The 55531-nt window shown below is 72.4% G+C and carries 56 protein-coding genes and 1 pseudogene (2 of these 57 running past the window's edge); 22 read left to right on the top strand and 35 right to left on the bottom strand.

The features are described 5' to 3' along the window. Positions 1–1122, bottom strand: the 5' portion of a protein-coding gene (locus tag KIK05_RS38495; RefSeq protein ID WP_214415802.1) for a pyridoxal phosphate-dependent aminotransferase. It extends 66 nt beyond the left edge of the window; only the first 1122 of its 1188 coding nucleotides appear in the window; its start codon is at positions 1120–1122; its stop codon lies off the left edge, out of view. Positions 1123–1258: 136 nt separating this feature from the next. Between KIK05_RS38495 and KIK05_RS38490 the strand changes: the two genes are divergently transcribed. After that, positions 1259–1996, top strand: coding sequence for a GntR family transcriptional regulator (locus KIK05_RS38490; protein WP_250564130.1), 738 nt, complete (start codon positions 1259–1261; stop codon positions 1994–1996). Between the two features lie 88 nt (positions 1997–2084). Here KIK05_RS38490 and KIK05_RS38485 read toward each other — a convergent pair whose 3' ends face one another. From KIK05_RS38485 to KIK05_RS38460, 6 genes are all read right to left on the bottom strand, one after another. Then, entirely contained in the window at positions 2085–2879 is a 795-nt protein-coding gene (locus tag KIK05_RS38485; protein ID WP_214415800.1) for an SDR family NAD(P)-dependent oxidoreductase, read from the bottom strand. Next, a complete protein-coding gene (locus KIK05_RS38480; RefSeq protein WP_214415799.1) occupies positions 2876–4060 on the bottom strand; it encodes a glycine C-acetyltransferase in 1185 nt (394 codons plus the stop codon). The genes KIK05_RS38485 and KIK05_RS38480 overlap by 4 nt, the downstream gene beginning before the upstream one ends. Positions 4061–4108: 48 nt before the next feature. Further along, complete coding sequence (locus KIK05_RS38475; protein ID WP_214415798.1) at positions 4109–4663, bottom strand: cysteine hydrolase family protein; 555 nt, start codon at positions 4661–4663, stop codon at positions 4109–4111. Next, positions 4660–5988, bottom strand: a complete 1329-nt coding sequence (locus KIK05_RS38470; protein WP_214415797.1) for an MFS transporter — start codon at positions 5986–5988, stop codon at positions 4660–4662. Before KIK05_RS38470 ends, KIK05_RS38475 begins: the two co-directional genes overlap by 4 nt. A gap of 166 nt (positions 5989–6154) precedes the next feature. Beyond that, complete coding sequence (locus tag KIK05_RS38465) at positions 6155–7870, bottom strand: hydantoinase B/oxoprolinase family protein (protein ID WP_214415796.1); 1716 nt, start codon at positions 7868–7870, stop codon at positions 6155–6157. Continuing rightward, a complete protein-coding gene (locus KIK05_RS38460; protein ID WP_214415795.1) occupies positions 7867–9945 on the bottom strand; it encodes a hydantoinase/oxoprolinase family protein in 2079 nt (692 codons plus the stop codon). The genes KIK05_RS38465 and KIK05_RS38460 overlap by 4 nt, the downstream gene beginning before the upstream one ends. 133 nt (positions 9946–10078) lie before the next feature. On the opposite strand from KIK05_RS38460, the gene KIK05_RS38455 reads away from it, so the two are divergent. Together KIK05_RS38455 and KIK05_RS38450 are read left to right on the top strand one after the other, a co-directional pair. After that, positions 10079–10363: a hypothetical protein gene (locus tag KIK05_RS38455; RefSeq protein WP_214415794.1), complete on the top strand. Its 285-nt coding sequence runs from the start codon at positions 10079–10081 to the stop codon at positions 10361–10363. Positions 10364–10402: 39 nt separating this feature from the next. Further along, entirely contained in the window at positions 10403–10837 is a 435-nt protein-coding gene (locus KIK05_RS38450; RefSeq protein ID WP_372455648.1) for an arsenate reductase family protein, read from the top strand. A gap of 103 nt (positions 10838–10940) precedes the next feature. On the opposite strand, the pseudogene KIK05_RS38445 reads toward KIK05_RS38450, so the two are convergent. The 7 genes and pseudogenes from KIK05_RS38445 to KIK05_RS38415 all read right to left on the bottom strand — a co-directional run. Next, positions 10941–12317 (bottom strand): annotated as a pseudogene (locus tag KIK05_RS38445) (MFS transporter); the annotation flags it as partial. A gap of 68 nt (positions 12318–12385) precedes the next feature. Then, positions 12386–13186 carry a glycerophosphodiester phosphodiesterase family protein gene (locus KIK05_RS38440; protein ID WP_214415793.1) on the bottom strand — a complete coding sequence of 267 codons (801 nt, stop codon included), beginning with the start codon at positions 13184–13186 and terminating at the stop codon, positions 12386–12388. 139 nt (positions 13187–13325) lie between these two features. Then, positions 13326–13889, bottom strand: coding sequence for an RNA methyltransferase (locus KIK05_RS38435; RefSeq protein WP_214415792.1), 564 nt, complete (start codon positions 13887–13889; stop codon positions 13326–13328). Positions 13890–13896: 7 nt separating this feature from the next. Continuing rightward, positions 13897–14583, bottom strand: coding sequence for a class I SAM-dependent methyltransferase (locus KIK05_RS38430; protein ID WP_214415791.1), 687 nt, complete (start codon positions 14581–14583; stop codon positions 13897–13899). Between the two features lie 91 nt (positions 14584–14674). Next, positions 14675–15622, bottom strand: a complete 948-nt coding sequence (locus KIK05_RS38425; RefSeq protein WP_214415790.1) for a VWA domain-containing protein — start codon at positions 15620–15622, stop codon at positions 14675–14677. Further along, complete coding sequence (locus tag KIK05_RS38420) at positions 15619–16608, bottom strand: DUF58 domain-containing protein (RefSeq protein WP_214415789.1); 990 nt, start codon at positions 16606–16608, stop codon at positions 15619–15621. Before KIK05_RS38420 ends, KIK05_RS38425 begins: the two co-directional genes overlap by 4 nt. After that, on the bottom strand, positions 16605–17633 hold the full coding sequence (locus tag KIK05_RS38415; protein WP_214415788.1) for an AAA family ATPase: 1029 nt from the start codon (positions 17631–17633) through the stop codon (positions 16605–16607). The genes KIK05_RS38420 and KIK05_RS38415 overlap by 4 nt, the downstream gene beginning before the upstream one ends. 75 nt (positions 17634–17708) lie before the next feature. Between KIK05_RS38415 and KIK05_RS38410 the strand changes: the two genes are divergently transcribed. Then, positions 17709–18452, top strand: a complete 744-nt coding sequence (locus KIK05_RS38410) for a hypothetical protein (RefSeq protein ID WP_214415787.1) — start codon at positions 17709–17711, stop codon at positions 18450–18452. A gap of 21 nt (positions 18453–18473) precedes the next feature. Here the strand turns inward: KIK05_RS38410 and KIK05_RS38405 are convergent, their stop codons facing one another. Both KIK05_RS38405 and KIK05_RS38400 read right to left on the bottom strand, forming a co-directional pair. Continuing rightward, complete coding sequence (locus tag KIK05_RS38405; protein WP_214415786.1) at positions 18474–19676, bottom strand: MFS transporter; 1203 nt, start codon at positions 19674–19676, stop codon at positions 18474–18476. After that, positions 19673–20425, bottom strand: coding sequence for a DeoR/GlpR family DNA-binding transcription regulator (locus KIK05_RS38400; protein WP_284681549.1), 753 nt, complete (start codon positions 20423–20425; stop codon positions 19673–19675). The genes KIK05_RS38405 and KIK05_RS38400 overlap by 4 nt, the downstream gene beginning before the upstream one ends. 55 nt (positions 20426–20480) lie before the next feature. Here KIK05_RS38400 and KIK05_RS38395 point away from each other — a divergent pair, with 55 nt between their 5' ends. Beyond that, positions 20481–21479 carry a helix-turn-helix transcriptional regulator gene (locus KIK05_RS38395; protein ID WP_214415785.1) on the top strand — a complete coding sequence of 333 codons (999 nt, stop codon included), beginning with the start codon at positions 20481–20483 and terminating at the stop codon, positions 21477–21479. On the opposite strand, the gene KIK05_RS38390 is transcribed toward KIK05_RS38395, so the two are convergent. Then, the gene (locus KIK05_RS38390) at positions 21457–21951 is read right to left on the bottom strand and encodes a universal stress protein (protein WP_214415784.1); all 495 of its coding nucleotides are present in this window, start codon (positions 21949–21951) and stop codon (positions 21457–21459) included. The two genes, KIK05_RS38395 and KIK05_RS38390, sit on opposite strands and share 23 nt — an antisense overlap. Before the next feature lie 211 nt (positions 21952–22162). Between KIK05_RS38390 and KIK05_RS38385 the strand changes: the two genes are divergently transcribed. Next, complete coding sequence (locus KIK05_RS38385; protein WP_214415783.1) at positions 22163–22414, top strand: hypothetical protein; 252 nt, start codon at positions 22163–22165, stop codon at positions 22412–22414. A gap of 7 nt (positions 22415–22421) precedes the next feature. Here the strand turns inward: KIK05_RS38385 and mtnB are convergent, their stop codons facing one another. Genes mtnB through KIK05_RS38345 form a run of 8 tightly spaced genes read right to left on the bottom strand, consistent with a single transcriptional unit; the run spans position 22422 to position 30332 of the window. Next, positions 22422–23051: a methylthioribulose 1-phosphate dehydratase gene (mtnB, locus tag KIK05_RS38380; RefSeq protein WP_214415782.1), complete on the bottom strand. Its 630-nt coding sequence runs from the start codon at positions 23049–23051 to the stop codon at positions 22422–22424. Between the two features lie 46 nt (positions 23052–23097). Then, positions 23098–23760 carry an acireductone synthase gene (gene mtnC, locus KIK05_RS38375; RefSeq protein ID WP_214415781.1) on the bottom strand — a complete coding sequence of 221 codons (663 nt, stop codon included), beginning with the start codon at positions 23758–23760 and terminating at the stop codon, positions 23098–23100. 40 nt (positions 23761–23800) lie between these two features. Beyond that, a complete protein-coding gene (locus tag KIK05_RS38370) occupies positions 23801–24748 on the bottom strand; it encodes a nucleoside hydrolase (RefSeq protein ID WP_214415780.1) in 948 nt (315 codons plus the stop codon). Continuing rightward, a complete protein-coding gene (locus KIK05_RS38365; RefSeq protein WP_214415779.1) occupies positions 24745–25809 on the bottom strand; it encodes a translation initiation factor eIF-2B alpha/beta/delta subunit family protein in 1065 nt (354 codons plus the stop codon). The genes KIK05_RS38370 and KIK05_RS38365 overlap by 4 nt, the downstream gene beginning before the upstream one ends. Beyond that, a complete protein-coding gene (locus KIK05_RS38360; RefSeq protein WP_214415778.1) occupies positions 25806–26675 on the bottom strand; it encodes an ABC transporter permease in 870 nt (289 codons plus the stop codon). Before KIK05_RS38360 ends, KIK05_RS38365 begins: the two co-directional genes overlap by 4 nt. Then, positions 26672–27793 (bottom strand): ABC transporter permease, encoded by a 1122-nt coding sequence (locus tag KIK05_RS38355; RefSeq protein WP_214415777.1) that lies wholly within the window; start codon positions 27791–27793, stop codon positions 26672–26674. Before KIK05_RS38355 ends, KIK05_RS38360 begins: the two co-directional genes overlap by 4 nt. Then, positions 27790–29307, bottom strand: coding sequence for an ABC transporter ATP-binding protein (locus KIK05_RS38350; RefSeq protein ID WP_214415776.1), 1518 nt, complete (start codon positions 29305–29307; stop codon positions 27790–27792). The genes KIK05_RS38355 and KIK05_RS38350 overlap by 4 nt, the downstream gene beginning before the upstream one ends. A 2-nt stretch (positions 29308–29309) precedes the next feature. Next, positions 29310–30332 (bottom strand): BMP family ABC transporter substrate-binding protein, encoded by a 1023-nt coding sequence (locus KIK05_RS38345; RefSeq protein ID WP_214415775.1) that lies wholly within the window; start codon positions 30330–30332, stop codon positions 29310–29312. 162 nt (positions 30333–30494) lie between these two features. Here KIK05_RS38345 and KIK05_RS38340 point away from each other — a divergent pair, with 162 nt between their 5' ends. After that, positions 30495–30926, top strand: coding sequence for an ester cyclase (locus tag KIK05_RS38340; RefSeq protein ID WP_214415774.1), 432 nt, complete (start codon positions 30495–30497; stop codon positions 30924–30926). 65 nt (positions 30927–30991) lie between these two features. Next, positions 30992–31738 (top strand): GntR family transcriptional regulator, encoded by a 747-nt coding sequence (locus tag KIK05_RS38335; RefSeq protein WP_214415773.1) that lies wholly within the window; start codon positions 30992–30994, stop codon positions 31736–31738. On the opposite strand, the gene hglS is transcribed toward KIK05_RS38335, so the two are convergent. Then, the gene (hglS, locus tag KIK05_RS38330; protein ID WP_214415772.1) at positions 31739–33130 is read right to left on the bottom strand and encodes a 2-oxoadipate dioxygenase/decarboxylase; all 1392 of its coding nucleotides are present in this window, start codon (positions 33128–33130) and stop codon (positions 31739–31741) included. 103 nt (positions 33131–33233) lie between these two features. Here hglS and KIK05_RS38325 point away from each other — a divergent pair, with 103 nt between their 5' ends. The 7 genes from KIK05_RS38325 to amaB all read left to right on the top strand — a co-directional run bounded on the left by KIK05_RS38325 (position 33234) and on the right by amaB (position 43356). Beyond that, positions 33234–36047: an FAD-binding and (Fe-S)-binding domain-containing protein gene (locus KIK05_RS38325; protein WP_250564126.1), complete on the top strand. Its 2814-nt coding sequence runs from the start codon at positions 33234–33236 to the stop codon at positions 36045–36047. A 140-nt stretch (positions 36048–36187) separates the two neighbouring features. Further along, positions 36188–37018 (top strand): alpha/beta hydrolase family protein, encoded by an 831-nt coding sequence (locus tag KIK05_RS38320; RefSeq protein ID WP_214415770.1) that lies wholly within the window; start codon positions 36188–36190, stop codon positions 37016–37018. After that, entirely contained in the window at positions 37015–38184 is a 1170-nt protein-coding gene (locus KIK05_RS38315; protein ID WP_214415769.1) for a YbfB/YjiJ family MFS transporter, read from the top strand. The genes KIK05_RS38320 and KIK05_RS38315 overlap by 4 nt, the downstream gene beginning before the upstream one ends. A gap of 103 nt (positions 38185–38287) precedes the next feature. Continuing rightward, entirely contained in the window at positions 38288–39220 is a 933-nt protein-coding gene (locus KIK05_RS38310; protein WP_214415768.1) for a LysR family transcriptional regulator, read from the top strand. Between the two features lie 242 nt (positions 39221–39462). Beyond that, on the top strand, positions 39463–40617 hold the full coding sequence (locus tag KIK05_RS38305; RefSeq protein WP_214415767.1) for a Glu/Leu/Phe/Val family dehydrogenase: 1155 nt from the start codon (positions 39463–39465) through the stop codon (positions 40615–40617). Positions 40618–40630: 13 nt separating this feature from the next. Continuing rightward, positions 40631–41794 (top strand): NAD(P)/FAD-dependent oxidoreductase, encoded by a 1164-nt coding sequence (locus tag KIK05_RS38300; protein ID WP_214415766.1) that lies wholly within the window; start codon positions 40631–40633, stop codon positions 41792–41794. 29 nt (positions 41795–41823) lie between these two features. Beyond that, positions 41824–43356, top strand: coding sequence for an L-piperidine-6-carboxylate dehydrogenase (gene amaB, locus KIK05_RS38295; RefSeq protein ID WP_214415765.1), 1533 nt, complete (start codon positions 41824–41826; stop codon positions 43354–43356). 40 nt (positions 43357–43396) lie between these two features. Here the strand turns inward: amaB and KIK05_RS38290 are convergent, their stop codons facing one another. Genes KIK05_RS38290 through KIK05_RS38260 form a run of 7 tightly spaced genes read right to left on the bottom strand, consistent with a single transcriptional unit; the run spans position 43397 to position 50056 of the window. Continuing rightward, positions 43397–44515, bottom strand: coding sequence for a LacI family DNA-binding transcriptional regulator (locus KIK05_RS38290; RefSeq protein WP_214415764.1), 1119 nt, complete (start codon positions 44513–44515; stop codon positions 43397–43399). 38 nt (positions 44516–44553) lie between these two features. Continuing rightward, positions 44554–45540, bottom strand: coding sequence for an ornithine cyclodeaminase family protein (locus KIK05_RS38285; protein ID WP_214415763.1), 987 nt, complete (start codon positions 45538–45540; stop codon positions 44554–44556). Then, the gene (locus tag KIK05_RS38280; RefSeq protein WP_214415762.1) at positions 45537–46298 is read right to left on the bottom strand and encodes an amino acid ABC transporter ATP-binding protein; all 762 of its coding nucleotides are present in this window, start codon (positions 46296–46298) and stop codon (positions 45537–45539) included. Before KIK05_RS38280 ends, KIK05_RS38285 begins: the two co-directional genes overlap by 4 nt. 7 nt (positions 46299–46305) lie before the next feature. Continuing rightward, positions 46306–47235, bottom strand: coding sequence for an amino acid ABC transporter permease (locus KIK05_RS38275; protein WP_214415761.1), 930 nt, complete (start codon positions 47233–47235; stop codon positions 46306–46308). Positions 47236–47274: 39 nt separating this feature from the next. After that, positions 47275–48171, bottom strand: a complete 897-nt coding sequence (locus KIK05_RS38270; protein WP_214415760.1) for a transporter substrate-binding domain-containing protein — start codon at positions 48169–48171, stop codon at positions 47275–47277. Next, positions 48168–49025 (bottom strand): PfkB family carbohydrate kinase, encoded by an 858-nt coding sequence (locus KIK05_RS38265; RefSeq protein ID WP_214415759.1) that lies wholly within the window; start codon positions 49023–49025, stop codon positions 48168–48170. Before KIK05_RS38265 ends, KIK05_RS38270 begins: the two co-directional genes overlap by 4 nt. Further along, positions 49025–50056, bottom strand: coding sequence for an SIS domain-containing protein (locus KIK05_RS38260; protein WP_214415758.1), 1032 nt, complete (start codon positions 50054–50056; stop codon positions 49025–49027). Before KIK05_RS38260 ends, KIK05_RS38265 begins: the two co-directional genes overlap by 1 nt. Before the next feature lie 473 nt (positions 50057–50529). On the opposite strand from KIK05_RS38260, the gene KIK05_RS38255 reads away from it, so the two are divergent. Beyond that, positions 50530–50826, top strand: a complete 297-nt coding sequence (locus tag KIK05_RS38255) for a hypothetical protein (protein ID WP_214415757.1) — start codon at positions 50530–50532, stop codon at positions 50824–50826. A 65-nt stretch (positions 50827–50891) separates the two neighbouring features. Here the strand turns inward: KIK05_RS38255 and KIK05_RS38250 are convergent, their stop codons facing one another. After that, positions 50892–51392 (bottom strand): hypothetical protein, encoded by a 501-nt coding sequence (locus KIK05_RS38250; RefSeq protein ID WP_214415756.1) that lies wholly within the window; start codon positions 51390–51392, stop codon positions 50892–50894. Between the two features lie 171 nt (positions 51393–51563). On the opposite strand from KIK05_RS38250, the gene KIK05_RS38245 reads away from it, so the two are divergent. Beyond that, complete coding sequence (locus KIK05_RS38245; RefSeq protein ID WP_250564125.1) at positions 51564–52223, top strand: HD domain-containing protein; 660 nt, start codon at positions 51564–51566, stop codon at positions 52221–52223. 649 nt (positions 52224–52872) lie between these two features. On the opposite strand, the gene KIK05_RS38240 is transcribed toward KIK05_RS38245, so the two are convergent. Beyond that, positions 52873–53376, bottom strand: a complete 504-nt coding sequence (locus KIK05_RS38240; RefSeq protein ID WP_308250290.1) for a P-loop NTPase family protein — start codon at positions 53374–53376, stop codon at positions 52873–52875. Positions 53377–53466: 90 nt separating this feature from the next. Here KIK05_RS38240 and KIK05_RS49590 point away from each other — a divergent pair, with 90 nt between their 5' ends. The 5 genes from KIK05_RS49590 to KIK05_RS38215 form a co-directional block, all read left to right on the top strand. After that, positions 53467–53817, top strand: a complete 351-nt coding sequence (locus KIK05_RS49590) for a transposase (RefSeq protein ID WP_214415755.1) — start codon at positions 53467–53469, stop codon at positions 53815–53817. Continuing rightward, positions 53721–54050, top strand: coding sequence for a hypothetical protein (locus KIK05_RS38230; RefSeq protein ID WP_214415819.1), 330 nt, complete (start codon positions 53721–53723; stop codon positions 54048–54050). The genes KIK05_RS49590 and KIK05_RS38230 overlap by 97 nt, the downstream gene beginning before the upstream one ends. A 157-nt stretch (positions 54051–54207) precedes the next feature. Then, on the top strand, positions 54208–54483 hold the full coding sequence (locus KIK05_RS38225; protein WP_308250293.1) for a DDE-type integrase/transposase/recombinase: 276 nt from the start codon (positions 54208–54210) through the stop codon (positions 54481–54483). Between the two features lie 29 nt (positions 54484–54512). Then, on the top strand, positions 54513–55304 hold the full coding sequence (locus tag KIK05_RS38220) for an ATP-binding cassette domain-containing protein (protein ID WP_214415753.1): 792 nt from the start codon (positions 54513–54515) through the stop codon (positions 55302–55304). Continuing rightward, positions 55277–55531, top strand: partial view of a hypothetical protein gene (locus KIK05_RS38215; RefSeq protein ID WP_214415752.1) — the 5' portion only. 21 nt of this gene lie beyond the right edge of the window; only the first 255 of its 276 coding nucleotides appear in the window; its start codon is at positions 55277–55279; its stop codon lies beyond the right edge, outside the window. The genes KIK05_RS38220 and KIK05_RS38215 overlap by 28 nt, the downstream gene beginning before the upstream one ends.

The raw sequence follows: 55531 nt of genomic DNA, 5'->3' as shown, positions 1-55531 counted from the left end.
GTGATCGTCCGAGCCGAACGTGAGGCGGACATGCGTGTCGGGGGCGTGCATGTCGGCGCCGCGGACCGTCGCGATGCCGTTGCGCAGGAGCGCGCGGTCGATGTCGGCCGGTGTGTCGCCGAGGCGGGAGCAGTCGACGAGCAGGAAGGCGCCGGCCGCGGGTCGCGTGGGCTCGGTGAGGCCGCTCGCCGCGATGCCGTCGCAGACGAGGTCGCGCTTGGCCTGGTAGGTGGAAAGCGCCCGGTCGATCCAGTCGCGAGGACCGGTGAGGGCGGCGACCGCGGCCCGCTGCGGAACCGCTCCGCACCACGCCGCCTCCCACTGGAAGCGGCGCTCGAGCGCGTCGACGATCGGCGGCGGCGCCAGGACGTAGCCCACCCGCCAGCTCCCGAGCGCGTAGTACTTGCTGAGGCTCGTGACGGTGACCATGTGCGGCCAGCGATCGGCGAGGGCCTCCACCGGCTGGTACCGACGGCCGTCGAACGTGAAGTGCTGCCATGAGTCGTCGGAGATGACGAGGAGCCCGTGGCGGGCGGCGATGTCGGCCACCGCCGCGAGGGTCGCGGCGTCGGGCAGGTGGCCCGTCGGGTTGTTCGGGTTGCACAGGAGCACGGCGCGGCTGCGAGGCGTGACGGCGGCCTCCAGCCTGGCGGGATCGAGCGCCCATCCGTCGCACTCGCGGGACGGGACGTAGGCGGGCGTCGCGCCGGCCTCGCGGATGGCGCCGTCGAAGAAGAAGGTGGGGGTCGGCACGATCACCTCGTCGCCCGGGGCGAGCACCGTGCGCAGCACGAGGGAGAGGCCCTGCATCGCCCCGTGGGTGATCAGCAGGCGCCGCTCGGGATCGATGTGCAGGCCGTGCTCGCGTTCCAGTTCGGCGGCGATCGCCGCCCGGAGCTCGGGCAGGCCGCGGCTGTCGCGCGGGTCGGGCTGGTCCATCGCCTGCGCGACCGCCAGCCGCACGTGTTCCGGCATGGGGAGGATCGGGGCTCCCACGAGCGGGAGGACGGGCACGCCGTCGCGTGCGCTTCGCGCCGCGCGGTCGCGGGTGCTCATCGCGCCCATCGTCGGGAGGTCGGTCGCGGCGGGGAGGACCCAGAGGCCAGGAGTGGATCGCTGCATACCAACAGCATACAGTTGAGATATCAGTTAGCATCGAAAATATCTTTTTGTATTTCTTGCTCGGGAGCTCTGCCGTATCAACGCACCGCCGAGATATCCTCAGGGGATGCCCGAATCTCATCCCGTGATCAGGGGAATGGCCCACATTCCCGCGCTGCTGCTGGTCGGCCAGGAAGAAACCGACCTCGACCGCACCAGCCAGGCCTACCGGGCGATCAGACGCCAGATCATCGACCTGACGCTGCCGCCCGGCAGCAGCTTCAGTGAGGCGTCGCTCGCGCAGCAATGGCGCATCAGCAAGACGCCGGTGCGCGAGGCGCTCGCGCGGTTGAGGCGCGACGGGCTCGTGGACGCGCTCCCGCGCGCGGGCTACGTCGTCAGCCCGATCACGCTCCAGGACACCGACGATCTCTGTGCCATGCGGACACTGCTGTCCGTCGAGGCCGCCGCCGGCGCCGCGCGCCGAGGCGTCGAGGCGCCGGCGCTCGAGCGGCTCGAAGTGCTGTCCAGGGTGCCCTTCGCGCTCGCGGCGGGCGAAGTGGGACTCGAGGAGTCGCTGCAGGCCGCGATCGAGTTCGAGGCCATCATCGCCAACTCCAGCGGCAACAACCGGTTCGGCAAGGCGATCGTCGACGTGCTCGACGAACTGGAGCGGGTCCTGCGGATGGCCGCGCTGATCGCCCCCGAGGTCGCGAGCCCGCCCGGGGAACTGGAGGCCATCTTCGAGCGGCTGCGCGCGCGCGATGCGGACGGCACCCACGAGGCCATGCGCAAGCGGTGCGAGCGCGTGCACCGCGACGTGCTTCAGGTCCTGACGAAAAGCGTCTCCGTCAGCAGGGCGCACATCGAGATGCCGTCGCTCCCGCCGGCCTAAAGGGTACGACGTCGGCGACGGGCCGGTGGGCCCGTCGCGGGACGTCGGCCGGGCCGTACGGCAGGTGGCCGTACGGCCCGCGCTCGTGTCAGACGATCAGGTCGCCGCCGTTGATGTCGAGGGCCGCACCCGTGATGTACGCCGCCCGGTCCGAGGCCAGGAACGCGACGAGCTCGGCCACCTCCCAGGGCTCCCCGACGCGGGGCACCGGGAACGACCGGGCGGCGCGCTCGAGCGCCCCTCCGGGCAGCACGGCGCGGGCCATCGGCGTGTCGATGAGGCCCGGGCAGACGGCGTTCACCGTGACCCCGTCGGGTCCGTAGGCCTTCGCCAGGTGCCGGGTGAGCCCGAGGACGCCGTGCTTCGCCGTCGTGTAGTGAGCGCCACCGGCGGTGCTGATGGTCTTGCCCGCGGTGGAGGAGAAGTTGACGATCCGCCCCCAGCGGCCGCCGCGCATCGCGGGAAGCGCTCGCCGGCAGCACAGGAACGTCCCGTGCACGTTGACCGCGAGCACGCGGCTCCACTCGTCCTCGGTGATGTCCTCGAACGCGGTCGGCGGTGCGATGCCCGCGGCGTTGACCAGGATGTCGAGCCGCGATCGCTCCTCCAGCAGCGAGGCGAACGCACGCTGGACCTGGTCGCCGTCCGTGACGTCCACCGCGACCGACCGGACGCGGTCCGCCGGCACGCCCAGCGTCGACGCCAGCTCGGTGCGGCCCGGCGCGGCGAGGTCGAACACCGCGACGGTCGCACCGCGGCGGGCCAGAGCGTGCGCGGTCGCCAGGCCCATGCCGCCGGCGCCGCCGGTCACGATCGCGACCCGTCCCTCGAGCTCCCGATCGTCGGCGCTGGTGGGTGCCCGGACCCCCTCGGTGGTCGTCATGCGCCCGCCAGGACGACGCGCGCGCGATCGAAGGCGGCCACCGCGCGTTCGAGCTGGCCGGCCGTGTGCGACGCCGAGACCTGCAGCCGGATCCGTTCCTCGCCGGCCGGGACGACCGGGTACGAGAGCGCGAAGACGAGGACACCCTCGCGGCGGAGCGCCTCCGCCACGTCACGGGCCAGCGAGCCGCCGCGCAGCATCACCGGGATGATCGGGTGTTCCCCCGGCAGCACCTCGTAGCCGAGGTCGTGCAACGCCCCACGCAGCCACGCGGTGTTGGCGGCCAGGCGTTCCCGCAGCTCGGGGCGCCCCCGCGCGATGCGGATCGCCGTCAGTGCCGCGACGGCCAGCGGAGGCGCCATCGCGTTGGTGAAGATGTACGGACGCGAGACCTGGCGCAGCGTCTCCACGACCTCGTGGGCGCCGGCGACGAAGCCCCCGCCTCCGCCGCCCAGCGCCTTGCCGAGCGTCCCCGTCAGCACGTCGACGCGGCCCTTCAGCCCGAAGTGCTCGGCGGTGCCCGCGCCGGTCGCGCCCAGCACACCCGTGGCGTGCGAATCGTCGACCACGAGCGCCGCGTCGTGGCGCTGCGCCAGCTCGGAGAGCCGGGGCAGCGCCACGACGTCGCCGTCCATGCTGAAGACGCCGTCGGTGACGATGAGCCGGTGGCGCGCGTCCGCGCACTCGGCGAGGCGGCGCTCGAGGTCGTCGAGGTCGGCGTGCGCGAAGACGTGCCGCCGGGCCCGCGTCAGGCGGATGCCGTCGATCAGGCTGGCGTGGTTGAGCGCGTCGCTGAGGATCGCGTCGTCCGGGCCGAGCAGGGCGTCGAAGACGCCGAGGTTCGCATCGAAGCACGAGTTGTAGAGCAGGGCGTCCTCGGTTCCGACCAGTTCGGCGATGGCCGCCTCGAGCTCGCCGTGGATCGCCCGCGTGCCGCAGAGCACCCGTCCCGCGCCGACCCCGAGGCCCATGTCCCGCATGGCCCGACGGGCCGACTCGAGGACCTCGGGGTCGCCGGCGAGCCCGAGGTAGTCGTTGGAGGCGAGGTTCACGAGCGTCTCGCCGCCCACGCCGAGCGTCGGTCCCTGGGCGCCCGAGACCACGAGGTCGCGGCGCAGCCCGGTGGTCGTCCGGCGTTCGTCGAGCTCCGTCCGCAGCCGGTCCAGCAACGTGGCGTTCACGCTTCCGTCCCTGGTGTCGTCGGCAGTTTTCTCATCGCAGCAACCGGCTCACTGTGGTCCTGCCTGCCAACCGGCGCAGGACACGACCTCGAATCCCCGGCTCGGGAACACGGCGTCCATGAAGAAGTCGTGCATGGCCGGATCGCCGTCGGCGCACCCGTCGCGCAGCACGGTCACCTCATAGCCGCGGTCCGCCGCGTCGTAGCACGTCGCGGCCACCATCGCGCTGGTGGCGACACCGGCGATCGCGAGAGTGTCGACGCCGCGCGCGCGGAGCACCAGGTCCAGATCCGTGCCGGCGAACGCGCTGGCACGGCGTTTGATCACCACGACGTCCTCGCCGGCGACCGGCAGATCGATCTCGGTCCCGGCCGATCCCTCGTGGAAGACGTCCCCCGCTTCGTAGAACGTCCTGAACAGCGCGTTGCGCGGCGGCAGGTCGGCTCCGTTGGGCCGGAAGCCGAAGTGCACGAACACGACGAGGGCACCGGCCGCGCGGGCGCGCGGGAGCAGTTCGGTGAGCGGCGGCACGACCTGCCGGGCGAACGGGTAGTTGCCCGTGATGCCCCGCTGGATGTCGCCGATGATGAGTGCGGTGGTCATGAGAGATTCCTGTCCAGTATGTCCATACGACGCCCTGTGGTGAGCAGGACGATCATTCCGGCTATCATGATGATCGCGATGGCGAGGAGTGCGTAGGTGAAACTGCCGGTCGCGGTCGCGATGGCCCCTGTGAAGTAGGGGCCGATGAAGCCGCTGAGGTTGCTGACGGAGTTGATGAGAGCGATTCCGGAGGCCGCGGCGGCACCGGTGAGGCCGATCGCCGGTATCCGCCAGAACTGGGGCATCGCGGTGATGAACCCGGCGACACTCAGGCAGACCGCGAGGACGAACAGGCCGCCGCTCTCGGCGAAGGTCGCAAGGAGCAGCCCGGCCGCACCGAGGGCCATCGGTACGACCGTGGCAGTGACAGCCGGCAGGCGGGCGGCGAATCGAGCCCACGTGAGCAGGGTGAGCACCGCCACCGCGTAGGGAATCGCGGACAGCAGCACGCTGCTGACGTCGGCGGCGCCACCGATGCTGTGCGTGATGGACGTGATCATCGTGGGCAGGAAGTACGCCAGCGGGTAGAGCCCGAACGCGATCGCGAACCACGAGACGGCCATCGCCCATACCCGGCCGCTGGTCAACGCCTCGCGCAGCCCGGTGAGCGCGCCATGGGCGCGTTGTTCGGCCGCCTCGGCGGCAAGGATGTTCCCGACGGCCGCCTTCTCCCGTTCATCGAGCCACCGCGCGTCCTGCGGGCGGTCGGGCAGGAAGGAGAAGATCAGGACGCCGATGAGGATCGTGAAGACGCCCTCGACGAGGAACAGCGCCCGCCAGCCCGCGATACCGAGCAGTCCCCGGCCCCACGCGAGCAGCGCGGCGGCCAGGGGAGAGCCTACGATCGAGGACAACGGGATCATCAGGATGAAGCTCGACAGCGCCCACGAACGCTGGCGGCGCGGGAACCAGAGTGTCAGGTAGAGCAGGATCCCGGCGGCCAGGCCGGCTTCGGCGAAACCGAGCAGGAGCCGCGCGACGAACAGCGTGGTCGCCGAGTTCACGGCCGCGGTCGCGGCGGTGACCAGTCCCCACGTGACCATGATCCGGGTGATCCACTTCCGCGCGCCGAACCGGCTCAGCATCATGTTGCTGGGCACCTCGACGAGGACGTAGCCGATGAAGAACAGGCCGGCGGCGAGGCCGATCTGGCTGGTGGTCATGTGCAGGTCACGCGACATCGGTGCGGCGATGTAGCCGAGGTTGGCACGGTCGACGTAGCTCGCCATGTAGGCGAGCCCGATCAGTGGGATGATACGTGTGCCGATCTTGCGCCAAGTGCTGGGCGTGACGGCGTCCTGGCCGATAGCGGTGGTCGAACTCATCCGGATGTCCTAATCAGTTTGCAGGATGCGATGTCCCTGATGTCGGTGGCCATGGATCGGTGTTCCTTGTCTGTCTGCCGCCGGGCGACGCCCGAGTCGCCGCCCTCCCACGCTCGCGGCTCGGCTTCCGCCTTCGTGGGATGTCTTGCTGGATCGGAAGAGGGCGTCAGCGCGCCTGGACGCGCAACCTGGCCGTGGCGTCCGCGTCGATCAGGCCGTCCTCCGTGATCACGACGCCGTAGTCCCGTTCGGCCCCCTCGCGGGTCACCTTGCCGTCGAGCACGTCATCGAGGACCCGTTCCGGGACGCGTTCGAAGGGGATGCCGTGCCCGCCCCCGCCGGCGGTCACGTGCCGGTGACGAGTTCCCGCGGTCATCGTCAGGTACGGCTTGGAGTCCAGCAGACGTTCGCCGGGCCCGCCGGGGTCGAGCACGTTGAGCGAGGGCGTCCCCTGCGCACCGCCGGCCAGCCCGTAGGGCAGGAACTTCCGCCGGTCGGACCTGATCTGCACGGCCGCCTCGGGCACCAGGATCGTCATGTCCCGGAAGGTCGCCAGGCCACCGCGCCAGCGGCCGGCTCCACCGCTGTCCGGCAGGTAGCCGTAACCGTCGATGCGGATGTGACCAGAGCGTTCCAGCTCCTCGATCGGGGTGTTGGTCAGGTTGGCGCCCAGCGAGCTGATCCCGTCCACGCCGTCGCGGTCGGGACGGGCGCCCCACGCTCCGGACAGGGCGTCCCACAGCACGACGGACTCCCCGTCCGCTCCGATGAAGCCGATCGCGATCCCGTCGGGTCCGCCGTCTCCGGCGGCGGGCACCCGTGCGGGGAACACCGGGGCGAGCGCCCCGAGCACCGCGTCGATGATCCGGAAGCCCACGAGACCGCGGGCGCCGCGCGCGGCGGGCCGCCGCCCGTTGAGGATCGAGGCTTCCGGGATGACGAAGCTGAACGGCCGGTAGAAGCCGCTGTTGGCCGGGATGTTCGCGGCGAGGACACCTTGCAGGGCGGCGTAGGAGGCGGAGCGGGTGAACGAGGCCGTCGCGTTGAGCGCGGAGTCGACCTGCGGCGAGGAGCCGGTGAAGTCGAGCTCTATCCCGGACTCGGACAACGTGGCCTTCACGTGGATCGGGATCGGTCCGGAGCCGAGGCCGTCGTCGTCGATGTGATCGGTGAACTCGTAGGTGCCGGGGACCGCTTCGGCGAGCGCGGCGCGCAGCAGGGTCTCGGAGTAGTCGAGCAACTCGTCGATGAGGGTGGCGAGCCGCTCGGTGCCGTGCCGCGCCGCGAGGGCGCGCAGGCCTTCGGCGCCGGTGTGGCAGGCCGCCAGCTGGGATTCGAGGTCGCCGCGCAGCAGCTCGGGTTCGCGGACGTTGCGCATGATCAGCCGCAGGAACGTCTCGTTCATGACGCCGGCCTCGACCAGGCGCGAAGGCGGGATCTGCACCCCTTCGGCGAAAATGCTCTTCGACTGCACGGCCATGGAGCCGGCCGCCCAGCCGCCGACGTCGGTGTGGTTGACGACCGTGACCGAGAAGCCCAGGAGGGCCTCTCCGGCGAACACCGGGGCGACCGCGAAGATGTCCGGCAGGTGCATGCCCCCCAGAGAGGGGTCGTTGAGCAGGTAGATGTCTCCTGGCCGGATCCCCCCGCCGAACTCGTCGAAGATCGCCTCCATCGCGTCCGGAATGGACCCGAGGTGGACCGGCAGGGTGTTGGCCTGGGCGATCACCCTGCCGTGGGCGTCGCAGAGAGCGGCCGAGAAGTCCATGCTGGACGCGACGAGTTGCGAGTGCGCCGTACGCAGGATCGTGATCGCCATCTCGTCGGCGATTCCGGTGACGGCGTTGCGGAAGACCTCGAAGGTCACGGCGTCGCGGATCATGCGGCACTCCAGGTGATGACGATGTTGTTGAACCCGTCGCGGTGTGCCCTGGCACCGGGTGGGACCAGGGTGGTGGCGTCCATGTCCTCGATGACCAGCGGCCCGTCGACGGGTTCGGTGCCGAGGTCGGCGCGTCCCATGACGGGCGTGGGCACGGTCTCGGCGAACCGGCATTCGCGGGTGGTGGGCTCACGGTCCGCGACGACGGGGAGGCTCAGCACGTCCGCGATGGACACGGAGGTGAGCAGCCGGCCGCGTACCCGGAGGTTGACCAGCTCCACCAGCTCGTCGGTGCCGGCCCTGCCGTAGGTGCGCTCGTGCTCGGCGTGGAACCGCGCCCGCGCCGCCGCGAGCAGGTCGTCGGTGAGGTCGCCGTCGGGCACCCGTATGCGCAGTTCGAATCGCTGGCCGCGGTAACGCATGTCCAGCAGCCGGTCCACGACGGCGTCCGCTCCCAGCTCCGCCCTCAACTTCGCGGCGAGCCGCGCGAACTCCGCGGCGAGCGCGCTCACCTCGGCGAGTTCGGGCCGGTACGGGGTGAGCTCGTGGCGTTCGGTGTCGGCGACGAGGAGGCCCAGGCTGCTGAACAGCCCCGGGTGCACGGGCACGATCACCGTCGAGATACCCAGCTCGCGGGCCAGCGCGGCGGCGTAGAGAGGACCGGCGCCACCGAAAGCGACCATGGTGGCCTCGCGCGGGTCACGGCCACGTTCGCTGGTCACCGCCTTGACCGCGGTCGTCATGCTCGACACCGCCACCTGGTACGCGCCGCGCGCGAGGCCCGGCACGTCACTCCCGAGCCGCTCGGCGACGGGCGACAGCGCCTTGGCGGCCAGATCGGGGTGGATCGCCACGCGGCCACCGGCGAGGGCCTCGGGGCTGAGGTACCCGAGCGTCACGTTGGCGTCGGTCAGCGTCGGCAGCTCACCGCCCTGGCCGTAACAGGCAGGGCCAGGGCGCGACCCGGCGCTGGCGGGCCCCACATGGAGTGCGCCCGCCGCGTCGACGGAGATGATGCTGCCACCTCCGGAGCCGACCTCGGCGATGTCGATCGACGGTGCCCGCACCGGATACCCGGCACCGGAGCCGAGACCACGGGCGACGTTCATGCCGCCACCGACCTCGTAGTCGGCCGAGACGAACGGCTCGCCGTGCTCGATCAGGGACGCCTTCGCCGTGGTCCCTCCCATGTCGAACGCGACCACCGTGGACAGGCCGATCAGCTGCGCGAGCTTCTGCACGGCGGTGACACCGGCCGCGGGACCGGACTCGATGATCTGCACCGGCCGCTGCGCGACGGAGGCCGCGTCGAGCAGCCCCCCACTGGATTGCATGACCAGCAGCGGGGCGCTCACCTTCACCGCCCGCAACCCGGCCTCCAGACGGGTGAGGTAGCCGTGCACGGCGGGGCCGACGTAGGCGTTGACCGTCGCCGTGCTCGTGCGCTCGAACTCCTGGGGCTGCGGGGAGACGTCGACCGACGCCGTGACGTACACGCCAGGCAGCTCGGCCCGCAGCAGATCGGCGACCCGGCGTTCCTCATCAGGGCGGACGTAGGAGTTGAGCAGGCACACGGCCACCGCCTGGATCCCGTCCGCACGCAGTCGCCCGGCCAGCGCGCGGACCTCGGCTTCGTCGGCCGGTGGCTCCAGACGCCCGTCGGCCATGATCCGCTGGTCGAGTTCGTACCGGTTCCGGCGCCGGGCGAGGGGCTCGGGCTTCGACCAGGACAGGTCGTAGAGCACCGGCCGTCGCAGGCGGCCGAGCTCCAGCACGTCGCGGAACCCGCGGGTGGTGACCACCCCTGTGCGGACGCCGCTCATCGACAGGATGGCGTTGGTGGCCACGGTCGTGCCGTGCAGCATCGCGATCACGGCTTCCGGCCGGGCGGCGGCCGAGGACAGCACGGCGGTGGTCGCCGTCACCACGCCCGCACCGTAGTCGGGCGGGGTGGACGGGACCTTCATCGGCACGACCTCTCCGGCCGGGCCCAGTGCGATGACGTCGGTGAACGTGCCGCCGATGTCGGCGCCGACCCGCCAGCCGGCCGGTCGAGGATCGTGACTGGGAGGCACTGCGATCTCCTTAGTTGAACGAGGGACTGGCATCACAGTAGGAGCGCACTGACATATCAGCAAGGCCTTGCTGCTGTTTTTTCCGGCGCTTCGTGGTCGAGCACAGCGGGCGATTCGTGCGGAGAAGCGCCCGGTGGGGTCGGAGACGTGGAACGACGGCGACGGCGAGTCCACCACCGTCCACTACACGAAGATCGGTTTCACGGTGGGCACGGAACGGCATGTCGAGGAGATCTCCGGCCGGTACACGACCGGGGAGAAGGTCCGGATCGTCTACGACCCCCGGAGCGTGAACGTCGTCAGCGGCGAGGAGGACACCGGCCTCGGTGGACTGGTCAGGGACTTCGCGGGGGTCGCCGTCCTGCTCGCCATGCTGGTCTTCGGCGTCGGCTTCGCCATCTCCTGGTACCGGGAGTGACGATTCGGCGAGGAGAGCCGGCGGTGACGCGGACGGACGGTGCTCTACGCTGCTGGGGACGGGCAGGACGGCGTCCGCCTCCGGCCGGCGCAGCGCTACGAGGAAGGCCTCATGGAGATCTGGATCAACCCTGACTGTTCGAAGTGCCGCTCAGCTCTGTCGATCCTGGACGCCGAGAAGGCCGAATACACCGTCCGGCGCTATCTCGAGGACCCGCCGAGCGGCCGGGAGCTGCGGGATGTGCTGAGCCGGCTCGGGCTCGAACCGTGGGACGTCACCCGGACGGGGGAGCCGGTCGCCGCCGAGCTCGGCCTGGCCGGCTGGGGGCGCACGCCCGCGGACCGCGATCGCTGGATCGAGGCGCTGGCCGCCCATCCGGTTCTCATCCAGCGCCCGATCATCACCGCCGACGACGGCTCCACCGTCGTGGCCCGAAGCGAAGAAGCCGTACGTTCACTGCTCCCGGACCGGTGAACCGGACGACCGCCGGCACCGACCCAGGGGAAGGCCCGCAAGCCGCCGGGTGTCGGAAGGACACCGGCCGTCCGGAACCCCGGCGGGCGGGTCCAACCCGCCGTCAGATGCGGGTGGGGACCTCGTTGCCGGCCTCGCGGATGGCGCGGGGGAGGTTGACCGCCATCAGCAGCGCGAAGCCGATCACGAAGAAGATCACCAGTGAGACGATGGCCGAGCGGTAGCTGTCGGTCAGTTGCAGCGCCAGGGTGAGCGTGAACGACCCGAGGAACGCCGACCCCTTGTCGCTGATCTCGAACAGGCTGAAGTACTCGGCCTCCCGCCCGGCGGGGATGACCAGCGAGTACAGCGACCGCGACAGGGCCTGGGTGCCGCCGAGGACGATCGCGATGAGGAACGCGATCGCGTAGAACTGGACGGCCGCGCCCTTCTGCAGGAAGTACGCCACGCCGATCACCAGCGTCCAGACCACCAGGCTCCCCAGCACGGTGCGCTTGGTGCCGAACCGGGCGGCCATCCGGCCGAGCAGCAGGGCCCCGCCGAAGGCGACGAACTGCACCATCAGGATGGCGGTGATCTGCACGCTCTTGCCCAGGGCGAGCTCCTGGTCGGCGTAGGTCGCCGAGAACGCGATGGCCGTCTGCACGCCGTCGTTGTAGATCAGGTAGGCGAGCAGGAACAGCAGGCTGCGCGGGTAGCGCCGCAGGTCGGCGATGGTGCGGCCGAGCTGGCGGAAGCTCGCCGTCACCGCACGCGCGGTGGTGGCGTCGTGGGTCGCGACGCGGCGGTTGCGCAGGCGCAGCAGGGGGATCACCGTGAAACCGGCCCACCACAGGCCCGCGGAGGCGAGGCTGATGCGTACCGCGAGCCCCGTCTCCAGGCCGCTGCCCTGGTAGAGGAACAGGTTGATCGCCAGCAGCAGGAAGCCGCCCAGGTAGCCGAAGCCCCAGCCGCGCGAGGACACCGCGTCGCGCTCCTCCGCGTCGGCGATCTGCGGCAGGAACGAGTTGTAGATCACGATGGAGGCGCCGTAGGCGACGTTGGCGAGGACGAACAGCACTCCGCCGAGCAGGTAGGCGTCCCCGGAGACGAAGTAGAACCCGAGCGTGGCCACCGCGCCGAGGTAGGCGAACAGGGCGAGGAGCTCTTTCTTGCGGCCCGTGTGGTCGGCCAGGGCCCCGGCGACCGGCATGATCACGATCTGCAGGATCACGGAGATCGTGACGATCGCCGAGAAGTACGCCTTGGCGCGGAAGTCGAACCCGAGGAACCCGACGTAGCCGTTCTCCCCGCCCGCGGCCTTCTCGGCGAGCGAGGTCAGGTAGGGGCCGAGGAAGACCGTGATGACGGTGGTGTAGAAGCCCGAGTTGGCGAAGTCGTACCAGTACCAGCCTCGCTGCTCGCGTCTGCGAATCCGGGGAAGGTCCTCGGCGACGGTGGGGGCGCTCATGGGGCTCCTGGCTGGGGTCGGGGGGTGCTGTGCGGGGTCGCTTCGCCGCGCCCGGCGGTGAGGGGCGCTTGTTCCACCGCCTCGCCTCTCGTCCGGGGTCAGGCGTGGGCCGGGCGGCGGGGGTGCCACTGGCCGCGCGCGCGCAGGACGTCGCGCAGGCCCGAGATGTTGTCGGTCATGATGCCGTCGACGCCGATGTCGAGGAGGTTCTCCATCACGTGCGGGTCGTCGACCGTCCACACGTGCACCTGCATGCCGAGGGCGTGGGCGGTGCGCACCAGCGAACGGGTGGCCACCCTCATCCCCCGGAACCCGACCGGGATCTGGGCGCAGGGGACGCCCTCGCGCGCCAGGCCGCCGAGCAGCCTCCCGTACCCCGACCCCATGGCGGCGGCGCGCAGCCGGGCGACCCCGCGCGGGCCGAGCGCCGAGCAGACCGGCCGTCCGACGGCCATGCGCGCGCGGGCGAGGCGCATGTCGGAGAACGAGGTCAGGCAGACACGGTCGTAGGAGTTGGTGCGGCGGATGATCGTGGCGAGCGGGCCGATCGCCGGGGACTCCTTGACGTCGATGTTGACCCGCACGTCGGGCCAGGTGCCGAGGACGTCCTCCAGCAGGGGGATCTCGTCGACGCCGCCGATGCGTGCCAGCCGCACCTCGCGGTAGGGGAGGGCGGCCAGGCGCCCGTGGCGGTCGGTGACGCGGTCGAGGGTGTGGTCGTGGAAGGCGAGCAGCACGCCGTCGGCCGTGGCGTGGGCGTCGGTCTCGAGGTAGGTGTACCCCATCTCGACGGCCCGGGAGAACGCGGCCATGGTGTTCTCGCGGCCCTCCGCCGCGCCGCCGCGGTGGGCGAAGGCCAGCGGGCCCGGATGATCGAGGAACGGGTAGCGGTGCTGCACGGCAGGAGTATCCCCCTTGCAAGGGCGTGGCGTCAGCTCGGGGACATGAACATTTGGGTCACGAGACCTATAAGGGGACGCCGTGCGGCGGACCCGGTGCGCCGTCCCCTCCGGGGCGCCCCGGAGGGGACGGCGCGGGTCACGACGACGAGAGGTCCGGCTCGGAGGCGGCCCACTCCTGGCGGCGGGCCTCGGCGAGGACGATGGCGCCGGCGATCCCGACGTTGAAGGACCCGACCCGGCCGACCTGCGGGATGTAGACGACCTCGTCGACGGCCTCCAGCACGGCGGGGGAGCAGCCGTGGTCCTCGCTGCCGAGCACCAGGCACACGTCGCGGTCGAGCCGTGCCCGGTGGAGCGGTACGGCGTCGCCGGTCAGCTCGACGGCGATCACGGTGTAGCCGTCCTCCTTGGCGGCCCGCACGGCCTCGGCCGGGGGCATGCCCTCGTGCCAGGTGACGAGCCGGTCGGTGCCGAGCGCCGTCTTGCCGACCTTGGGGTTGGTGGGCGGCGTGGTGTTGCCCGCCAGCCAGAGCTGGTCGGCGCCGAAGGCGGCGGCCGTACGGAAGATAGAGCCGACGTTGAACGGGCCGGTCACCGATTCCAGGATCAACGACAGGCGGTTCTCGGTGCCCCGCCGCCAGGTGCGGTTGAGCCGCTTGACGTCGGTCGGGCGCAGCTGCCTGCGCGTGCCTGTGCTCATCGGACGCTCATCGCTCCTCGTCGTCGGCGGCGGTCCGGCCGGCCGGGTCGTTCGTGGTGGTGCCGCCCGGAGATCCCGCCGCGCCGCCGGGGCGGGCGGCGACGCGGAGCACGCGGTAGGCCGACCGGGAGGCCACGCGGCCGGTCTCCCAGCCCTGCTCGCCCAGCCAGCGCTGCAGGGAGTCGGACCCCAGGTGCTTCTGCACCACCAGGTAGGCGGTGCCGTCGGGGGTGAGCCGGTCGAGCCAGCGGGTCAGCATGGCGTGCAGCGCGGGCTTGCCGATGCGGATGGCCGGGTTGGACCAGATCGCCGAGAACCGCACGTCGGCGGGGACGTCGTCCACGTGCATCGATCTTACTTTGTAAAGGCCGGCGGTCCGGGCGTTCCGCTCGCACAGCTCCACCGAACGGCGGTTGACGTCCACCGCCCACACCGTGGCCTCCGGCGCCCGGGAGGCCATCGTCAGCGCGATCGGGCCGTACCCGCAGCCGAGGTCGAGCAGGTCGCCCTCCTGGGGAGGGGGCGGCACGGTCTCCAGGAGCACCCGGGTGCCCGGGTCGAGCCGGCCAGGGGAGAAGACGCCGCTGTCGGTGGCGAGGCGCAGGTGCAGGTCGGGCAGGACGACGTCGACCGTGCCCGGCCGGGCGGCCGCGCCGGGCCGCTCCTCGAAGTAATGTGCCCCCTTGGACGTCACGTGCAGAGACGTTACCAACCGCCGGGGCGTGCTCGTGATCGGGCACCGCGTAACAGCAGGTCGGCGCCTCGCGGACGGCCGTGCTCCGGTGTCAGGGCAGGCGCGATCCCAGCAGCATGGCGCTGGCGCCCACCAGCAGCCCGACGACGACGCCGGCGACAGTGAACCAGTGGCCGATCTCCTGGTGCACGACGCGGTACCCCAGCGAGCTGCCGATCTGGCTGTACACGTCGCGCAGCTCGGCCCCCGACTCGGCGGTGTAGGCCCGCCCGCTGGTGCCCTCGGCCAGCGACCGAAGCGTCTGCTTGTTCACCGGCACCTGCACGGCCCGGCCGTCGATGTCGACCGTACCGTCGGGGGTGCCGTAGGCGATGGTGGAGACCGGCACGTGAGCGCTCACCGCCGCCTGGACGGCCTCGGGGACCGAACGGCCGGAGGTGTTGTCGCCGTCGGACAGCAGCACGATCGCGGACGGCGGCGGGTCGGTCACCGCGCGCTGGTCGAACGAGCGCACCGCGTCCAGGGAGTTGAACACCGCCTCCCCGATCGCCGTCCCCGGCCGGGGGGTGAGGTTGCCGATCGCCGTGATCACGGCCAGATGGTCGGTGGTCGGCGAGATCACCACGGCGGCGGTGCGCGCGAAGGAGACCAGGCCCACGTTGAACCGCTCCGGCAGGTCCCTGACGAACTGCTGCGCCGCCTGCTGGGCGGCGACCAGCCGGGTGGGGGCGACGTCGGTGGACTCCATCGACAGCGAGATGTCGACGGCGATCATGATCGTGGCCCGGTCCCTGGGCACGCGGGTGGCGTCGGCGGGACGCGCCGCGCCGAGCACCAGCAGGGTCATCATGAGCAGGAACAGCGCGGCGGGCAGGTGGCGCCGCCAGCCCGGCCGTTCGGGGGCCACCAGGGAGAGCAGCGCCAGGTTGGTGAACCGGACGGCGTACCTGCGGCGGGCGAACTGCGTGGCGACGTACGCCCCGACCAGCAGGGCGAGCGCCGCGAACAGCCACAGCCAGCCCGGAGCCAGAAAGATCACGCGCCTGCCCTCCTGGTGGGGTGCCGCCCGGCGAGGTGGGCGGTGCGCCGGTGCCTGAGCGTGTACTGGGCGATGTCGTACACCCAGTCGCGGTCGGTGCGCAGCACCAGATGGCCGGCGCCGCAGCGGCGCAGCGCCACCCGGGTCGCCTCGCGCTGCGCGGCGGCCGCCTCGGCGTAGGCGCGGCGGACGCGGGGGGACAGGTGGACCTCGCGGGTGTGCCCGGTCTCGGGGTCGGTGAGGACGACCAGCCCGACGTCGGGCAGCTCCAGCTCGCGCGGGTCGATTACCTCCACGGCGAGCACCTGGTGGCGGGCGGCGAGGCGGCGCAGGGGACGCTCCCATTCGCGTTCGGCGCCGGGGTCGCCACCCTCGCCGAGGTCGAGGAAGTCGGAGACGACCACGCGCAGCCCCCTCTTGCGGCGGGCCGCGCCCAGCAGGTCGATCGCCTCGCCCAGGCGGGTGCCCCCGGACGCCGGCATGCCGCGCGGGGCGTCGACGAGGGTCTGCAACAGTGCGTACAGGGCCGGGCGTCCGGTGCGGGCGGGCATGCGGTGGAGGCGGTCGCCGTGGACGACGTAGGCGCCGATGCGGTCGCCGATGCGGCTGGACAGGAACCCCACGGCGCCGACGGCCGCGACGACCAGGTCGCGTTTCTCCATGTCGGCGGTGCCGAAGTCCATGCTGGGCGACAGGTCGGCCAGCACCCACGTCTCCAGCTCCCGGTCGGCGATCAGGTCGCGGACGTGGGGGACGGTGGTGCGGGCGGTGACCGGCCAGTCCATGCGGCGCACGTCGTCCTCACCGGGGACGTACACCCTGCTGTCGCCGAGCTCGCTGCCCGCGCCCGGCACCAGGCCCTCGTGCCGGCCGTGCAGCAGCCCGTCGAGGCGCCGCATCACGGTCAGCTCCAGCCGCCGCAGGGCGTGCTCGGGGCCGGCCTCACGGGCCCCCGCGCCGCCCTGTGCCCCCCGCGCGGACGTCATCGCTGCGCCTGGTTCCACACGACGAGCGGGGGCGGCACGGTGGCGAGGATCTGGCGGACGACGTCGTCGGGGTCGACGCCGTCGGCCAGGGCGTCGAAGGTGAGCATGATGCGGTGGCCCATGACGTCCAGGGCGACGTCGCGCACGTCGTCGGGCAGGAGGTAGTCGCGCCCGCGCAGCAGCGCGAGCGCCCGCCCGGCGGCGACCAGGCCAAGGGTCGCGCGGGGGCTGACGCCGATCTCGATGGCCTCCTCCAGGTCGCGCAGGCCGTACTCGGCGGGGGAGCGGGTGGCCATGACCAGCCGCACGACGTAGTCGGCGACCAGCTGGTGCACCGAGACCTGGTCGGCCAGCTTCTGCAGCGCCAGCAGCCGCGCCGGGTCGAGCACCCGGCCGGGCAGCGGCGGCGAGACGCTCATGCGGTGCAGGATCTCCAGCTCCTCGGTCGCGGTGGGGTGGCCGACGCGCACCTTGAACAGGAACCGGTCGCGCTGCACCTCGGGCAGGGGATACACCCCTTCGGACTCGACGGGGTTCTGCGTGGCGAGCACGACGAACGGCCGGGGCAGCGGGTGGGTGCGGCCGGCCAGGCTGACCTGCCGCTCGGCCATGACCTCCAGCAGGGCCGACTGCACCTTGGCCGGGGCCCGGTTGACCTCGTCGGCCAGCAGGAAGTTGACGAACACCGGGCCCAGCTCGACGTCGAAGCTCTCGCTGGACGGGTGGTAGACGCGGGTGCCGACGATGTCACTCGGCACCAGGTCGGGGGTGAACTGGATGCGGGCGAACGTGCCGCCCACGACGGTGGCCAGCGTGGAGGCCGCCAGGGTCTTGGCGACGCCCGGCACTCCTTCGAGAAGGCAGTGACCGCGGGCCAGCAGCGCCACGAGCAGCCGTTCGATCATGTGGTCCTGGCCGACGATGACCCGCCGTACCTCGGCGAGGGCCTGCTGGAGCAGGCGGAGGTCCGCGTCGGCCCCCTCGTCCGGCCCGGGCCCGTCACTGCGCTCTTCGGCAACCGTCATGCGGCCCATTCCATCAAACGGCGCGCAAAGGTGCACGGTACCGTCGCGGTGAGCCGGGTGTCGTGGTGTGCTTTCATGGCAACCGTGGCCACTCCGCTCCAGTACGGCGACCCGCCCCGTCTCGGGGCCTATGTCGTCCAGGCGCGGCTCCAGACGCTGCCCACCGGGTTCGTCTACCTGGCGCAGGAGGGCGACGGCCGGGCGGTGTCGATCGCGCTGCTGACCCACGGCGCGGCCATGGACGCCGCGGCGCGCGAGCGGTTCCTGGCGGCGGTCCGCCAGGCGGCGCCGGCGCGGGGCGGCGTGCGCGGGCTGATCGCCCGTGCCCGCACCCGGGGGCCGAACGCCGCGCCGCAGGTGATCGCGCTGGACGACGGGCCCGCGCCGTGGGTCGCGGTGCCGTACGTCCCGGGCGGGCCGGGGGCGGGCTGGTTCCTGGAGTCGGTGCTGGTGACGGGCACGTTGATCGGCGAGGCCCACGGGCCCGACTTCGTGCCGTACTGGCTGGGCGACCGCGATCCGGCGGTGCCGCTCCCGCCGCCGCCCGCGCCTCCGCCGACCGAGACCCGGCGGGCGGTGACGATGGCCCTGACGGCGCTGGTGGTGCTGCTGACGCTGACGGCGGCGATCTCCTGGCTGCTGTTCGGCCCGGACGAGGACCCGCCGCCGCCTTCGGCCCCGCTCCCGGCGACGAACTTCGAGCCCACGCCGCCGCCGCAGCCCTCCCAGGACGACACGTTGAAGCCTTCGCCTTCGCCGAGCGGCCCGGCCTCGCCGAGCGCGCCGCCGGGTGACGACCGCTCGGGCGGGCCGCTCTGACGCGCGCCCTTGGCGTGACGGTTACCGGCCCGCCCGCTCCCGGGCCGCCGCCGTCCGGGCCGGCGTCGCGCGTACGGCGGGGGCGGCCAGCGCCACGAACAGCGCCAGCAGCGCGGGGATGGCCAGGGCGCGCGGCAGGCCGAGCGCCTCGGACACCGCGCCGATCAGGACGGGCCCGGTGAGGAAGCCGAGGTAGCCGAGGCTGGCCACCCGGGCGAGCGCCTGACCGGCCCGTGCGGGGTCGCGGTTCCCGGCGGCCGAGAACACCTGGGGGACGATGCACGACAGGCCCGCGCCGAAGCAGCCGAAGCCGATCACCCCCGCCACCGGGTGCCCCACCAGCAGGGCCGTGATCAGTCCGGCTCCGGCCAGTGTGCCGCAGCAGCGCACCAGGAGCACCGGCCCGAGCCGCGCCGCCAGCCGGTCGCCGGCGAGCCGCCCGGCCGTCATCATGATCGAGAAGGCGGCGTACGCGGCGGCGGCGAACCCGGCCGAGCTGGCCAGGTCCTCGCGCAGGTACACCGACCCCCAGTCGGCCGAGGCGCCCTCGCCGATCATGCAGCAGAAGCCCAGGACGCCGAGGAACAGCACTCCCCGGACCCGTCCGCCCCCGCCGGAGGCCTCCTCGGTCTCCTCCTCCTGGTGCGGCCCGCTTCGGGGCAGCTTGGGGGAGGCGACGCCCGCGAGCACCGCCAGCAGCGCGGCGGCCGCGGCGAAGGTCGGCCACGGCGCCAGGCCGGCGTGGGCGAACAGGCCGCCCGTCGCCGAGCCGAAGAACCCGCCGAGGCTGAACACCGCGTGGAAGGACGACATCAGCGGGCGTCCGTAGGCCCGCTCGACCTCGACGGCGTCGGCGTTCATGGACACGTCGAGCATGCCGTGGACGACGCCGAACACCACCAGTGCGGCGGCGAGGGCGGCCAGGTTCGGCATGGCGGCCGGCAGGAGCAGCACGGCGGCCTGGGCGAAGGCCAGGGGGACGGTCACCCGGCCGCTGCCGTACCGGTCGACCAGGCGGCCGACGACCTGCATGCCGGCCAGCGCGCCCGCCGCGATGCCGAGCAGGGCGAGGCTGAGCTGCCCGTCGCCGAGCGCGAGCTGTTCCTTCAGGGTGGGGATGCGGGAGGTCCAGACCCCGATCGCGATGCCGGGGATCGCGAACATCACCGACACCGCGAAGCGGGCCGCGCGCGGCGGGGCGGCCCGCGCCGGGAGGGTCGTCATGAGGCGATCCGGACGGTGACGCCGGCGGCGGTCAGCGCGTCGTGCTGGTCTTTGGGGATGCCGGCGTCGGTGACGAGCACGTCGATGCGCGAGGCGGGGCAGACCGCGGCGAAGGCGGTCTGGCGGAACTTGGAGGAGTCGGCGGCGACGACGACGCGGCGGGCCGAGGCGATCGCGGCCTGCTTGACGGCGACGTCCTCGAGGTCGTGGGCGGTCATGCCGTGCTCGGCCGACAGGCCGCAGCAGCCGATGACGGCGGTGTCGAACCGCAGGCCGGCGATCGTGTTCACCGCGAGCGGGCCGGTGATGTTCAGCTCGCCGTGGCGGACCTCCCCGCCGGGCAGGATCAGCCGCAGCCGGGGGGCGCCGCTGAGGGCCTGGATCGCCTGGAGCGACAGCGGCATGACGGTGAGCCGACGGTCGTGCAGGGCGCGGGCGACGGCGGTCGCCGTGGTGCCGCCGTCGATCACCACGGCCTCCCCGTCGGCGACCAGGTTCGCGATCTCGGCGGCGATGCGGGCCTTCTCGTCGGGCGCCTCGTGCTCGCGCACACCGAACGGCGGCTCCTCGCCGCGCAGCAGCAGGCTCTGGGCGCCGCCCCGGATCCTGCGGGCCACGCCCTGCTGGGCGAGTTCGTCGAGGTCGCGGCGGATGGTCATCTCGGAGACGCCGTGCTTGGCGGCGAGCTCGGCGACGGACACGCTGTCGGAGGTCATCAGGGCGTCCATGATTGCCCGCAATCGATCCATGCGTTCATATGAACATCTTTGGTGTTAGTTTGGCAAATCAGGGAGACTAGAGGACATGCGCGCGAGCCGGCTGCTCTCCTTGCTCCTGCTCCTCCAGACCCGGGGCCGGATGACGGCCGCCGAGCTGTCGGAGGAGCTGGAGGTGTCGGTCCGCACCGTCTACCGCGACGTCGAGGCGCTGTCCTCGGCGGGCGTGCCGGTGTACGCCGACCGGGGTCCCGCGGGCGGCTACCAGCTGCTCGACGGCTACCGGACACGGCTGAACGGCCTGACGGCGGAGGAGGCGTCGTCGCTGTTCCTGGCCGGGCTGCCCGGCCCGGCGGCCGAGCTCGGCCTCGCCGAGGTGGCGGCCGCCGCGGAGCTCAAACTGCTCGCCGCCCTGCCCCCCGAGCCGCGCTCGCGCGCCTCACGCATGCGCGAGCGGTTCCTGCTGGACGTGCCCGGCTGGTACCGCGACTCCGACGACGTCCCGTTCCTCGGCGAGGTGGCCGACGCCGTCTGGGACGGGCGCGAGGTGCGCATGGTGTACCGGCGCTGGGGCCCCACCGAGGTCGTGCGCCAGGTCCGCCCGTACGGCCTGGTGCTCAAGGGCGGCTCGTGGTACCTGGTGGCGGCCCCCTCCGGAGGGGAGCCCCGCACCTACCGGGTCTCGCGCATCGTCTCGGCCGAGGTGCTGCCCGACCGCTTCGCCCGTCCCGAGGGGTTCGACCTCGGGGAGTTCTGGCAGGCCTACGCCGCCGACTTCGCCGACCGGATGTACAGCGCCGAGGCCACGATCTGGATGGAGCCCGGCGCCGAGGACCTGCTGCGCTACACCGCCGGAGCGCGCCCGGTGAACCAGGCCCTGGCCGAGGCGGGGCCGCCCGGCGAGGACGGGCGGGTGCTGCTGCGGCTGCCCGTGGAGTCGGTCCGGCACGCCGTCTGGACACTGCTGCGCATGGGCACGATGGTGGAGGTCGCCGGGCCGCCCGAACTGCGGGAGCTGATGGCCTCCACGGTCGCGGACCTGGCGGCGATGTACGGCGCCCCCGCTAGCCGGCCGGTGCCGCGCTGAGCGACACGTCGTAGGGCCGTGTCTCCCCGGCCGGCGCTGCGTGCGGGGAGACGGCCACCACGGGGCAGCGGGCGCCGGCGACGCAGGCGACGAGTACGGGCGAGGCGGCGACGGGCGTCCCGCGCTCGGATCCCCGAACGCCGAGCACGAGCATCTCGGCGTCCTCGCAGTGGTGGAGCAGCACCTGGGCGGGCGGTCCGTGCGTCACCACGGGCTCCAGCGAGGGGGCGACGGCGGCGACGATCCGGCGGGTCTGCCGCCTCGCCTCCTCGTACTCCTCCTCGTGCGAGCGCCAGGTGCCCATCGGCGCGTACGAGGCGCGGTGCTGGCCGGACCACTGCCAGGCGTGCACGGGTTCGATCATCGCGTCCCGCAGCCGGGCCTCCCGGAGCGCCCAGCGCAGCGCGGCGACGGCGGTGGGGGAGTGGCTCACGCCCACGACGATGCGGGGCCGGGTCGTGTTGTGCGTCACGGGAACCTCCTCCCCATCGAGCATCGCCCACCCCTAGTGACGTCCCGCCAAAATCCCCGGAAAACTACCACTAAATGTCACATTTCTTTCACTCTTGGTGATCGGCCATGTGCGGAAAGCGTAGAAGAAAACGGGTTGCCGGAGGCGTGACGGCTTGGTGAGGATGCGGCAATGTATCTCCTCGCATTCGTGGGCGTTCAAGGTGCCGAACGTGCCGAGCGCCCCCGGCAACGCGAACTGCGTCGGCCAGGCGGCCTGCTACAGCATCGGCGGACTCCTGCGCAGCCGGCTCCCGAACGGCGAGTACGCCTGGGGCAAGACCGGTTCCCGCCCCGGCTGGGACAACGGGATCTTCGCCACCCGCGACCTCCGGCACCGCGTGGTGTACTCCCTGAACCCGACGGGGACCGGCGATGACCTCCCGTACATCAAGGCGCTCGTCGCCGCCGCGCTCACCGACTGAGAGCCGGTCAGGTCGTGGCCAGGGCGTAGGCGAGGAGCCATTCGACGCATTCGGTGACGTGGCGGGCGTTCTTCAGGTCGGTGCCCCACGCGTAGAGGCCGTGGCCGGCGACGATGACCGCCGGGGTGCGCGGGTCGCGGGCCGCCTCGAAGCGGTCGCCCAGCTCGTCCATGTCCTGGCTGTTGGCGATCACCGGGATCGTCACCTCGTCGTCGTGGGCGAGGCGGCCGATGCCCTTGAGCGTCTCGACGTCGCGCAGCCGTACCCCGGCCGGCCAGTGATGCCCGGCGATGACGGCGTTGAGAGCGTGGACGTGCACCACCGCGTCCGCGCCGGTCAGGGCCGCGACGCGGGCGTGCAGCCCGGCCTCGGCCGAGGGCCGCGAAGGCACGATCCCTTCGACGGCCACCGGCTCGCCCCGCCCGCCGACCACCGCCACGTCGGTCGCGGTCAGCTCACCCTTGTCCAGCCCGCTGGCGGTGACGGCCAGGCGCAGTGGATCACGGGACACGACCTCCGAGATGTTCCCGGAGGTGCCGCGCATCCACCCGATGCCGGTGAAGCGGGCGGCCTCGACCGCCAGCCGGGCCCCCGCCGCGAGGACCCGCTCGGCGGTCACCTCGGTGTGGACGGTCATGCGATCTCCCTGGTGGTTCCGGTTCGCGTGGTGGTGGTTCGCTCGGTCACGGGATCTCCTCGAAGGACGTGACGACGGGGTGCGGGCCGAAGGAGACGTCGCCGTTCGGTTCTCCCGGTCTGCGGACGCCGGTGGTACGCCAGCCGGCCGCCGCCGCGGCGTCCAGTTCGGCCGGGACGTCCGACAGGAACAGCAGCCCGGCGGGGTCGCCGAGCGTCTCGGCGATCCGCGCGTAGGAGGCGGGCTCCCGTTTCGGCCCGGCGTTGACCGTGTCGAACCAGTGGCCGACCAGCGCGGACAGGTCGCCGTACGCGCTGTGCCGGAACCATGGCCGCTGGCTCGCGACCGAGCCGGAGGAGAACACGGCGAGCCGCCGCCCGGCCGCGTGCCAGGCGCGCAGCGCGGGAGGCACGTCCGGGAAGAAGTGCGAGGTGAGCTCGCCGGCCGCGAAGCCCTCCGCCCAGATGCGGCCCTGCAGCGTCTTCAGTGGCGTGGCCTTCACGTCGCCGTCCATCCAGCCGCGCAGCACCTCGGCGGCCTGTCCGGTCGTCGTCGCGCCGATCTCCTCCAGGGCGGCGCGCACCTCCGGGTCGTCGCGATGGGCGTCGAGGTACGGGCCGAGCCGGGGCCGGGCGTAGGCGTACAGGCCGACGTGCACCGACTCGGTCGAGCTGGTCGTCCCCTCGATGTCGAGCACGATCGTGGTCATGGGGTGACCGCCTCCCCGGGGGCGGTGACGGGCACGGTCGTCATCTGGTCAGCACCTCGACGAAGTCGGCGACGAACCTGGGCGCGTCCACCGCGGTGATCACCTTGGTGGCGGGGGCGGGTTCGTACGGGAAGACCGGTGGCAGGCCGTCGTGCGTGCGCATCAGGCGGGCCCGGTACAGGAAGCCGTCGCCGCGCACGTTGACCGGGCCGTCCACGTGGGCGGTGGCGAACGTCGGGTCGAGCAGGATCCCGGCCGCGAGCGGGTCGTGCAGCGGGATGATCCGCCGCCCCCACTCGTTCTGGTAGAAGTCGAGGTAGGCCTCCAGGATGTCGGTGGCGAGCCTCGCCCGGACACTCCCCGAGGCGCGCAGCGCGCCGATGGCCCGTTCGTCCAGGATGGTGCCGGCCGTCACGTTCACGCCGACCATCACCAGCTCGCCGCGGGGAGCGGCGAAGACCGCCCGCGCCGCCTCCGGGTCGTTGTTGACGTTGGCGTCGATCATCAGCAGGGTGCCGGGCTCGGCGTACGGCCCCGAGCCGCCCATGATGACCACTGACCGGTACTTCGTGAACAGTTCCGGATCCAGGCGCAGGGCGAGGGCCAGGTTGGTGAGCGGGCCGAGTGCCAGCAGGTCCAGCTCGCCGGGCGCCTCGTGCGCCAGCCGTACCAGCAGCTCGGGGCCGGACTCGGCGGTCACCCGGGGCAACGGCCGGTCGCGGCCGAGGTCGCCCAGGCCGTCCTTGCCGTGGACGTACCCGGCGATGTGGGCGGCGCCGCGCAGCGGCGCGTCGGCGCCCCGGGCCACGGGGACCTCCAGGCCGAGCACCCGGCTGACGTATCCGATGTTGCGGGTGGCGTCCTCCTCGGTGCAGTTGCCGTACACAGAGGTGATCGCGACGATCTCGGCGTCGTCCCGGCCTGCCAGGTACAGCAGGGTGTGGGCGTCGTCGATCCCCGTGTCGGTGTCGACCACGACACGTCTCACAGACTCTCCTTGACTCGGTCGGGCGGGTAGACACCCCACCTGGTGACGATGCGCGTCACCAGGTGGGGCGGGGTCACGTCGAAGGCGGGGTAGTAGCCGGTCACGCCGTCGGCGGCGGTCCGGTGGCCGAGCACGTGCAGCACCTCGTCGCCGTCCCGCCGTTCGATCACCACGTCGGCGGCCGTCGGGGCGAGCGGATCGGGGGCGTCGATCAGCGCGTAGAAGGGCACGCCGGACGCCTGCGCGGCCAGCGCGACGCCGAGCGTGCCGACCTTGTTCACCACGTGCCCGTCGAGCGTGACGCGGTCGGCGGCGGTGAGCGCGACGTCGGCCAGCCCGCCGGCCAGCGCGGCGGCCACCATGCCGTCGGTGATGAGCGTCGGCCGATAGCCCATCTCGACCAGCGTCGCGGCGGTCAGCCGTGCCCCTTGCAGGTAGGGGCGGGTCTCGGTGCAGACGAACTCCAGGCGCTTGCCCGCCGCCCGCGCCGCGCGCACGGTCGCGATCAGGAACGCGTCGGCCCAGCAGTGGGTCAGCACCCGCGTGCCGTCGGCCAGGAGCGAGGCGGCGTGCGCGCCGAGCGCCGCGCTGCGGGCCCGGTACGCCTCGTCGTGCGCCCGCGCCGCCGCGGTGACCGCCGCCACCAGCTCGTCCCCGGCGAGCCTTCCGCTGCCATGTTCTCCGGCCGGTCCCGCGGCGTCGTCGCGGTCCGGCGAGCCGCCGTTCGTGCCGACGGTGGCGGACAGGACGGCGTGGACGGCGTCGCGGATGTGGTTGTTGGTCGGCCGGGTGGCGACCAGCCGGGCGCCCACCGCCCGCAGCCGCTCCGCGGCCGCCTCGGGGGCGTCGCGGCGGGCCTCGCGGGCGCCGAGCACCAGGCCCGCCGTGGCCGCGAACAGCGGCCCCGAGCTCTGCGTCACCATCCGTTCGACGGCGACCGCCACGTCCTCGCTGGTCGCGCAGCGCACCCAGCGCACCTCGAACGGGTAGACGCGGCGGTCGAGGATCTCCACCGCGTCCCGCGTCAAACGCACCGAATCGGCCAGCAGCGGGCCGTTCATGCCGTCTCCTTCCGCCGGGCCGCCGCCACCAGGACCAGGGCGAGCAGCGTGATCAGGTACGGCGCCGCGTCGGCCGCCTGCTGCGGCAGCCCGAGCCCCTGCAGCCGGAAGCCCAGTGCCTCGGCGGCTCCGAACAGCAGGCAGGCGCCGAGCATCAGCGACGGCCGGGCCCCGGCGAGCATCACCGCCACCACGGCCACCCAGCCGCGGCCCGCGCTCATCCCCTCGCTGAACAGCGTCACGTTGCCGAGCGCGAGCTGCGCCCCGCCGAGCCCGCACAGCGCCCCGGCGCCGAGCAACACCGTGTGCCGGTAGGCGGAGACGGGCAGCCCGATCGACTCGGCCGCCTCCGGGTGCTGCCCGACGCCGCGCAGCCGCAGCCCGGACCTGGTGCGCCGCAGCCACCAGGCCACCCCGCCCACCAGCAGGAACGTGGCCGGGACCAGTGGCGACTGCGGCCCGAGCACGGGGACGTCCAGGCCGAGCCCGGCCAGCGTGGGCAGCCCGGCGAGGTCCGGCGAGCTGTAGGTGCCGCCGCTGCCGAACACCCGCCGCATGAGGAACGCCGTCAGCCCCAGGGCGAGCAGGTTCGTCCCGACCGCGACCACGACGGGGTCGGCGCGGAACGTCACGGCGGGCACCGACAGGAGCAGGGCGTACAGGGTGGTGGCGGCCACCGCGCCGGCCACGCCCCACCAGGCGCTCCCGGTGAGGTGGCTGAACACGACGGCGGTGAACGCGCCCCACAGCAACTGGCCCTCCAGGGCCATGTTGAAGACGCCGGACAGCGAGCCGAGCAGCCCGCCCAGCGCGGCGAGCACGACGGGCGCGGTCGCGGTGAGCACCGCGGCGAGGAAGACGTTCACGCGCGCCTCCCCGCGAGGCGGCCCCGCACGACGGCGGTGACCGCGACGATCACGATGATCAGGCCCTGCACGATCTGGGTGAGCTGGCTCGGCACGCCCGCCTCGCGTTCCATGCCCGGCCCGCCGGCCTGCAGGATCGTCAGCAGGGCGACGGCGGCCGGGATCGCCGGCGGGCGTCCGGCGGCGAGCAGGACGGCGGCGATCGCGGTGAAGGTGTATCCGGGCGCGGTCAGCGCGCCGTCCACGAACCGGTACGGCGGGCCGAGCACGATCAGGCCGCCGACCAGCCCGGCGAAGGCGCCTCCTCCGGCCAAGGCCATGGCCGCCACCCGGTCGACCTTGACGCCGCCGTACCGGGCGAACTCCCGGTTGGCGCCCAGCGCGCGGATCTCGTAGCCGGGTACGGTGCGCGCGTCGCCGTACAGCCACAGCGCGGCCAGCGCCACCATCAGCGGCAGGGCGATCGTCACGTAGCCGCTGTCGCCGAGCGCGGGCAGGTGTGCGGCGTCCGGCAGGAGCGGCGTCTGCGCCAGGCCGGTGGCACGCTCGGCGAGCGGGAACCGTGCCAGGTAGGAGGCGAGTGACACCGCCGGGGCGCCGAGCAGCAGCGTGCTGATGATCGCCGGGATGCCGAGCCTGGTGCGCAGCGGTGCCGACAGCCCCGCGAGCAGCGCCCCGGCCAGGGCCGCCTCGGCCAGCGGCAGCACGAACGAGCCGCCGGCGTGCAGCGCCAGCGCCGCCGCGACGATGCCGCCGAGCGAGAGCTGGCCGTCGCCGCCCAGGTTGAACTCGCCCGCCCGCAGCGGTATCGCGAACGCCACCGCCATGCCGAGCGTGGGGACGAACGCGGCGAGCGTGTATTCGAGGTTGCCGTCCAGGAGGGCCCCGCGTACGAGCGCGGGATAGGCCGCCGAGGGGTCGATCCCGGCCGCCACCATGACCAGCGTGGTCAGCCCCAGCGCCCCGGCGACCGACAGCGCGGCGGGGGAGAGCGCACCACGCCGCAGGGCGGTGAGCACCCGCCCGGCTGAGGCGACCCGCCGGGCCGCGCCCACCTGGGCGGCCGTGGCCGGTCGACCTGCCGTGGTGACCTCCCCTCCGTCTCGGACGCCGGTCACGCCGCGGCTCCCGTCATGGCCGCGCCCAGCCGCTCGTCGGTGGCCTCGGCCACGGGGAGTTCGGCGACCAGGCGGCCCTCGAACATCACCAGCACCCGGTCGGCCAGGGCGCGCAGCTCCGACAGCTCGCTGGACTGCAGCAGCACGGCGCGCCCGGCGTCGCGGGCCCCGGCGAGCAGCGCGTGGATCCGCTCCTGGGCTCCGACGTCGACGCCCTGCGTCGGCTCCTCCACCACCAGCACCGGCGTGTCCCTGGACAGCTCTCTGGCCAGCACCGCCTTCTGCGCGTTGCCGCCCGACAGCCGGGAGATCGGCGTCCGCACCGAGGCGGCCCGGATGGCGAACCGCCCGACCAGTTCGGCGGCCCGCCGCCGGACCAGGTCGGCGTTCAGGAGGAACGCGCGCTGCTCGCCCATGAGCAGGTTGTCGGCCAGCGACATCTCCGGCGCGGTCGCCCGGCCCGCCCGGTCCTCCGGCACGTAGGCGACGCGTTCCTCGCGGCCGCCCGCCGCCGGCCGTCCGTCCAGCAGCACCACGCCGGCGTCCGGGCGGCGGAGCCCGGTCACGGCGTCGACCAGCTCACGCTGCCCGCTCCCGGCGACTCCGGCGATGCCGACGATCTCCCCGGGCCGCACGCCGAAGGACACCCCGGCGACCCGCGCCACCCCGTCCCGGTCGTGGACGCCCAGGTCCCGGACCTCCAGCGCGTACGGCGCGGGCGCCGCGCCCGCCGGAGCGGAGGGCGAGGGCGACGCGGTGCGGCCCGGCACGGCGAGGGAAGCGCCCCTCGCCCGGAGCGAGCGGCCGATCATGGCCCGGACCAGGTCGTCCGCCGACGTGGCGGCCGTCACGAAGCGGCCCGTCACCCGTCCGCCGCGCAGCACGGTCACGCGGTCGCTCGCCGCGAGCACCTCGCCCAGTTTGTGCGTCACGAGCACGACCGACACCCCGGCCGCCGTGAGCCCGCGCAGCATGCCGAACAGGCGCGTGGCCTCGCCGGGGGTGAGGACGGCGGTCGGCTCGTCCAGGATGAGCACCTCGGCCCGCCGGTGAAGCGCCTTGAGGATCTCCACGCGCTGCCGCACCCCCACCGGCAGCTCGCCGACGCGGGCCGCGGGGTCCACCTCCAGCCCGTACCGGCCGGCCAGCTCGGCCACGGAACGACGGGCGGCCTGGCGGTCGAGCACGCCGCGCCGGACGGGCTCCGCGCCGATCACCACGTTCTCGGTCACCGTCAGTCCGGGGAACAGCCGCAGGCGCTGGTGGACCATGCCGAGCCCCAGCGCGATCGCGTCGGCGGGGGAGCGCAGCCGGACCCGTACGCCGTCCCGCAGCACGTGCCCGGCGTCGGGGCGGTGCAGGCCGTACAGGATGGACATCAGCGTGGACTTGCCCGCGCCGTTCTCCCCGACGACGGCGTGCACCTCGCCCCGCTCCACCGCCAGGTCCACACCGTCGTTGGCGAGGACGGGGCCGAAGCGCTTGGTGACGCCCACCAGCTCGACAGCCGGCATGCCTAGCCCGCCAGCGGGTCGGTCACCGTGACGGTCCCCGCCACGATGTCGTCGCGGACCTGCTTGACCTTGGCCACCACTTCGGGGCTGGAGGCGACGGTGCAGCCCGAGGAGCCCAGGTCGTCGCCGAGCGCGTTCACCCCGACGCCGCCCTCCTTCAGCCCGTACACCTTGACGCCGCCCGCCCTGCCGGCGGCGATGTCCTTGATGGCGGAGGCCTCGGCCACGTCGACGTGCTTGAGGACGTTGTCGACGATCGCCCCCGGGCTCTGCGCGCACTGGTTGACGTCCACGCCGAAGGACTTGGCGCCCGCGGCCGCGGTGGCCTCGAAGACCCCCTGGTTGCCGCCGGAGGCCGCCGCGGCGACGATGTCGGCGCCCTGTCCGGTGAGCGACTGCGCCTGGGACTTGGCGCGCGCCGGGTCGCTGAAGGGATTGTTGCCGCCGACGTACAACGGGGTGCCGGTGACGGATGGCCTGACCGACTTGGCGCCCGCGAAGAACGGGTCGATCCACCGGTGCACGAACGGCGAATCGAGCGCCGCGACCACGCCGAGCTTGCCGCTCCTGGACAGCAACCCGGCCTCGACGCCGGCGAGGTACGCCGCCTCGTGCTCCTTGAAGGAGACACAGGTCAGGTTGGCGGCCTGGACCTTGGCGCAGGAGTCCACCTGCAGGAACTGCTGCCCGGGGTGCTGCTTGGGGACCGTGGCGAACAGGTCGTCGAACGAGAACGTCACGCCCACGATCACCGTCGGCTTCGCCCGTACGGCGGCGTCGAGGTTCTGGGCGATGCTCGTGGGGTCCTTGCTCTCGTAGAGCTTGAAGGAGGCTCCGATCTCCTTCGCCGCGGCCTCGGCGCCCTTGACGCTGAGCTGGAGGAAGCTGTTGGTCCCCACCGGGTTCGGGGTGATGAGGATGACGGACGTGCCGGGGGCGGCGGCCGGCTGCCGGTCACCGCCGCCGCACGCGGCGAGCGTGAGCGCGGCGGCGGCCAGTACGGCTGGCTTGCAGGTGGTGCGCATGGTCCCGAAGCATATTGCCTCTTTTCCTACCTGAACAACCTGAATAGGGGGGAATGCTCCGGGACGCGGAGCCTCTGCCTCCGGGTGATCCCGCCGATGACCTGGTCTTCTGGGGGGCGCACCGCGAAAGGTAGCTTGGAGGCGTCAGAAAGGGTGATGGCCATGCCCAATGCCCGGGAGCTGAAGGACGCCTTCATCGCAGCGATGAACGAGCATGATCTCGGCAGGCTGCTCGACTGCTACAGCCCGGACGCGGTCTACGTGAGCCCCGCCGGGGTGGCCGAGGGGCATGAGCAGATCGCCTGGAAGTTCGAGCACCTCTTCACGGCGTTCCCGGATCTGAAGATCACCCCATGGCACAAGTTCGAGTGGCTGGATCCGTCGGTCACGGAGTACACGCTCACCGGCACCCACACCGGCCCGTTCCTCCTGCCCGACGGCGAGGTGGTCGAGCCGACCGGCAGGCGCATCGTGGTCCGCGGCGTCTGCGCGTGCTCTACCGAGGACGGCCGCATCATCACCGACCGTGACTACTACGACCAGCTCGAGCTGTACTGCCAGCTCGGCTTCCGTCTCACCCCCGCCCCCTGCTGACGCCTCCCCGCGCGGGGCCCGGACGGTGCTGATCGCGGCCGGTCCGCTATGGGTAGCATGCCTGCATGCCACCCACCCGCGAGCACGCCGAACTCAAGCTGCAGCCGCTGCCGCACGCGGGCCGGTCGCTGGCCGAGCAGGTGATCTCCGAGGTGCGGCGCGCGGTGCACACCGGGGCCATGGTCCCGGGCCGGCTCTACTCCGTCTACCAGGTGGCCGAGCAGCTCAACGTCTCCAGGAGCCCGGTGCGCGAGGCGCTGCTGCGGCTCGCCGAGGCGGGGCTGGTGCAGGTGGAGCGCAACCGGGGGTTCCGTGTCGTGCTGCCGCATCCCAGGGAGATCGTCGAGATCTTCGGGGTGCGGCTGGCCCTGGAGCTCCCGGCCGTCCGGCGGGTAGCCGGGCGCGGGCCCGCCGAGCTCGGCGACCTCCTGAGCGCGACCATGGACGAGATGGCGGCGGCGGTCGCCGCGGGCGACGAGTCGCTGTTCTTCCACCTCGACCAGGCCCTGCACGATCACATCCTCGCCGCGGCGGGCAACGACAGGGCCCGCGCGATCGTCGGCGGCCTGCGCGACACGATGCGCATCCTCGGCACGTCCACCGACGACCGGTCCCGGAGCCTGCTGCAGGTGCACGAGGAGCACGAGCCGATCGTGGCGGCCGTCGCCGCCGCCGACCCCGGGGGAGCGGTACGGGCGATGCGCGCCCACCTCACCAACACCGGCCTCATCCTGGCCCGGCAGGCCGCCAGGGCGCAGGGGGAGCCGGTCGACGTGGACGCGCTGTGGGCGTCCATCGTCGACGAGGCCTGATCAGGAGTCCAGCCGGGCGAGCCCCAGTTCCTCGCGGACCCGCGCCAGCGACGCGGCCCGCGTGGAGGCGTACAGCTCGTACGGGTCGTGCAGCGGCCGGCCGAGCACCTCGGCCAGCGCCTCGGCGCCGAACTCCGCGCCCGCCCTGGTCACGTCCTTGGAGCCGTCGGAGGTCAGGTTCGACTGGAAGATCCCGGCGGCCGAGCGCGGCAGGAAGTCCTCGTAAACGATGGGCCGCGCGGTGACCCACCCCTCCGCCAGCAGGGTGGAGAGATCGGCCGGGGGAGCGGACCCGGGGCGGGCGCCGGTGGTGTGGAAGGTGAAGTAGGCCAGGTCGCCGCCGATCAGTTCGGCCTCGGTGCGCGGGACCTGGCCCTCCCACAGTTTCGCCGCGACGGCGTTGCGCTCCTCCGCCGTGACGCGCCGCCCCGCGAGCGCCGCCTCCAGCTCGGCCGTCAGCTCGTCGTACAGCGCGCGGCCCGCCGGCGTGACGGCGATGCCCCGCGCCTCCACCTCCCCGAACCGCACGCGAAGGTCGTCGGAGACGACGCGGCCGTCGTCCTCACGGAACAGCCGCGGTTCGGCCAGCGCGCGGAAGGAGGTCTGGCGCAGCAGCAGGTCGGGGCCGTCCCAGCGGGGCGGCCCCTGGATGGCGTCGATCATCGTGATGCCGCGCTCGGCCATGCGCTCGTAGAGGGCGTCGATGTCGAGCACGCGCGGGGTCAGGTGGTTGACGTGCGTGCTCGGCACCCCGCCGATGTCGGCGGCGACCGAGGAGACGCGCTCCAGCTCGGCGTACCAGCCGCGGGAGACGGGCTCCCTGGACAGCTCGAACGCCCGCGTGGCGAGGGTGAGGAACTCCTCGGCCGCCCGGTCGTCCAGGCCGCCCTCGGCCTCGGCCCGGCCGGCCAGCTCCAGCAGCCGCGGCGGGAACAGCCGGCGCGCCCCGAGGAACTCCTCCAGCCGGCGTTCGAGGTCCTCGTCGAAGAACCGCCGGTCGCCCGTGACCAGCATGGACGTGAAGACGCGGAACGGGTTGGCCGCCAGTTCGGCCTCCTCGACGGGGCGGAAGGCCGTGGAGACGACCGGTACCGAGCTGCTGGCCGCCTCGCGCAGGTCGTAGTAGCCGACGGGGTACATGCCCATCGCGCCGAAGACGCGGGCGACCTGCGCCATCTCGGCCGGTGTGCCGACGCGGATCGCGCCGTGGCGCTCGGCGGTGACCCGCTCGATGGAGCCGAGCCGTTCGGCGTCGGCCCCGGCGCGCTCCAGCACCTCGCGGTTCACGTCCTGCGCGACCTCGACCAGTGTGGTGTACGCGGGGACCTCCGTCCCGTACATCGCTGACAGCCGCCGCGCGAAAGCCGCCCGCAGTGCGGTCGAGTCGACCATGTTCCCTTCTCCTCTTCCCGCCGAGCCTTGAGTAGCGTGTTACATGCAACAGTACGGAGAAGTCGGGGTTGAGCGCCAGGGGGTCGCATGTAACATGCTACTTATGAACCCGGCAGCCTCCCTCGCGACCGAACTGCGCCGGCGCGGGGTCACCGACGTGCTGGACGACGCCACCACGCGGGCGGCCTACTCCTCCGACGCCTCGCTCTACCGGGTGCCGCCGCTGCTGGTCGCCCGGCCCCGGTCCGCCGAGGACGTGGCCACCGCGATCGAGCTGTGCGCCCGCCACGGCGTCCCCCTCACCGCCCGCGGCGGCGGCACCTCGGTCGCCGGGAACGCCGTCGGCCCCGGTCTCGTGCTGGACTTCAGCCGCCACATGCGGCAGGTGCTGCACGTCGACCCGGAGGCCCGGACCGCGGTGGTGCAGCCCGGCGTCGTCCAGGCCGACCTGCAGCGGGCCGCGGCGCCGTACGGGCTCAGGTTCGGCCCCGACCCGTCCACCCACACCCGCTGCACCATCGGCGGCATGATCGGCAACAACGCCTGCGGATCCCGGACGCTCGGCTACGGCCGCACCTGCGACAACATCGCCGCCCTCAAGGCCGTGACCGGCACCGGCGCCGCGCTCGACCTGCCGTCCCCGCTGGGCGGCCGGACGCCCGAGCTGGCCGCGCTGCACGACCTGGTCAACGCCAACCTCGCCACGATCAGGACCCGCTTCGGCCTGTTCGGACGGCAGGTGTCGGGCTACGCGCTGGAGCACCTGCTGCCGGAACGGCGGTTCGACGTGGCCCGCCTGCTGGCCGGCAGCGAGGGCACCCTCGCCGTCCTGACCGAGGCGACCGTCACGCTCGTCACCGACCCGGCGCACCGCGTCCTGGTGGTCCTCGGGTACGACGACATCGCCGCCGCCGGGGACGCCGCCCCCGCCCTGCTGGAGCACCGGCCCACGGCCTGCGAGGGCATCGACGCGCGCATCGTCGACGTCGTGCGCCGGCGGCACGGCCCGTCGGCCGTGCCGCCGCTGCCGCCCGGCGCCGCGTGGCTGTTCGTCGAGGTCGCGGGCGACGACGAGGCCGAGGTGCTCGACCGGGCCGGGCGGGTGGCCGCCGGCTCCGAGGACGCCCTGGTCGTCACCGACATGGCGCGGGCGGCGGCGCTGTGGCGCATCAGGGAGGACGGCGCGGGGCTGTCCGGCCGCAGTCCCGCCGGGCTGCCCGCCCACGCCGGCTGGGAGGACGCCGCGGTGCCGCCCGCCATGCTGGGCCGCTACCTGCGCGACTTCGAGGCGCTGATGGCCGGGCACGGCCTGACGGGGCTGCCGTACGGGCACTTCGGCGACGGCTGCCTGCACATCCGCCTCGACGTGCCGCTCGACCGGCCGGGCGGGAAGGAGGCGTTCCGCGCCTTCCTCGTCGCCGCCGCCACGCTGGTGGCGGGGTACGGCGGCTCGTTGTCGGGCGAGCACGGCGACGGCCGGGCCCGCGGCGAGCTGCTGCCGCTGATGTACCCCGCCGAGGTCATCGACCTGTTCGCCCAGGTCAAGGCCATCTTCGACCCCGGTGACGTGCTCAACCCGGGCGTGCTGGTCCGGCCCCGACCGCTCGACGCCGACCTGCGCGTCCCGGCCGCCCGGCCGGTACGCCGTGACCTCGCCCTGGCCTACCGGCACGACGGCGGCGACTTCGGCCGGGCCGTCCACCGCTGCACCGGGGTCGGCAAGTGCCGCGCCGACACCACCGCGACCGGCGGGGTGATGTGCCCGTCCTACCTGGCCACCAGGGAGGAGAAGGACTCCACGCGCGGCCGCGCCCGCGTGCTGCAGGAGATGGTCAACGGCTCCGAGGTGACCGGCGGATGGCGTTCGCCGGAGGTCCACGAGGCCCTCGACCTGTGCCTGTCGTGCAAGGGCTGCGCCTCGGACTGCCCGACCGGCATCGACATGGCCGCCTACAAGTCCGAAATGCTCTACCAGTCCTACCGCGGGCGGCTGCGCCCGGCGTCCCACTACTCCCTGGGCCGGCTGCCGTTCTGGTCGCGCCTGGCCGGACGGATGCCGCGCGCCGTCAACGCCGTCCTGCGCGTGCCGGGCCTGCGGCGAGCGGCGCTGGCGGTCGCCGGGGTGGACCGGCGGCGCACGCTGCCCGAGTTCGCCCCCGAGACGTTCCGGCGCTGGTTCGAGCGCACCCGGGACACGCGGGCGGCGGAGGGCAGGCCGGTGATGCTGTTCGTCGACACCTTCACCGATCACTTCGCCCCGGAGGTCGGACGGGCGACCGTGGCCGTGCTGGAGGCCGCGGGGTACCGGCCCGAGATCGGCGGACGCCGCCAGTGCTGCGCGCTCACCTGGATCTCCACCGGCCAGCTCGACACGGCCAAGGCCGTCCTGGGCCGTACGGTCGGGGAGCTGGCCGAGGCCGCGGAGGCGGGTGTGCCGATCGTGGGCATGGAGCCGTCGTGCACGGCCGTCCTGCGCTCGGACGCGCTGGAGCTGCTGGGCGAGCGGGCCGCGCCGGTGGCGGCGGCGACCCGCACCCTGGCCGAACTGCTGTCCGCCACCCCCGGCTGGCGTCCGCCCTCGCTCGACGGCCTGCGGGCGGTGGCGCAGCCGCACTGCCACCACCACGCCGTCATGGGCTGGGACCAGGACGCCCGGCTGCTGCGGGAGGCGGGCGCCGAGGTACGGCGGCTCGGCGGGTGCTGCGGGCTGGCCGGCAACTTCGGGGTCGAGAAGGGGCACTACGAGGTGTCGGTGGCGGTCGCCGAGCACCAGCTGCTGCCCGCGATCCGGCAGGCGGACGCGGAGACCGTCGTCCTCGCCGACGGCTTCTCCTGCCGTACGCAGCTCGCCGATCTGTCCCCCCGCCGGGGCGTCCACCTGGCCCAGCTCCTCGCCGACCGGCTGCCCGGCCGTTGAGGGAGGTGGTCACCCGGGGAAGCCCTGCCGTTGAGCCGGGGTCACCCGAGGAGGATCAGGAGGAGCAGATGGTACCGCTCGGTTCGATCACGTGCTAGCGTCAGGCACCGTACCGATCGGTTCGACCTTTGGAGCCCTGGATGGCCGACCCCCTTTCCGACGACCTTCCGCGCGACCCGGACTTCCCGGCCACCACACCCGCGGTGACCTTCCACAGCGGCGGCGAGACCCTGCTGGGGGTGCTGCACGTGCCGGCCGGCCCGGGACCGCATCCGGTCGTCGTGCTCCTGCACGGATTCCCGGGGAACGAGCGCAACTTCGATCTCGCGCAGGTGCTGCGCCGCGCGGGCTACGCGTCGCTGGTGTTCCACTACCGCGGCTCGTGGGGCGTCGGCGGTTCGTGGTCGTGGGGCCACGTGCTCGAGGACGCGGCCGCGGTCGTGGCCGGGCTGCGCGACCCGGACGTCGCGGCCGCCCACCGGCTCGACCCGGGGCGGGTGATGTTGATCGGCCACAGCACCGGCGGCTTCGCCGCGCTGATGACCGCGGCCGCGGATCCGTCCATCGCCGCGGTCGCCTCGGTGACCGGGTTCGACTTCGGTACGGTGGCGGCGCTCTGCCGCGCCAACCCGGGACTCCGGGAGGCCTATGTCGAGGCGTGGGCCGGTGAGCTGGGCCCTCTGCGCGGCACCAGCGGGGAGGCGCTCGTCGCCGAGATGGAGGCGGCCGGCGATTCGTGGCGGCTGGCCCGGCTCGCGCCGCTTCTGGCGGACCGCCCGGTGCTCCTCGTCGGCGCCGGCCTCGACACCGTCACCCCCTGCGACGTGCATCACGACCCGCTGGTCGCCACGTACCAGGCGCAGCCCGTCGAGCAGCTCGAACACCACGTTTTCCCCACCGACCACGCGTTGTCGGACCACCGCGTGACCCTGGCACGGACGATCCTGGGCTTCCTGGCGCGGCATCCATGAGGGCGACGCGGTGGCAGGCGCTGCGGCTGGCCCTGGGCACCGCCTCGGCGCTGGGCCTCGCGCGGTTCGCCTACGGGCTGCTCATCCCGGCCATGCGCGACGACCTGGGCTGGAGCCTGACCGAGGCCGGGATGACGAGCGCCGCCAACGGGCTCGGCTACCTGCTCGGCGCGCTGGTGACGCCCGTCGCCCAGCGCCGGCTCGGCACCGCGGCGACCTTCCGCTGGGGAATGGTCCTCACCGCGGTGACCCTGGCGGCCACCGCGGCCGGGGGCGGCCTTCTGGTGCAGCTGACCGCGCGGGCCGCCGCCGGGGTGGCGGGGGCGTCGGTGTTCATCGCCGGCGGGGTGATCGCGGCGCGCCTCGCCGCCGGCATGTCCTCCGACATGCCGATCGTCGTCTACTTCGCCGGCACCGGGCTGGGCATCGTGGTGAGCGGCGCGGCCGTCCCGGCGCTGGGAGATCGCTGGCAGCTCGCCTGGGCCGGTCTCAGTGCCGCGGCCGGCCTGGCGGCGCTGGCCGGGTGGTCCGCCGCGCGCACCGGCGAGGACCATGAGGCTCCGGCGGCGCCGCGGCGGGCACGGGTGCGCCCGCTGTGGCGCACGGCCCTGGTCTACGTGATGTTCGCCGCCGGCTACATCACCTACATCACCTTCCTGTCGGCCTACCTGGCGGCCCGGCACGCCCCGGTCGCGCAGGTGACGCTCACCTGGACGGTACTGGGGCTGGCCGTCGCGGCGGCGCCCGCCCTGTGGAGCCGTCCCATCAGCCGCCGGCCGGGCGGAACCCTCGCCACCCTGCTCGCCCTCCTCGCCGGTGGAGCGGCACTCGCCTTGGCGTCCTCGGCGCCGCCCGTCGTCCTCGCCTCCGCGGTCGTCTACGGGGCGACGTTCATGGGCGTGCCCGCCGCCGTCACCGCGCTCATCAAGGTGAACACGCCGCCCGCGGACTGGACGGCCACGCTGGCGGCCTTCACCGTCCTGTTCGCGGCCGGTCAGACCGCCGGGCCGTGGCTCGCCGGGCTCCTCGCCGACCACACCTCCGCCGACGCCACCCTGGCCTGGACCGCGATCCTGTGCGCCGCGGCGGCCCTGATCGCGAGCGCCGGCCGTTCACCCGTCCGGGCCGCCGCGGGGGCGGGTGCGGGTGAGCCGGCCGGGCAGTAGGGGCGATTTGTCCAATATGTGAATTGCGGGTGGTCAGCGGCCCGGCGGGTGGGAGAGCCTATGAAGGTCTTTCGGTCCACCGCACGTGAGGACAGCTCTGCTTATGCTCAACCCGGTCCACCTGCGGACGCTGACCGCCGTGCTGGACGCCGGGTCGTTCGCCGACGCGGCCCGGCGGCTCGGCTACACCGGTTCCGCGGTCTCCCAGCAGATCGCGGCACTGGAGCGGGCGGTCAGGACGCCGCTGTTCGAGCGCGGCGCCCACACGATCCGGCCGACCCCGGCGGCCAGGTACCTCGTGTCACGGGCCGCCGACGTGCTGTCCGCGCTGGAGGCCCTGGAGGAGGACGTCCGCGGCATGTCCGAGGGCAGCATCGGCCGGCTCAGGCTGGGCAGCTTCCCCACGGCGAGCCAGCGCCTCCTGCCGATCGCCTTGGCCTCCTACGCGCAGTCGTACCCGTCGGTGGAGATCCTCCTCGACGAGGGCGAGCCCGACGAGCTCATCCCGCAGGTCCGCGCCGGCGAGCTCGACGTGGCCCTGGTCTACCGCTACGACCTGGTGCCACGCGCCTGGCCGCGTGACCTCGAGGAGATCGCGCTGCTGTCGGAGGAACTGCTGCTCCTGCTCCCCGGACGGCATCCCCTGGCCACCGCCGGGGCGGTCGCGCTCGACGACCTCAAGCACGAGACCTGGGTGGCGGCCAGGGAGGGCACCGCCGGAGCCTCCTGCCTGCGCAGACTGTGCGCCCAGGCCGGATACGACCCCCAGACCGACTACCGCAGCAACGACTACGGCGTCATCCGCGGCTTCGTGCGGTCCGGGCTCGGCGTGGCGCTCGTCCCGGCGCTCGCGCACCTGCCCAGCGAGGGCGTGGTCGCGGCCCGGCTCGACGGGGTCCAGGCGCGCAGGCGCGTCGCCGCGGTGTACCGCCCGGAGACCGGGAACCCCGCGCTGACCGGCGCGCTGGGCGCCCTGCGCCAGGCCGCGGGACGGCTCGCGGGCGACCTGCCCGGCATCTCCGGTCCGGCACAGTGAGGGAGCCCTGCCCGCGTCCTCGGTTCCGCGCCGTGAAGAGGCCCACCCCGCGTCCTCGGCTCCGTGCGGTCAAGGTCCCGCTCGGCGTCCTCGGCTCGGACGTGCCCGGGCACCCGCTGGTCAAGCGAAAGAACTTCTTCGGCCACGCCCACAGATGGCCGTGCTCGGCCGCTTCCTCCGCCTCCACCCGCTCCCCGATGCTGGACGCACCGATCCACGACCCGAGAGGTGGAAGCGCTGCCGTGAGCGATGACGTCTTCGCACTCATGGACGAGTGGGGACCCGAGAAGGTCGTCTGCGTGTCCGACCGCAGGACCGGGATGCGCGGTGTCCTCGTGCTCGACAACACCTCCCGGGGGATGGGCAAGGGCGGCACCCGGATGAGCCCGACGGTGACCGTCGGCCAGATCGCCCGGCTCGCGCGCACCATGACCTGGAAGTGGGCCGCCGTCGACCTGTTCCACGGCGGCGCCAAGGCCGGCATCGTGGCCGACCCGAAGGCGCCGGACAAGGAGGAGATCCTGCGCGCCTTCGCCCGCGCCCTGGCCAACGAGGTGCCCAAGGAGTACGTCTTCGGCCTCGACATGGGCCTGACCGAGAACGACGCCGCCGTCCTGCTCGACGAACTCGGCGACCGCGGCGCCGCCGTCGGCCTCCCCGGCGCGCTCGGCGGCTTCCCCTACGACGAACTGGGCGTCACCGGGTACGGCGTCGCGGAGGCGGCCGACGCCGCGGCCGCCGAGCTCGGGTTCGAGCTGCGCGGCGCCCGCGTCGCCGTCCAGGGCCTCGGCGCGGTCGGCAGGGCCGCCGTCCGCAGGCTCGCCGAGCTGGGCGCCGTGGTCGTGGCCGCCTCCACCGTGGCGGGCTGCGCGTACGACCCCGACGGCCTCGACGTGGACCGGCTCCTCGCCCTGAGCGCGGAGCTGGGCGACGACTGCGTCCGCGAGTACGGCCGGTCGTACCCCGCCGATCACGCCCTCGCGGTCACCGCCGACATCCTGGTCCCCGCCGCCCGCGAGGACGTGATCGACGCCCGCGTGGCCGGGCTGACCACCGCCAGGCTGGTCGTCGAGGGGGCCAACCTGCCGGCCTCGCCGGAGGCCCGCGAGATACTGCACAAGCGGGGTGTCGCGGTGGTGCCCGACTTCATCGCCAACGCCGGCGGCATCGTGGCGGCCGCGCACTCGATGGACGCGCGCTACTCGCCCTTCCAGGTGCGGCCGGACGACGTCTTCTCCATGATCTCGACGAAGCTGCGGGCCAACGCGTCGGCCGTGCTGCGGGAGTCGCGCAGCCGGGAGATCACCCCCCACGAGGCGGCGTACGCGCTGGCCCGCGGCCGCGTCCGCGAGGCGATGGTCCTGCGCCGGCGCGTGCCCGAGGCCGAGCTCGTCTGAAAGGAACCCGTACATGAGCGAAACCGGACGTGAGCTTCCCTCCCGGGCCGCGGTCGTCATCATCGGCGGCGGCTGCATGGGCGTCAGCACCGCCTACGCCCTGGCCGCGGCCGGGGTGGGCGAGGTGGTGCTGGTCGACAAGGGGCCACTGGGGTCCGGCTCGACGTCGAAGGCCGCCGGGGGAGTGCGCGCGCAGTTCTCCGACCAGGTCAACATCGAGCTCGCCGTGCGCAGCCTGGAGACCTTCGAGACCTTCGCCGACCGCTTCGGGCAGGAGATCGACCTGCACAGGCCGGGCTACCTGTTCCTGCTCGACTCACCCGAGGCCGTCGCCGAGTTCGAGAAGAACGTGGCGATCCAGAACGACCTCGGCGTGCCCAGCCGGATCCTCTCGCCCCGGGAGGCCGGGGAGCTGTCCCCGCTGATCGACACCGACGGGCTGCTCGCCGCCGCCTACTCGCCCACCGACGGCCACTGCACCCCCGAATCGGTGGTGCTCGGCTACGCCGGGGCGGCCCGGCGGCACGGGGCCCGCCTGCTGCCCAACTGCGCCGCGACCGGCATCGAGACGGTGAACGGCCGCATCGTCGCCGTCCACACCGAGGGCGGCCGCATCGAGACCGACACCGTGATCTGCGCGGCCGGCGCGTGGTCGCGCGCCGTGGGCGAGTGGGTGGGCGTCGACCTGCCGGTGACCCCGCTGCGCAGGCAGGTCCTGGTCACCGAGCCGGTCCCTGATCTGCCGCCCATGGCGTTCACCATCGACTTCGCCACCACGTTCTACTTCCACCGGGAGGGTCCCGGCCTGCTCCTCGGCATGTCCGACCCCGAGGAGACCCCCGGATTCAAGCTCGACCGGTCCGACGCCTGGCTGCCGAGGCTGGGCGAGGCCATGGCGCGCCGGGCCCCGGCGCTGCTGGAGATCGGCGTCGGCACCGGGTGGGCCGGCCTGTACGAGGTGACGCCCGACCACAACGCGCTCATCGGCACCGCCCCCGGCGTCGACCGGTTCATCTACGCGACCGGCTTCTCCGGCCACGGCTTCCTGATGAGCCCCGCCGTGGGGGAGGTCGTCCGTGACCTGTACCTGGACCGGGAGCCGTTCGTCGACGTCTCCGGCTTCGACGCGCGCCGCTTCGCCCTCGCCGGGGCGCGGCCCGAGATCAACATCGTCTGACACAACCGACTACCGAGGGAGAAGCCCTGATGGTGACCACGCTGCCCGGCGCCGACGAGCTGGCCGCGATGGCCCGGGAGACCGCCAAGCGCTGCGGTGTGGACGTGGACGCGCTCGGAGGCGGGACCACGACCATCTCACCGATCAACGGTGAACGCCTGGCCGCCGTCCCCTGGGTCGAGGCGGAGGCGGTCGACGCGGCCGTCGCGCGGGCCCGCGAGGCGTTCCTCGCCTGGCGCCGCGTGCCCCCGCCCGTCAGGGGTGCGCTGGTGAAGCGGTTCGGCGAACTGCTCGCCGAGCACAAGGCGGACCTCGCCACGCTGATCAGCCTGGAGGTCGGGAAGATCACCTCCGAGGCGCTCGGCGAGGTCCAGGAGATGATCGACATCTGCGACTACGCCGTGGGCCTGTCCCGTCAGCTCCACGGGCGCACGATCGCCTCCGAGCGGCCGGGCCACCGGCTCATGGAGACCTGGCACCCGCTGGGCGTCGTCGGGGTGATCAGCGCCTTCAACTTCCCGGCGGCGGTGTGGTCGTGGAACACGGCCATCGCCCTGGTCTGCGGCGACCCGGTCGTCTGGAAGCCGTCGGAGCTGGCCCCGCTGACCGCCCTGGCCTGCGAGGCCCTCCTCGACCGGGCGGCGGCCGAGCAGGGCGCGCCCGCGCACCTCGGCCAGGTCCTCATCGGCGGCCCCGAGGTCGGCGAGGCCCTGGTGGACCACCCGGGGATCGCCCTGGTCAGCGCGACCGGCTCGACCCGCATGGGCCGCGCCGTCGGGCCGCGCGTGGCGGCCAGGTTCGGGCGGTCACTGCTCGAACTCGGCGGGAACAACGCCGCCATCGTGTGCCCGTCCGCCGACCTCGACCTCGCCGTGCGGGGCATCGTGTTCTCCGCCGCCGGGACGGCGGGTCAGCGCTGCACGACCATGCGCCGTGTCATCGCCCACACCGACGTCGTCGTCACGCTCGTCGACCGCCTCGCCGAGGCGTACGCGCGGCTGCCGATCGGCGACCCGATGGCGCCGGGCACCCTGGTCGGTCCCCTGATCAACGAGCGCGCGCACGCCGCGATGCGCGGAGCGCTGGACGCCGCCCTCGCCCAGGGCGGGACGCTGGTGGCGGGCGGCGGGCGCAGGCTGGAGGACCAGGCCCCGCGCGCCTTCTACGCCGAGCCGGCGCTGGTGCGGATCGGGGAGCAGACCCCGATCGTGGCCGAGGAGACGTTCGCGCCGATCCTGTACGTGATGCCGTACGAGAGCCTGGAGGAGGCCATCGCGGTCAACAACGCGGTGCCGCAGGGGCTGTCGTCCAGCATCTTCACCCGCGACCAGGCCGAGGCCGAGCTGTTCATGTCGCCCGAGGGTTCCGACTGCGGGATCGTCAACGTCAACATCGGCACCTCCGGGGCCGAGATCGGCGGCGCCTTCGGCGGCGAGAAGGAGACCGGCGGCGGCCGGGAGTCGGGCTCGGACGCCTGGCGCGGCTACATGCGCCGGGCCACGAACACCGTCAACTACTCCGGCGAGCTGCCCCTCGCGCAGGGGGTGGAGTTCACCGTCTGAGCCGGCCGCCCGGCCCGCCGCGGCGGGCCGGGCACCGCACTCAGCGCGCCACCCCGACGCTCTCGCGTTCGAGGAAGCGGGTCGGGACCACCGTGCGCCGGCCCTGACCGTTCCCGCCCTCGCCGGCGGGCCGCCCCATCTGGGCGAACAGCTCCTCGGCGGCGGCGCGCCCCATGTCGTACGACGACTGCACGACGACCGAGATCCGGGGACGCACCAGCGTGGTCCAGTCGAGGTCGTCGAACCCCAGCAGGGACATCTCCGCGGGGATCGCGACCCCGCGCTCGGACAGCAGGTGGAACGCGCTCTTGGTCATCGTGCCGTCGGCGGTGAACAGCGCGGTCGGCGGATGCTCCAGGGCGAGCATCGCCGCCAGCGCCTCCAGGCGGCGCTCCGGCTCCTCCAGCGACACCAGGGCGATGAGGTCGCGGTCGGCGGGGATCGCGGCCGCGGACAGCGCCCGCAGATACCCGCGCACCCGGTCCAGGGACGGACGGGAGGGGCCCGCGACGCTCGCCCTGGTCCTGCCGATCCGCAGCGCGGGCGGCTCCTCCGGCTGCGTCGACCCCAGGAAGGCGATCCGGCGGTGCCCCAGGCCGATGAGGTGGTCGATCGCGGCCGTGGTCGCGGCCTCGTTGTCGGCGACCACGCTGTGGATCCCGCTGTCGCTGAGCTGCCGGTCGAGCGAGACGACCGGGACGCCGCCCTCGGTCACCGCGTCGATGTGGCCGTGCTCGCGCACCGAGACCGGGGTGATGACGATGCCGTCGACCTTGTGCGACAGCAGGACGCGGGTGGCGTCCTGCTCCTGGCTCAGCTGGTTGTCGGTGTTCATGACGATGACCTGCGACTTCTCGCGCCGCGCCACGTCACAGATGCCGCGCATGGCGCTGGCGAAGAAGGCGTCGGAGATGTCGGCGCAGACGAAGCCGATGACGCCGGACTTGCCGCTGCGCATCGTGCGGGCGATCCGGTCGGGCTCGTACCCGAGTTCGCGGACCGCCTGGTTCACCCGCTCGACGACCTCCTGGCTGGAGTAGCCGTACCCGCCGAGCACGCGCGAGGCGGTGGCCCTGGAGACGCCCGCGTGCCGCGCGACGTCGTTGATGTTGGGCCGTGACCGCCGGGGCCGTTCCCGTGATCCGGGCTCAGTCGCCACGATCAGTTCCTTCTGGTGGTCGGGTGGAGGCGGCGGGCTCACAGGTCCGCGCGGAGGCCCACGCCGCGGGCGAGGGCGCGGGTGTACGCGAGCCAGGCCAGCGTCGCGTCCTGGATGCCGAGGCCGTTGCTGTGGAACACTACAGTTTCCCCGCCGCCGGCGCGTCCCGGATGATCTCCGCGCAGCACCTCGGCGAGCGGCCGTACAGCGTCCTCGGTCAGCGCGCCCGCGCCGAGCGCCTCCAGCACCGGGCCGTTCGACCGCAGCGCCTGCGCCGGCAGGTCGGCGAAGGTCAGGTCCGCCCGCCGCGAGCAGGCCAGGTCGATCTCGCGCCGGTCCGGAGCGTAGGACCCCATCGTCAGCACGGTCGTGCCCGGCCGCAGCCAGGCCCCCTCCACCACGGGGGTACGGCTGAGCGTGCACGTGGCGACGGTGCGGCTGCGCTCGCACAGCTCCCGCGGCGAGGCGGCCACCTCGACCGGCAGCCCCGACAGGCGCTGGTCCAGACGCGCCCGGCCCTCCGCCTGGAGTCCCGGGCTCCACATCAGGAACCGCTCGACCGGCAGCAGTTCGCTCATCAGGCACACGAACTCGGTGGCCTGCGCCCCGGCGCCCAGCACCCCGACGGTGTGCGGGAACGCGGGGGACAGGGCCCGCGCCGCGGCGACCAGGCCTCCGGCCGTACGCAGCGTGGTGACCGTCGTGCCGTTCAGCACCGCGACCGTACGGCCGGACTCCGGGTCGTGCACGGTGACGGTGGCGTGCACGCTGGGCAGGCCCTTCTCGGCGTTGCGGGGACGCTGCGTCCCGGACTTGAACACCACTCCGGTCTCGCCTTCGGCGACGGCGCTGTGCACGAACGCGATGCCGTCCGGCGCGAACGTCTCGTAATGCGTGTGCGCCGCCCGTACCCGCCCGGGGTCCGTGGCGAGAAGGAAGGCCCGCTCCTGCGCGGCCACCACGTCGGCGGCGCCGAGCACGGCCCGGATCCGCGCGTCCGACAGGACGAGGACGCCGCCCGTCACAGCACCCTCGCCAGGAAGGAACGGGTGCGCTCGTGCCGGGGCGCGCCGAAGATCTGCTCCGGCGTGCCGGCCTCCACGATGGCGCCGCCGTCCATGAAGACGACGTGGTCGGCGACGTCGCGGGCGAAGCCCATCTCGTGGGTGACCACGATCATCGTCATGCCCTCGTCGGCCAGGTCCCGCATCACGGCCAGGACGTCGCCGACGAGCTCGGGGTCGAGGGCGGAGGTGGGCTCGTCGAAGAGCATCAGCTTGGGCCGCATGGCGAGGGACCGGGCGATCGCGACGCGCTGCTGCTGGCCCCCCGACAGGGACTCGGGGAAGGCGTCGGCCTTCTCGGCCAGGCCCACCTTCGACAGCAGGTCCATGGCCTGCTCGCGCGCGGTCGCGCGGTCCACGCCGTTGACGACGATCGGGCCCTCGGTCACGTTCTCGATGACGCGGCGGTGGGGGAACAGGTGGAAGCCCTGGAAGACCATGCCCATCTGGCGGCGCTGCGCCGCGAGCTGGGCGGAGGTCATCTCGCGCAGGGTGTCCCCCTTCCATCGGTAGCCCATCGGCTGCCCGTCGAGGTAGATGTGCCCGCTGTCGGGGACCTCCAGCCGGTTGACGCAGCGCAGCAGCGTGCTCTTGCCCGAGCCGGACGGCCCGATCACGCACTGCACCTGGCCGGCGTGCACGTCCAGGGAGACCTCGCGCAGCACGTGGTTGCCGCCGAACGACTTGTCGACCTTCTCGATGCGCAGAAGAGGGGTCATGGCCGCCTCACGCCTTTCCGAACGAGGGGAGGAACCGCAGGCGCCTGACGTTCGCCGCCCGGCCCGCCGTGGCGTGCGTGGTCTTCAGCCGCTTCTCGACCCGCTGCTGGGCCACGGTGAGCAGCGTGGTCAGCACGAGGTACCAGATGGTCGCCACCAGCAGCAGCGGGATCGTCTTGTAGTTGCGGGAGTAGATCATCTGCGCGCTGTAGAGCAGGTCCGGGGTCGCCAGGACGCTGACCAGCGAGGTGAACTTCAGCATCGAGATCAGGTCGTTGCCGATCGGCGGGATGACGATGCGCAGCGCCTGCGGCAGGACGACCCGCCGCATCACCTGGAACCTCGACATCCCGATCGCCAGCGCGGCCTCCGTCTGCCCCTTGGAGACCGCCTGGATGCCGGCGCGGATCATCTCGGCGGCGTACGCGCTCTCGGTCAGGGCCAGGCCGAGGATCGCCGCCGAGAACGACGAGATGACGGTGTTGGTGTCCCAGGAGGCCAGCGCCGGGCCGAAGGGGACGCCGAGCTTGAGCGTCGGGATCAGCGTGGCCAGGTTGAACCAGAACACCATCTGCACCAGCGGTGGCACGCCCCGGAAGAACCACAGCCACACCCAGCTCACCGACCGGAACAGCGGGTTGGCCGACAGCCGCATCACCGCGAGCAGGACGCCGATGGCCAGCCCGATCACCATGGCGAGCACGGTCAGTTCGAGCGTCGTGACGAGGCCGCCGAGGATCTCGCCGTCGAAGAGGTACTCCAGGACCACCGACCAGCGCATGTTCTCGTTGGTGACCAGGAGCTGGACGAACATCGCGACCAGCAGGACGAGGGCCGCCCCGCCGACCCACCACCACGGATGCCGCAGCGGCACCTTCCGCACGCCCTCGGCACTGCGGAACCCCGTCTGCCCGGCCGGGCTGTCGGCGAACGTCATCGTGGACTCCTTCATGGTGGGTCGGAGGGGCCGGGAGGGTCAGCCTTCGGGCTGGGCCTTGGTGATGAGGACGGCGGTCTTGAGGTCGCCCTGGCTGGTCACGCCCCACTGGGAGCGGATCCTGGCGTAGGTGCCGTCGTCGATGACCGCCTGGAGCGCCGCCTTGAGCGCCGGGCCGAGCGGGCTGTCCTTCTTCACGCCCAGCCCGTTGTAGACGGCGTTGACGAGCAGGTCGGAGGTGTCGAGCTGGCCGGTCTGCTTCGCGCTGTACTTCAGCTTGCCGGACCCGGCGGCGACCAGCTGGACCCGTCCCGAGGTCACGGCCAGCTCGGCGGAGGGCTGGTCCTTGAACTGCTGGATCTTCATCGGGTTCGAGCCGCAGGTCTTGGGGTTGTTCTCGGTGAGGTACTTGTACTCCCAGGCCCCGGTGAGCACGGCCACGGACTTGCCGCACACGTCCTCGATCTTCTGGATGTTCGGCCCCGAGCCCTTCTTCCAGCCGAAGGCCGTGCCCTCCTTCTGCAGAGGGACGAAGTCCAGGCTCTCCAGCCGGTCGGGGGTCACCCCGAGCGAGGCGACGGCGACGTCGTACCGGCCGTTGTCCAGCCCAGGGATGATCATGTCGAAGCCGGTGGCCGTGTAGGTGAAGGTCATCCCCATCTTGGCCGCCATCGCCTTGGCCAGGTCGACGCTCCACCCCTTGATCTCGCCGTTCTCGACGTACTCCTCGGGAGCCCAGTCCCCGAAGACCGCGACCTTCGCGGTGGTGGCGTTCGCGGGGACGAGCTTGGCGACCGCGGGATCGGCCGCCGACCGCTTCGCCGGCGCCGGGCCGGCCGTCGTGGAGGCCGTTGAGTCGTTTCCGCAGGCCGAGAGGAGAAGCGCCGCGCACACCGGCAACGCGATCAGTGCCGCGCTCCTGCTGATACCGGTCATGTCGATTCCTTTGCTGCTATGGCGGATGGCTGCCGTGAGAGGGCTGTCAGGTCGGGGGTCATCGGACGGGCGTGCCCGAACGCGCCGAAGGAGGTGCAGACCTCGGCGGCGCGCGCCGACGCGCGCCGCAGGGTCTCCCGCCCGCCGAGGCCGGAGGCCAGGCCGGTCAGGGCGTGGGCGATGAAGGTGTCGCCGGCCCCCAACGTGTCCACCACGTCGACCCGCACCGCCGGCTCGGCGAGCAGCTCGCGGCCGTCGAAGAGCAGCGCGCCCGCCGCCCCGCGCGTCGCGAGGGCGAACCGGGCGCCCGCGCGGCAGGCCCAGCGCAACAGGTCGCCGGTCTCGGCCTCGCTCAGATGGGAGGCCGAGAAGAAGGCGTAGGTGACATGAGGGATCAACCGGGCCGCGTAGTCGTCACCGGTGTGCGAGTCGAAGTCGTACGACAGCGGCACGCGTTCCGCGAGGAGCTGGAGCTGGTCGTCCAGGAGGGCCGAGTAGCTGGTGTGCGCCAGGTCGTGGCCCGCGACGAACGCCAGGTCCTCCTCGTCCAGCCGGAACCGCGCCACACCCCGGTCGAACGGCCCGAAGGTGCGCTCGCCGCCGACGGTGACCACCGTGGCGTACCCCGTCGGCCCGTCGAGCCGGCGCAGCCGGGAGACGTCGACCCCTTCCGCCCGCAGCGCCTCGGCGAGATGCTCGCCGCGCTCGTCCCGCCCGGCGGCTCCGATGTAGGAGGCGCGCGCCCCGGCGCGCGCCGCGTGGACGGCCACGTTCACGCAGTTGCCACCCGGGTACATGCGCTCCGCCTGCGGGTAGCAGTCGGTGATGTTGTCACCGACGGCGGCCAGACGCATCAGTACTCGACCCTCCACATGTAACGGCGGTCGGTCAGCGGGCGGCCCGAGAAGGCCTCGAAGTGCTGGGCCAGCCGCGCGGTGACCGCGCTCGCCATGACGAACGACCCGACGGTGGCGCGCAGGCTCGCCGGCACGCCGGGGAGCGACAACTTTGTGCTGTCGACGACGTGGTTGCGGCCGTTGTACTTCTCCAGGAAGTTCAGGGCCCGCTGTCCCATCGGGCGGGTGACGTCCTCGCCGAGCAGCAGGATGATCGGGACGTTCCCGTCCACGACCTCGAAGGCGCCGTGCAGGAACTCGCCCGAGCCCGTCGCCACCGAGTGCTTGAGCTGCATCTCCTGCAGGTAGCACGCGGCGAACGTCTGGGCCGCGCCCTCCAGCGGGCCCGAGCCGAGGACGTACACGCACGGCTCGTCCACGCACGCCGCCGCGATGTCGCGCAGGTGGTCGTCCAGCTCGCGCACCGAGGTCTCGAACGCCTCCGAACAGCCGCGGAAGACGGCCACGGCCTCGTCGTAGTCGTCGGCGACGCCCTGCGCCCTGAGGAGGGCATAGGCGATCAGCCCCTGGAGGACCTGCTTGGCCTCCACGCTGCGGTGCAGCACGACGTCCGCCGCCTCCTTGGCGACGACGCTCTCGGGGTCCTTCGTGACGAGCAGCACCGGCGCCCCGGCCTCCCGGGCGAAACGTACGGCCCGCGCCGTCTCGGGGGTGCCGCCGTTGGTGCTACTGGCGACCACGACCGAGTCGGGACCGAGGGCGGCCGGCCCGCGCAGCATGAACTCGTCCGCGTTCAGCGCCACCACCGGAATCGGGGAGCGCTCAAGGATGAAGCGCATGGCCCCGAACATGAACAACGAGCCGCCGCACCCCACCAGGTAGATCACACGGGTGGTGGGCCTGAGCGCCTTCTCGACGAACGCCGTCACCTGCCCTTCGATCTCGGGCGTCACCGCCACGTCGATGTCGGCACGGAAGGTCTCGGGAATCTCCCCCAGCGGACGGACGGGCTCACGTACCAGGCTCATTGCGCGCTCCAATGTGAGAACGTTCTCAGATTGGGCTAGATGATGCCCCCGCTCCGACCACTCCGTCAATGGGCTGCCACAGGTTGTATTTCGTGAACCTCTCGGTCTTCCCGGCCGTCTCAGGGGCGTGAGAGGCTTATGTCTCGTGGCCGCGCTGGTGACGCTCGCCGCCTGAGCGCCGGCCCCGGCCGCTTCCTCCACGCGGTACCAGGCGGACACGACCGTGCTGTCCGACCCGCGGCGCGGCCCACAGCTGTGCGCGATGGTCCTTCAGTCGATGCCGCCTCAGTGCGGCGGGCCCGACATCGTCGGATGGGATTGGAACGCCGTCCAGCGCTTCGCCGAAAAAGGCGTGCGCTGGGGTGAGTACCACGTCGTCGGCACGTGGGACGGGAAGAACCTGACGCTCACCGAGCCACCCCGCCCGGCCGGACACCGCACCGGAGCGACACGCCAACGACCCGAAGCGGCTCGTGCTGAATGTGGCGTTCACCGGCGACGCGACCGCCCGGGAGCCCGCGATCCGCGAGTTGTGGGGAGGCGCGCTGTGTCTGAGCGGTGCTCAGCGCACCGAGGTGGAGCTGCGGAAACTCCAGGAGAGGGCGCAGAAGGAGATCAAGGACCAGTACTCGGCCTCGGTCGACGAGCGAGCGGGCCACATCGAGATCGGATTCCGGATGGCCAGGCCCGAGCTCCAGCGCGAGGTCGACGAGAAGTACGGAAAGGGCCTGGTGACCCTCAAGGGCCTCCTCGCGCCGGTGCGCCCGTAGGGGCTACGGCTTGGGTCCAGTCCCCGTGCCGTCCTGTCCCATGACGGTCGCCGGACGACATCGCCTCACAGGCTGCTCCAGCAGTACAGCATCTGGCCGTTCGCCTTCGCCCGGCGGGCCAGCCCGACCAGATCCTTGACGAGGGCCGGCGTGTACCCCTCGTCATCAGGGCCGAACGACGAGAACTCCTCGATCTTCGACCACCGCTCCGCGATCAGTGGAAGACGTTCGTCGTCCGCACCTGCAAGGACATCCCGGACGTCCACCGTCAACTCCCCGATGCACGGCCCCTCCAGATACGGGGAGCCCTCCGGCAACGCGTCCCACTCCTCGTCGCTTCGGGGAGCCCCCTCGGGCGGCGGGTACAGGATCGCCGTATCGACCAAGCCTGGGGAGAACTCGACATCGGCGACGAACGCCACCAGTCGCGCCAGGACCACGTGCGGGTCGATCCACTTGGTCACCACGACGTCGAATCCCGGAACGGCGACCTCACGAGGAGACTCAGGGTGGGCCAGCGCCGCCTCACGATCGTCAGCCCGATAGTAGTCATAGAAGACCCCCACGGAAGCTCCTCTCCCGATGACCCGGCTCCGGTTCTCCGATGGCCCGGCTCCGGTTCGACAAGCTCGGCCACTCGCGCCTGATCATGACAGCAGGCCGGGCGGGATGTGAACCCATGACCGAGGGAACCGGGTCGCCGGGTGGTCAAGGGCGGGTCATGGAACGATGGCGTCATGAATGATCGACAGCCTGGCCTGCTCATCGACATGAATCCGCTGCCGGACGGCATCGGGCAGCGTCTCCTCGAACAGCTCACGTTCTTGATCGAGGTGGACCGGCTGAAGACGATTCTCCGGCAGTCACCTCTGCCGTCGGCGGACCGTCGCGAGAACGACGCCGAGCACTCGTGGCATCTGGCGATGATGGTCATCATTCTCGCCGAATACTCCGACGAACCGATTGACGTCGGGCATGCCGTACAGCTCGTGCTCGTGCACGACCTGGTGGAGATCTACGCCGGAGACACCCCGCTGTATGACGCTGCGGGCGGCGAGGACCAGGAGGAACGGGAAACCCGAGCCGCAGATCAACTGTTCGGTCTGCTGCCTGCTGATCAGGCGGTCCGGATACGGGCTCTGTGGGATGAATTCGAGGCCCGGCGTTCTCCTGAAGCACGTTTCGCGAAGGCCATGGACCGGTTCCAGCCCCTGCTCCTGAACTGGATGGCCCGCGGTGGCACCTGGCGGAGCCCTGGAGTCACGGCCGAGGACATCAGATCACGCAAGGCGGTGATCGGCGACGCCGCCTCGTCCCTGTGGGAGGTGGGCCGCCACCTCATCGACGAAGGAGAACGCCGAGGCTGGGCACGCCCCGGCACCCCACCGTCCGCATAGTCCGGCGGCATCTGTCTCTGGTCGCAACGACCGACACCGATGCGCCGGCTTGCGACCGCATGACCGTGTCCGTTCCGCGAATGACCTGACGATCAGGATCATTCGTAGCGGCGGAACGGGGGAATTCGGTGACACGACCGCGAAGGCGACCACGATCATCTTCGTGGCCGGTCCATCGGCACGGGCGGCTGAAGGCAGGTGAAGGTCATGGTGCAGCGCGTGCGCCTGGGGTTCGAGCCGTACCGAGTGATCCGTCCGGCCCGGCCGTTGAACAACGCCGCGTTGCACGACCATGGCCGTGAACGCTACGACACCTATGTCGATCGGGCGGATGGCCGACGGGTCGGCACGCTGTGGTTGCTCGCAGCGCGGTCCCCGCGCTCACTGGTCTACCTGCCGCTGCGAGCCACGCCACCGCCCCTGGCATCAGCGACGACTGGGTCCCGGAACGGCCGCTGGACCTGGTGCAGGCACATCACTTGTTGCAGTTTCCGCCCTCCCGCTGGAAGCAGGTACCGCAGCGGATCGCAGCGGGCAACGCCCCTCAAGAACTGCGGACGGCAGGGATACCGAACACCGATCTTCCTTCCGACGAAGAGATCGACTATTCGGCTCTCAACCGTCGAGACAACAGGGACGTCCTCCGCGCTCATCGATACTCCGAAACACTCTTCCTGACCGGCAGCACCGCGGCGGCCAGTTCGGCGACCGGTTCGACGCTGTTCAGCCGTAGAACCGGACAGCGGAGCCCCGCCAGCCATCGTTCGTCCTCGGCTCTGCTGTGGCCTGCGAAGGCGACGTCATCGTAGCCTCGCGCCCAGTCCAGGAAGTCGGGGTGCGCCGCCTCGTTGATCCCGCCGCACTGAATCGTGTCGCCGTACCTGAGGACCTCACGCTTCATCAGCCGATCCATGCGAGTGCGTGGGTCGAGGGTGAGGAAGACGGCACCGTCGACCTTCTCGATGATCTCATCACCCCAGCCTCTCAGCGTCCCTGAGAGAATCCAGGAGTCCCGTGGCGCGAACAACGCGTTCATCAAGGCGAGCCGATCCTTGACGGGACGCTTGTGGACATAGGGCGGAGAGGTCGGAAGCCAGAAGTAGTCGTCGACGTCCGCGTGTGGCACAGACTGCAGGGACTCGGCGATGAGCACTGCACGATGCTGCTAGCGGCACTTCCCCCAGGTTGGTGGACAGGCTGATACTGGATCTTGCTTGACCCGGAGGAAGCGAGAAGACCGCCGATGGCGTTGAAGGACTACTCGGAGGAGTTCAAGGCGGATGCCGTGGCCTTTATGAGTCCCCCCGGCGCGACCTACAAAGGCATCGCCGCCGATCTGGGCGTGAGTCGGGGCAGCCTGCGCGCGTGGGTGCTGCGCGCGCCCTCTGCGGTGAGGAGCCGGTCAGGCCGCCGACCAGCTCGGATTCCGGGCGCACCCGGCAGCCCGCTGGGGCGAGTGACGAAGCTGCGGAGCGTATCCGGCAGTTGGAAGGCCGCGTGCGTGAGCTGGAGGCCAGCGAGAAGAAGCTCACCACCCAACGTGACATTCTTTGCACAGCGGCCGAATATTTCGCCGGGGGAGACGCACTGGTGAACCGCTTCCAGTTCGTTGACGACCACCGGGACACCTTCGGGGTGAAGCGGTTGTGCCAGGTGATCGGCTTCAACCGGGCCAGCTACTACAAGTGGCGCGCTGGTACCGAAAACCGGACCGTGCGACAGGCCGCCGACGCGGCCCTGGCCGAACAGATCCGCGCGGTGCACGCCGATTTCGACGGCACCTACGGTTCCCGCGTATCACCGCCGGACTCCGCGATAAGGGCATGACGATCGACGAGAAACGCGTCGCGCGGGTGATGTGGACGTTCGCCATCGTCGGGACACGCCTACGCTGACGAGTCCGCACCACCATCCCCGACCCGGCCGCCACACCGGTGCCGGACCGGTTCACGCGGGACTTCGCCGCCCCTGAGCCGGACAGGAAATACATGGGCGACATCACCTATCTCCGCTCGGCGACGGGGACTTCCTCTACCTGGCGACCATGCTGGACTGTTTCAGCCGCCGGGTGGTGGGCTGGTCGATCGCCGACCACATGCGCACCGACCTGGTCGCCGACGCGCTGAAGATGGCCGCGGCGACCCGGGGCGGTTTGGTCGACTCGGTGTTTCACAGCGATCACGGGGCGCAATACACCGCGAAGGACTACGCCGCTCTGTGTCGCGGGCTGGGCGTGCCCTTGCCGCCGTCGCGGTCCTGACGAGCTTCGCCTGGTGGCTCACTCTTCTGGTGATCCTCCCGGCGCTGGTCAGCCGCTCCATCTGGCGGCGGCAGTTCATGGAGCACATCGAGATCGAGCGAGCCGGTGTCCTCGCTGGGATAGAGGTAGCCGGAGCGGTGGACACCCGCGCGGCCTCGCCAGTGGAACCAGCGGAAAGCCTCAGGGCGCCACGTGTGCGGTTCGAGGAGGTCGCGTTCACCTATCCCGGCAAGGGCTCCACCGTGCTCGGCGGGCTGAACCTGGAGATCCTCCCTGGTGAGCTCCTGGCGGTCGTCGGTCTCAATGGCGCCGGCAAGTCCACGCTCATCAAACTGCTGGGCGGTCTCTACACCCCCACGGCCGGGGGTATCACCGTGGACGGCACGGATCCGGCGCGCCTCGACCCGCGGCAGTGGCAGTGGCATAGCCGTATCTCCATCGTGCTCCAGGATTTCGTCCGTTACCAGCTGTCGTTGCTGGACAACGTGACGCTGGGGTACGCCGCCGTACCTGTGGATCGGGAGCGAGCCGAGCGGGCCGCCGCGGATGCGGGGTTGGACCGCCTGGTGGCCGAACTGCCCCGGGGCTGGGATACTCCGCGCTCGCGCGGGCCCGCAGGGGCGGTGTCGATCTGTTCGGGGGCAGTGGCAGGAAGTCGTGCTGACCTGGGCCATGTACGCGCTGCAGAGCGGCGCGCGGCTCCTGGTGCTGGACGAGCCCACCATCTGGACGTCAAGTCGGTGTTCGGCATCGAGATGGGCTGGTCGTCTCCAACATCGGTATCGTGCTGGCCATGCGCTCTTCGGTCGACGCGCTGGTAGCTCACCACATGGTGACAGCCATCTCGGCCGCAGTCGTCGCTGCCATGGCGTGCACCCTGGTGCTCGTACTGAACCGGCTTCACGGACTCGTCGGGCTTTTCCTGATCGTGGAAAAGGCAGGCGCGGTCATCGAAGAGCAGTTGATGCACCGGGGAAGGGAGGGCGACCGATGGGAACCACGTGCTGGCTCGTCGGAGACCCGGATCTACACCACTGTGCACGCCCGG

The sequence above is a fragment of the Sphaerisporangium fuscum genome, assembly GCF_018531465.1.
In the GTDB taxonomy this organism is placed as follows: domain Bacteria; phylum Actinomycetota; class Actinomycetes; order Streptosporangiales; family Streptosporangiaceae; genus Sphaerisporangium; species Sphaerisporangium fuscum.
This window is presented reverse-complemented; position numbering and strand designations above follow the sequence as displayed.

What these genes read in the sequence shown, in the direction of transcription:
- KIK05_RS38490 (WP_250564130.1), top strand. Translation starts at nt 1,259, where the DNA reads ATGGCCCACATTCCCGCGCTGCTGCTGGTCGGCCAGGAAGAAACCGAC.
- KIK05_RS38485 (WP_214415800.1), bottom strand. Translation starts at nt 2,879, where the DNA reads ATGACGACCACCGAGGGGGTCCGGGCACCCACCAGCGCCGACGATCGG.
- KIK05_RS38475 (WP_214415798.1), bottom strand. Translation starts at nt 4,663, where the DNA reads ATGACCACCGCACTCATCATCGGCGACATCCAGCGGGGCATCACGGGC.
- KIK05_RS38470 (WP_214415797.1), bottom strand. Translation starts at nt 5,988, where the DNA reads ATGAGTTCGACCACCGCTATCGGCCAGGACGCCGTCACGCCCAGCACT.
- KIK05_RS38465 (WP_214415796.1), bottom strand. Translation starts at nt 7,870, where the DNA reads ATGATCCGCGACGCCGTGACCTTCGAGGTCTTCCGCAACGCCGTCACC.
- KIK05_RS38435 (WP_214415792.1), bottom strand. Translation starts at nt 13,889, where the DNA reads ATGAGCACAGGCACGCGCAGGCAGCTGCGCCCGACCGACGTCAAGCGG.
- KIK05_RS38420 (WP_214415789.1), bottom strand. Translation starts at nt 16,608, where the DNA reads ATGACGTCCGCGCGGGGGGCACAGGGCGGCGCGGGGGCCCGTGAGGCC.
- KIK05_RS38415 (WP_214415788.1), bottom strand. Translation starts at nt 17,633, where the DNA reads ATGACGGTTGCCGAAGAGCGCAGTGACGGGCCCGGGCCGGACGAGGGG.
- KIK05_RS38410 (WP_214415787.1), top strand. Translation starts at nt 17,709, where the DNA reads ATGGCAACCGTGGCCACTCCGCTCCAGTACGGCGACCCGCCCCGTCTC.
- KIK05_RS38405 (WP_214415786.1), bottom strand. Translation starts at nt 19,676, where the DNA reads ATGACGACCCTCCCGGCGCGGGCCGCCCCGCCGCGCGCGGCCCGCTTC.
- KIK05_RS38400 (WP_284681549.1), bottom strand. Translation starts at nt 20,425, where the DNA reads ATGGATCGATTGCGGGCAATCATGGACGCCCTGATGACCTCCGACAGC.
- KIK05_RS38395 (WP_214415785.1), top strand. Translation starts at nt 20,481, where the DNA reads ATGCGCGCGAGCCGGCTGCTCTCCTTGCTCCTGCTCCTCCAGACCCGG.
- mtnB (WP_214415782.1), bottom strand. Translation starts at nt 23,051, where the DNA reads ATGACCGTCCACACCGAGGTGACCGCCGAGCGGGTCCTCGCGGCGGGG.
- mtnC (WP_214415781.1), bottom strand. Translation starts at nt 23,760, where the DNA reads ATGACCACGATCGTGCTCGACATCGAGGGGACGACCAGCTCGACCGAG.
- KIK05_RS38365 (WP_214415779.1), bottom strand. Translation starts at nt 25,809, where the DNA reads ATGAACGGCCCGCTGCTGGCCGATTCGGTGCGTTTGACGCGGGACGCG.
- KIK05_RS38350 (WP_214415776.1), bottom strand. Translation starts at nt 29,307, where the DNA reads ATGCCGGCTGTCGAGCTGGTGGGCGTCACCAAGCGCTTCGGCCCCGTC.
- KIK05_RS38345 (WP_214415775.1), bottom strand. Translation starts at nt 30,332, where the DNA reads ATGCGCACCACCTGCAAGCCAGCCGTACTGGCCGCCGCCGCGCTCACG.
- KIK05_RS38340 (WP_214415774.1), top strand. Translation starts at nt 30,495, where the DNA reads ATGCCCAATGCCCGGGAGCTGAAGGACGCCTTCATCGCAGCGATGAAC.
- KIK05_RS38335 (WP_214415773.1), top strand. Translation starts at nt 30,992, where the DNA reads ATGCCACCCACCCGCGAGCACGCCGAACTCAAGCTGCAGCCGCTGCCG.
- hglS (WP_214415772.1), bottom strand. Translation starts at nt 33,130, where the DNA reads ATGGTCGACTCGACCGCACTGCGGGCGGCTTTCGCGCGGCGGCTGTCA.
- KIK05_RS38325 (WP_250564126.1), top strand. Translation starts at nt 33,234, where the DNA reads ATGAACCCGGCAGCCTCCCTCGCGACCGAACTGCGCCGGCGCGGGGTC.
- KIK05_RS38320 (WP_214415770.1), top strand. Translation starts at nt 36,188, where the DNA reads ATGGCCGACCCCCTTTCCGACGACCTTCCGCGCGACCCGGACTTCCCG.
- KIK05_RS38315 (WP_214415769.1), top strand. Translation starts at nt 37,015, where the DNA reads ATGAGGGCGACGCGGTGGCAGGCGCTGCGGCTGGCCCTGGGCACCGCC.
- KIK05_RS38310 (WP_214415768.1), top strand. Translation starts at nt 38,288, where the DNA reads ATGCTCAACCCGGTCCACCTGCGGACGCTGACCGCCGTGCTGGACGCC.
- KIK05_RS38300 (WP_214415766.1), top strand. Translation starts at nt 40,631, where the DNA reads ATGAGCGAAACCGGACGTGAGCTTCCCTCCCGGGCCGCGGTCGTCATC.
- amaB (WP_214415765.1), top strand. Translation starts at nt 41,824, where the DNA reads ATGGTGACCACGCTGCCCGGCGCCGACGAGCTGGCCGCGATGGCCCGG.
- KIK05_RS38280 (WP_214415762.1), bottom strand. Translation starts at nt 46,298, where the DNA reads ATGACCCCTCTTCTGCGCATCGAGAAGGTCGACAAGTCGTTCGGCGGC.
- KIK05_RS38275 (WP_214415761.1), bottom strand. Translation starts at nt 47,235, where the DNA reads ATGACGTTCGCCGACAGCCCGGCCGGGCAGACGGGGTTCCGCAGTGCC.
- KIK05_RS38270 (WP_214415760.1), bottom strand. Translation starts at nt 48,171, where the DNA reads ATGACCGGTATCAGCAGGAGCGCGGCACTGATCGCGTTGCCGGTGTGC.
- KIK05_RS38265 (WP_214415759.1), bottom strand. Translation starts at nt 49,025, where the DNA reads ATGCGTCTGGCCGCCGTCGGTGACAACATCACCGACTGCTACCCGCAG.
- KIK05_RS38260 (WP_214415758.1), bottom strand. Translation starts at nt 50,056, where the DNA reads ATGAGCCTGGTACGTGAGCCCGTCCGTCCGCTGGGGGAGATTCCCGAG.
- KIK05_RS38245 (WP_250564125.1), top strand. Translation starts at nt 51,564, where the DNA reads ATGAATGATCGACAGCCTGGCCTGCTCATCGACATGAATCCGCTGCCG.
- KIK05_RS49590 (WP_214415755.1), top strand. Translation starts at nt 53,467, where the DNA reads ATGGCGTTGAAGGACTACTCGGAGGAGTTCAAGGCGGATGCCGTGGCC.